At 68.1% G+C, this 55799-nt stretch carries 59 protein-coding genes and 3 tRNA genes (1 of these 62 running past the window's edge); 26 read left to right on the plus strand and 36 right to left on the minus strand.

The genetic code is table 11. The features are described 5' to 3' along the window. The coding region (locus Mterra_RS21670) for a C40 family peptidase (RefSeq protein ID WP_218022854.1) at positions 1-1581 on the plus strand (1581 nt) is incomplete at its 5' end. Further along, the gene (locus Mterra_RS00340) at positions 1578-2363 is read left to right on the plus strand and encodes a hypothetical protein (RefSeq protein WP_147372471.1); all 786 of its coding nucleotides are present in this window, start codon (positions 1578-1580) and stop codon (positions 2361-2363) included. The genes Mterra_RS21670 and Mterra_RS00340, both read left to right, overlap by 4 nt. A gap of 323 nt (positions 2364-2686) precedes the next feature. Here Mterra_RS00340 and Mterra_RS00345 read toward each other — a convergent pair whose 3' ends face one another. From Mterra_RS00345 to Mterra_RS00435, 19 genes are all read right to left on the minus strand, one after another. Next, positions 2687-3808 (minus strand): transposase, encoded by a 1122-nt coding sequence (locus tag Mterra_RS00345; RefSeq protein ID WP_119313406.1) that lies wholly within the window; start codon positions 3806-3808, stop codon positions 2687-2689. Positions 3809-4062: 254 nt separating this feature from the next. Beyond that, on the minus strand, positions 4063-4287 hold the full coding sequence (locus Mterra_RS00350) for an addiction module protein (RefSeq protein WP_119313350.1): 225 nt from the start codon (positions 4285-4287) through the stop codon (positions 4063-4065). Positions 4288-4307: 20 nt separating this feature from the next. Further along, the gene (locus Mterra_RS00355) at positions 4308-5018 is read right to left on the minus strand and encodes a PucR family transcriptional regulator (protein ID WP_119313351.1); all 711 of its coding nucleotides are present in this window, start codon (positions 5016-5018) and stop codon (positions 4308-4310) included. A 34-nt stretch (positions 5019-5052) separates the two neighbouring features. After that, entirely contained in the window at positions 5053-6723 is a 1671-nt protein-coding gene (locus Mterra_RS00360; RefSeq protein ID WP_119313352.1) for a M20/M25/M40 family metallo-hydrolase, read from the minus strand. Positions 6724-6773: 50 nt separating this feature from the next. Then, a complete protein-coding gene (locus tag Mterra_RS00365) occupies positions 6774-7028 on the minus strand; it encodes a DUF1905 domain-containing protein (protein WP_245971427.1) in 255 nt (84 codons plus the stop codon). A gap of 49 nt (positions 7029-7077) precedes the next feature. After that, positions 7078-7605, minus strand: a complete 528-nt coding sequence (locus tag Mterra_RS00370) for a DinB family protein (RefSeq protein ID WP_119313353.1) — start codon at positions 7603-7605, stop codon at positions 7078-7080. A 96-nt stretch (positions 7606-7701) separates the two neighbouring features. Continuing rightward, positions 7702-8943 (minus strand): Zn-dependent hydrolase, encoded by a 1242-nt coding sequence (locus Mterra_RS00375; protein WP_119313354.1) that lies wholly within the window; start codon positions 8941-8943, stop codon positions 7702-7704. Positions 8944-9030: 87 nt separating this feature from the next. Beyond that, complete coding sequence (locus tag Mterra_RS00380) at positions 9031-10116, minus strand: ABC transporter substrate-binding protein (RefSeq protein ID WP_119313355.1); 1086 nt, start codon at positions 10114-10116, stop codon at positions 9031-9033. Between the two features lie 161 nt (positions 10117-10277). After that, a complete protein-coding gene (locus Mterra_RS00385; RefSeq protein WP_119313356.1) occupies positions 10278-11267 on the minus strand; it encodes an ABC transporter permease in 990 nt (329 codons plus the stop codon). After that, entirely contained in the window at positions 11255-12118 is an 864-nt protein-coding gene (locus Mterra_RS00390) for an ABC transporter permease (RefSeq protein ID WP_119313357.1), read from the minus strand. Before Mterra_RS00390 ends, Mterra_RS00385 begins: the two co-directional genes overlap by 13 nt. Before the next feature lie 6 nt (positions 12119-12124). Continuing rightward, a complete protein-coding gene (locus Mterra_RS00395; protein WP_119313358.1) occupies positions 12125-13105 on the minus strand; it encodes an ABC transporter substrate-binding protein in 981 nt (326 codons plus the stop codon). A gap of 34 nt (positions 13106-13139) precedes the next feature. Continuing rightward, positions 13140-13886 (minus strand): ABC transporter permease, encoded by a 747-nt coding sequence (locus tag Mterra_RS00400; RefSeq protein ID WP_245971429.1) that lies wholly within the window; start codon positions 13884-13886, stop codon positions 13140-13142. Positions 13887-13946: 60 nt separating this feature from the next. Then, positions 13947-15224, minus strand: a complete 1278-nt coding sequence (locus Mterra_RS00405; RefSeq protein ID WP_119313360.1) for a cytosine deaminase — start codon at positions 15222-15224, stop codon at positions 13947-13949. Between the two features lie 2 nt (positions 15225-15226). Then, positions 15227-16042: an ABC transporter ATP-binding protein gene (locus Mterra_RS00410; RefSeq protein ID WP_245971431.1), complete on the minus strand. Its 816-nt coding sequence runs from the start codon at positions 16040-16042 to the stop codon at positions 15227-15229. A 17-nt stretch (positions 16043-16059) separates the two neighbouring features. Continuing rightward, positions 16060-16341, minus strand: coding sequence for a LysE family translocator (locus tag Mterra_RS00415; protein WP_119313362.1), 282 nt, complete (start codon positions 16339-16341; stop codon positions 16060-16062). A 13-nt stretch (positions 16342-16354) separates the two neighbouring features. Continuing rightward, entirely contained in the window at positions 16355-17734 is a 1380-nt protein-coding gene (gene hydA / locus Mterra_RS00420) for a dihydropyrimidinase (RefSeq protein ID WP_119313363.1), read from the minus strand. Between the two features lie 27 nt (positions 17735-17761). Further along, a complete protein-coding gene (locus Mterra_RS00425; protein WP_119313364.1) occupies positions 17762-18337 on the minus strand; it encodes a Uma2 family endonuclease in 576 nt (191 codons plus the stop codon). Positions 18338-18432: 95 nt separating this feature from the next. Continuing rightward, positions 18433-19818, minus strand: coding sequence for an NAD-dependent dihydropyrimidine dehydrogenase subunit PreA (gene preA / locus Mterra_RS00430; protein WP_119313365.1), 1386 nt, complete (start codon positions 19816-19818; stop codon positions 18433-18435). Positions 19819-19884: 66 nt separating this feature from the next. Continuing rightward, positions 19885-21222 carry an NAD(P)-dependent oxidoreductase gene (locus Mterra_RS00435; protein ID WP_176582490.1) on the minus strand — a complete coding sequence of 446 codons (1338 nt, stop codon included), beginning with the start codon at positions 21220-21222 and terminating at the stop codon, positions 19885-19887. A 400-nt stretch (positions 21223-21622) separates the two neighbouring features. Here Mterra_RS00435 and Mterra_RS00440 point away from each other — a divergent pair, with 400 nt between their 5' ends. The 3 genes from Mterra_RS00440 (at position 21623) to lon (ending at position 24923) form a co-directional block, all read left to right on the plus strand. Next, positions 21623-22108 (plus strand): hypothetical protein, encoded by a 486-nt coding sequence (locus Mterra_RS00440; protein ID WP_147372472.1) that lies wholly within the window; start codon positions 21623-21625, stop codon positions 22106-22108. Then, the gene (locus Mterra_RS00445) at positions 22108-22317 is read left to right on the plus strand and encodes a hypothetical protein (RefSeq protein WP_119313367.1); all 210 of its coding nucleotides are present in this window, start codon (positions 22108-22110) and stop codon (positions 22315-22317) included. The genes Mterra_RS00440 and Mterra_RS00445 overlap by 1 nt, the downstream gene beginning before the upstream one ends. Positions 22318-22544: 227 nt before the next feature. Beyond that, positions 22545-24923, plus strand: coding sequence for an endopeptidase La (gene lon, locus Mterra_RS00450; protein WP_119313368.1), 2379 nt, complete (start codon positions 22545-22547; stop codon positions 24921-24923). 113 nt (positions 24924-25036) lie between these two features. On the opposite strand, the gene Mterra_RS00455 is transcribed toward lon, so the two are convergent. From Mterra_RS00455 to miaB, 6 genes are all read right to left on the minus strand, one after another. Then, positions 25037-26557: a slipin family protein gene (locus Mterra_RS00455; protein WP_119313369.1), complete on the minus strand. Its 1521-nt coding sequence runs from the start codon at positions 26555-26557 to the stop codon at positions 25037-25039. A 500-nt stretch (positions 26558-27057) separates the two neighbouring features. After that, a tRNA-OTHER gene (locus Mterra_RS00460) sits at positions 27058-27128 on the minus strand. Further along, a tRNA-Ala gene (locus Mterra_RS00465) sits at positions 27128-27200 on the minus strand. The genes Mterra_RS00460 and Mterra_RS00465 overlap by 1 nt, the downstream gene beginning before the upstream one ends. A 268-nt stretch (positions 27201-27468) precedes the next feature. Next, positions 27469-28350, minus strand: a complete 882-nt coding sequence (locus Mterra_RS00470) for an FAD-dependent oxidoreductase (RefSeq protein WP_119313370.1) — start codon at positions 28348-28350, stop codon at positions 27469-27471. A gap of 9 nt (positions 28351-28359) precedes the next feature. Further along, positions 28360-28719, minus strand: coding sequence for a hypothetical protein (locus Mterra_RS00475; RefSeq protein WP_119313371.1), 360 nt, complete (start codon positions 28717-28719; stop codon positions 28360-28362). Between the two features lie 273 nt (positions 28720-28992). Further along, positions 28993-30315, minus strand: coding sequence for a tRNA (N6-isopentenyl adenosine(37)-C2)-methylthiotransferase MiaB (miaB, locus tag Mterra_RS00480; protein WP_119313372.1), 1323 nt, complete (start codon positions 30313-30315; stop codon positions 28993-28995). 440 nt (positions 30316-30755) lie between these two features. Between miaB and Mterra_RS00485 the strand changes: the two genes are divergently transcribed. Genes Mterra_RS00485 through Mterra_RS00495 form a run of 3 tightly spaced genes read left to right on the plus strand, consistent with a single transcriptional unit; the run spans position 30756 to position 33877 of the window. Beyond that, positions 30756-31700, plus strand: coding sequence for a carbohydrate ABC transporter permease (locus Mterra_RS00485; RefSeq protein WP_119313373.1), 945 nt, complete (start codon positions 30756-30758; stop codon positions 31698-31700). Beyond that, positions 31690-32571: a carbohydrate ABC transporter permease gene (locus Mterra_RS00490; RefSeq protein WP_119313374.1), complete on the plus strand. Its 882-nt coding sequence runs from the start codon at positions 31690-31692 to the stop codon at positions 32569-32571. The genes Mterra_RS00485 and Mterra_RS00490 overlap by 11 nt, the downstream gene beginning before the upstream one ends. A gap of 13 nt (positions 32572-32584) precedes the next feature. Then, a complete protein-coding gene (locus Mterra_RS00495; RefSeq protein ID WP_119313375.1) occupies positions 32585-33877 on the plus strand; it encodes an ABC transporter substrate-binding protein in 1293 nt (430 codons plus the stop codon). A 64-nt stretch (positions 33878-33941) separates the two neighbouring features. Here Mterra_RS00495 and Mterra_RS00500 read toward each other — a convergent pair whose 3' ends face one another. Continuing rightward, positions 33942-34322, minus strand: coding sequence for a hypothetical protein (locus Mterra_RS00500; RefSeq protein ID WP_119313376.1), 381 nt, complete (start codon positions 34320-34322; stop codon positions 33942-33944). Positions 34323-35133: 811 nt separating this feature from the next. Between Mterra_RS00500 and Mterra_RS00505 the strand changes: the two genes are divergently transcribed. The 12 genes from Mterra_RS00505 (at position 35134) to Mterra_RS00555 (ending at position 41811) form a co-directional block, all read left to right on the plus strand. After that, positions 35134-35325, plus strand: a complete 192-nt coding sequence (locus tag Mterra_RS00505; protein WP_119313377.1) for a helix-turn-helix domain-containing protein — start codon at positions 35134-35136, stop codon at positions 35323-35325. Between the two features lie 154 nt (positions 35326-35479). Continuing rightward, complete coding sequence (locus Mterra_RS00510) at positions 35480-36223, plus strand: toprim domain-containing protein (RefSeq protein ID WP_245971432.1); 744 nt, start codon at positions 35480-35482, stop codon at positions 36221-36223. Beyond that, positions 36220-37653 (plus strand): YfjI family protein, encoded by a 1434-nt coding sequence (locus tag Mterra_RS00515; RefSeq protein WP_119313378.1) that lies wholly within the window; start codon positions 36220-36222, stop codon positions 37651-37653. The genes Mterra_RS00510 and Mterra_RS00515 overlap by 4 nt, the downstream gene beginning before the upstream one ends. Positions 37654-37888: 235 nt before the next feature. After that, positions 37889-38134 carry a hypothetical protein gene (locus Mterra_RS21675; RefSeq protein WP_147372473.1) on the plus strand — a complete coding sequence of 82 codons (246 nt, stop codon included), beginning with the start codon at positions 37889-37891 and terminating at the stop codon, positions 38132-38134. Beyond that, positions 38131-38400: a hypothetical protein gene (locus Mterra_RS00520; protein WP_147372474.1), complete on the plus strand. Its 270-nt coding sequence runs from the start codon at positions 38131-38133 to the stop codon at positions 38398-38400. Before Mterra_RS21675 ends, Mterra_RS00520 begins: the two co-directional genes overlap by 4 nt. Before the next feature lie 87 nt (positions 38401-38487). Beyond that, complete coding sequence (locus Mterra_RS00525) at positions 38488-39126, plus strand: hypothetical protein (RefSeq protein WP_119313380.1); 639 nt, start codon at positions 38488-38490, stop codon at positions 39124-39126. 3 nt (positions 39127-39129) lie between these two features. Further along, on the plus strand, positions 39130-39324 hold the full coding sequence (locus tag Mterra_RS00530; RefSeq protein ID WP_119313381.1) for a hypothetical protein: 195 nt from the start codon (positions 39130-39132) through the stop codon (positions 39322-39324). A gap of 73 nt (positions 39325-39397) precedes the next feature. Continuing rightward, positions 39398-39619, plus strand: coding sequence for a hypothetical protein (locus tag Mterra_RS00535; RefSeq protein ID WP_119313382.1), 222 nt, complete (start codon positions 39398-39400; stop codon positions 39617-39619). Beyond that, on the plus strand, positions 39616-39978 hold the full coding sequence (locus Mterra_RS00540; RefSeq protein WP_119313383.1) for a hypothetical protein: 363 nt from the start codon (positions 39616-39618) through the stop codon (positions 39976-39978). Before Mterra_RS00535 ends, Mterra_RS00540 begins: the two co-directional genes overlap by 4 nt. Further along, entirely contained in the window at positions 39975-40199 is a 225-nt protein-coding gene (locus Mterra_RS00545; protein ID WP_119313384.1) for a hypothetical protein, read from the plus strand. The genes Mterra_RS00540 and Mterra_RS00545 overlap by 4 nt, the downstream gene beginning before the upstream one ends. 207 nt (positions 40200-40406) lie before the next feature. Further along, positions 40407-40634 (plus strand): hypothetical protein, encoded by a 228-nt coding sequence (locus Mterra_RS00550; protein WP_119313385.1) that lies wholly within the window; start codon positions 40407-40409, stop codon positions 40632-40634. Next, positions 40615-41811 carry a tyrosine-type recombinase/integrase gene (locus Mterra_RS00555; RefSeq protein WP_119313386.1) on the plus strand — a complete coding sequence of 399 codons (1197 nt, stop codon included), beginning with the start codon at positions 40615-40617 and terminating at the stop codon, positions 41809-41811. Before Mterra_RS00550 ends, Mterra_RS00555 begins: the two co-directional genes overlap by 20 nt. A gap of 75 nt (positions 41812-41886) precedes the next feature. Here Mterra_RS00555 and Mterra_RS00560 read toward each other — a convergent pair. Next, a tRNA-Arg gene (locus tag Mterra_RS00560) sits at positions 41887-41963 on the minus strand. A 131-nt stretch (positions 41964-42094) separates the two neighbouring features. Between Mterra_RS00560 and Mterra_RS00565 the strand changes: the two genes are divergently transcribed. Genes Mterra_RS00565 through Mterra_RS00590 form a run of 6 tightly spaced genes read left to right on the plus strand, consistent with a single transcriptional unit; the run spans position 42095 to position 47032 of the window. Then, on the plus strand, positions 42095-42379 hold the full coding sequence (locus tag Mterra_RS00565) for a hypothetical protein (RefSeq protein WP_170159493.1): 285 nt from the start codon (positions 42095-42097) through the stop codon (positions 42377-42379). Between the two features lie 8 nt (positions 42380-42387). Then, the gene (mntR, locus tag Mterra_RS00570; protein ID WP_170159494.1) at positions 42388-43080 is read left to right on the plus strand and encodes a manganese-dependent transcriptional regulator MntR; all 693 of its coding nucleotides are present in this window, start codon (positions 42388-42390) and stop codon (positions 43078-43080) included. After that, positions 43077-44021 (plus strand): metal ABC transporter solute-binding protein, Zn/Mn family, encoded by a 945-nt coding sequence (locus Mterra_RS00575; RefSeq protein ID WP_119313389.1) that lies wholly within the window; start codon positions 43077-43079, stop codon positions 44019-44021. The genes mntR and Mterra_RS00575 overlap by 4 nt, the downstream gene beginning before the upstream one ends. Next, entirely contained in the window at positions 44018-44788 is a 771-nt protein-coding gene (locus Mterra_RS00580; protein ID WP_119313390.1) for a metal ABC transporter ATP-binding protein, read from the plus strand. The genes Mterra_RS00575 and Mterra_RS00580 overlap by 4 nt, the downstream gene beginning before the upstream one ends. 4 nt (positions 44789-44792) lie before the next feature. Continuing rightward, a complete protein-coding gene (locus Mterra_RS00585; RefSeq protein WP_119313391.1) occupies positions 44793-45950 on the plus strand; it encodes a metal ABC transporter permease in 1158 nt (385 codons plus the stop codon). Next, a complete protein-coding gene (locus Mterra_RS00590; RefSeq protein ID WP_119313392.1) occupies positions 45947-47032 on the plus strand; it encodes a metal ABC transporter permease in 1086 nt (361 codons plus the stop codon). Before Mterra_RS00585 ends, Mterra_RS00590 begins: the two co-directional genes overlap by 4 nt. A gap of 411 nt (positions 47033-47443) precedes the next feature. Here Mterra_RS00590 and Mterra_RS00595 read toward each other — a convergent pair whose 3' ends face one another. The 9 genes from Mterra_RS00595 to Mterra_RS00635 form a co-directional block, all read right to left on the minus strand. Then, positions 47444-48079, minus strand: coding sequence for a hypothetical protein (locus tag Mterra_RS00595; protein ID WP_245971435.1), 636 nt, complete (start codon positions 48077-48079; stop codon positions 47444-47446). A gap of 72 nt (positions 48080-48151) precedes the next feature. Further along, the gene (locus tag Mterra_RS00600) at positions 48152-48634 is read right to left on the minus strand and encodes a hypothetical protein (protein ID WP_119313409.1); all 483 of its coding nucleotides are present in this window, start codon (positions 48632-48634) and stop codon (positions 48152-48154) included. A 116-nt stretch (positions 48635-48750) separates the two neighbouring features. Continuing rightward, on the minus strand, positions 48751-49206 hold the full coding sequence (locus tag Mterra_RS00605; protein WP_119313394.1) for a hypothetical protein: 456 nt from the start codon (positions 49204-49206) through the stop codon (positions 48751-48753). Between the two features lie 53 nt (positions 49207-49259). Beyond that, the gene (gene argJ / locus Mterra_RS00610) at positions 49260-50402 is read right to left on the minus strand and encodes a bifunctional glutamate N-acetyltransferase/amino-acid acetyltransferase ArgJ (protein WP_119313395.1); all 1143 of its coding nucleotides are present in this window, start codon (positions 50400-50402) and stop codon (positions 49260-49262) included. Between the two features lie 95 nt (positions 50403-50497). Beyond that, positions 50498-51463, minus strand: coding sequence for an N-acetyl-gamma-glutamyl-phosphate reductase (gene argC / locus Mterra_RS00615; protein ID WP_119313396.1), 966 nt, complete (start codon positions 51461-51463; stop codon positions 50498-50500). 6 nt (positions 51464-51469) lie between these two features. Next, positions 51470-52015, minus strand: coding sequence for a Uma2 family endonuclease (locus Mterra_RS00620; protein WP_119313397.1), 546 nt, complete (start codon positions 52013-52015; stop codon positions 51470-51472). A gap of 17 nt (positions 52016-52032) precedes the next feature. Then, positions 52033-52974, minus strand: coding sequence for an ornithine carbamoyltransferase (gene argF / locus Mterra_RS00625; protein WP_119313398.1), 942 nt, complete (start codon positions 52972-52974; stop codon positions 52033-52035). Positions 52975-53076: 102 nt separating this feature from the next. Continuing rightward, positions 53077-54990, minus strand: a complete 1914-nt coding sequence (locus Mterra_RS00630; protein ID WP_245971436.1) for an APC family permease — start codon at positions 54988-54990, stop codon at positions 53077-53079. Positions 54991-55113: 123 nt separating this feature from the next. Further along, positions 55114-55799, minus strand: partial view of a M66 family metalloprotease gene (locus Mterra_RS00635; RefSeq protein ID WP_147372475.1) — the 3' portion only. Its footprint extends 868 nt past the window's final position; the window shows 686 of its 1554 coding nt (coding positions 869-1554); its start codon lies off the right edge, out of view — the gene reads right to left on this strand; it ends in the stop codon at positions 55114-55116.

Raw genomic sequence — 55799 nt, forward strand, 5'->3', positions numbered from 1 at the left:
CCCGCCCCGCAACCGCGCCAACCCCAGCCTTCTCCACCGCCCCAACCACAACCACGCCAACAGGCCCCACAACCCCCGCGAGCCCCCGGCGGCAAGGCTTGGGGCGAGCGCCACAGCTTCGAGGGCAAGCTGAGCGCAGGGAGCACCAACGTCACCATCCACTTCAGCGAAGTGTTCAAAAAGGCCGACGGCACCCTGTTGGGGAACTTCAGCACCCCGAGCGGGAATGGGCACTTTTTCGGCACGCTCGAGGCCGACGGCACCGTGGAGTTCACCGCGAAGTACGACGCGGGCAAGTTCCAGGGACAGACCCGGCAATTCCGCAACGGGCGGCTCAGCTTCAGCCCAGGGGGCAAGCCCAAGACCCTCGAGGGGGAGTGGCTGGGCAAGGATCAGCAGGGGCAAGACACTGCCTATCGCCTCACCGCGGTATGGGCACCCAGCCGTATCCTTCAGCCTCAAGCTTCAGCGACCTCGAGCTGGATAGTAGATGCGTGGAAGGCAAACGTCGGGGCCAGGGGCATTCCCACCACCTTTACCCCCGAGGTGGCCCAGGCCATCCTGTGGGCAGCCGGTGAACTGGGGATCAATCCCAACGATCTGGCCGCCTGCATAGCGTTTGAAAGCAGTAAATCCTTCTCACCCAGCCAACCCAATCTAGGCGGCGGCAGTGCAGTAGGGCTGATCCAATTCACCTCCGAGAGCATCAAGCAAATGCGCGCATGGCTGACTACCTGGGCATCCACTCGCACTCTAGGCAAGGAAATTAAGGCAGACATCCAGAAGTATGGCTGGCAGGTAAACAAGCTCAGCCGGGAAAGTTTAATGAGCATGTCGCTTCAGGAGCAGATTCGATATGTAGTCTTGCACTTCAAAGCCCACCGACTGCCGGCAGGGGCTGACCTCGCACAGATTTACAAAAGCATCATCGCCCCCTTCGCTCCCAACGATGAGGCGCTATATACAAAGATAGCAAATCCTGCCAAATACGCCGAAAACCAAGGCTTGGACCTCAACAAGGATGGAGCGATCTCGAAATCAGAAGCAGTAAGGAAGATTCACAACAACAACCACGTACTTCAATACTTCCTGCCCGTAGGCAATCACGAAATCCTCCAAGCGGCGCTGGAAAGCCTTAGCGGCGACGACACCGAGAAGCATGGATATTACTGCCAAAGATGGGTCAAGGAAGTACTGAAAAAGACCACTCATGGCGAAGAATTTATGCGATTCCACAGAGGAACAGCTAAAGAATCAGGCCTTGCTTTCAGATCCTCGCCATACTGGCATGAGTTTGACGCCTCTAAGCTTCAACCAGGAGACATCATCTTCTGGCTTAAAGGGTCTTTCTACACCGACAGCAGCGGCCAACAAAAAGAAGGAGGGCACGTCGGAATCTACATCGGCGGCGGAAAAGTAGCCAGTAATAATGTTATTGATTGGAACAAAAGTGGTAAAAAGGACGCGAGAGGGCTACAGGCCATTGAAGCGCTGGAGGATAAGGCCAATGGCGGCCCGCCCGACGGCTTTGTTCGCTTCTCGCCACAGGATCTTGAACGCGAGAGAGAGGCGGACCAGTGAGAAAAGCCCTAATTCTAGCTTTCTGGATCATCAGCTTAACAGGCGTGTTGGGCATAGCCAAGTCCCCCATTCTCTCAAAGGTCGACTTCAGGAGCTGGCCCTTTATACCACCCCCATCCAACTCCAAGGAGCAGCGTGCGGCCGAGGAGATACTCAGGAGGGATGGCTACTACCCCAGGGCGTCAGGACGGCTGCTCGGTTACATCGAGGGGTCTTTCACCCAGCCTAGGTTTAAGGAGAAGATCCTGCTATACAGCCAGGACAAGCCCTCCTTCGGTGCTGAGGTATCACCCTATCAAGCAACTTTTAGCCAGGCCATCCTGATCAGCAACTTTAACCTCTTCGATTCACCACTAGGTGCGACCGTCGGGGTTAGTGCCGTTCACTTCACGAACGCGGGCCACTATATCGCCAACGTGGGGGACCTCAACGCGGACGGCAGGGAAGAGATATTACGGGTGTACGAGCGCGTGAGGCTGACCCAGGACGGCGGGGTGTTCTGGCTGGACGCGGACATCGTCAACTACGGCCGCGGTCAAGGTGCTCTTTTGACAGAGGTGAAGTACGCGGAGCTGCCCGGGGTGCTCATCTCCGAGTGCCCTAGCTATCCGAAAATCCGAACGGCCCGCGTGGTCTCAAAGGTGCTGACTTTCGAGAAAAATGCCGTGGTCCTCAAGAGCTACACCGCGCCTTGTATTGATCAAACAGATCACCCACCCCTGAACACCTTCAAGCTCGCCGGAACCGAGCGGGTACAGCTCAAGAAGCTCCCCGTTCGGTGAGGCGTGCCCCCCCAATGCTGTTACGGCTCAAGAATAAGATTCATACGCTACTACTTAGGAAATACGCTACTACTAGGAAAAATGGACAGATGTCACCGCCACCATCATTACCAATCAATTGTATTTACCTGGCATTTACAGGCAGAGAATAGGGGCTGAGGCATCTAGAATAGGGCCACCGCAATTTCTCTTCAACCTTCCCCTAAGGGGTACGACCATTGAAGTGGAACTTACTCGAGTAGGAAGCACTCCCGTAAAGTGCCAGCTCTTAGGGAAAGATGGCGTGTTCGAGGCACGCTGCCCATGAATACCTCTTCGTTAACTCAAAACTTGCACCTCCCGCATATCCTGCATAAACACGCGCTCCCTGCTCCCCCACCCGGGGGCCACTGGCCCAAGGCATGGAGCTCCCGAAGAACCCCCTGGACCACCAGCTCGGGCAGCAAGAGACGGGCCGCCCACCCCGCCGCCTCCCGCCAGGTCAGCCCCTCGTCTTCCCTCTCCACCCGCACCCAGTGCGCCAGCAGGTAGGCCAGGAGGGAAAGCACCAAAAACCGGTGCACCCCAAGAGGGCTCCGCTGCCCAAACTGCCCCAGGGAAAACTCGCTCTTCATGGCTCTGAAAAAATGCTCAATCGTGAACCGCCTTCTCCCCCACAAGAGCAGGGTGCGGGAGGTGGCAGGAAACGTGGCCACCCCGTACCTCCGTTCCCACCTTCCCCCAGGCAGAGGGTACCGGTACCGGAAGACCCACACGGGAAAAGGGAGTCCCCTCAGGTAGACCCGGCCCCCCAACCGCCTGAGGTCCTGGAGACGCTTGCCCTCCCTTGTCCTTCGGTCCCGGCGTACCCCCACGATGGCCTCCAGGCCCATCCGCCTGACCCCGGCCAGGAAGGGGAGGGTGCCGAAAGCGGTGTCTGCCACCACCCGGATGCGGAAGGCCTTCCTCAACCAGGGGGGCAGGGGGGAGAGGAGGCGAAGGGCCAAAAGGGAAAGGCTCTTCTGTCCCTTCCCCCGCCAGAGGCGGTAGGCCCAGGGGATGCGGAGGTCGCCGTGGACCAGATACAGATACAGAAGCACCAGGTGAAGGCCCCATTGACTGTGAAAGAAGGAGAGGGGGAGGTGGGGGAAGCGTCCCCGCTTCTCCAGGGTGACCAGGTCCAGGACCACCAGGAGCCTGGGTTTGGGGCCCCTTCTCCTTCTGGCCCCGCCCAGGGCCTCTTGGGCTTCCTTCCTGGCGAGGCGGATGAGGGCGCGGGTGGGCCAGGGGTAGCGGTTCAGGAAGCGGGAGAGGGCGGAGGGGGATTTGGTCCCGGCGTGCTGGGGTCTGGCCTTGCCGTGGCCTCGGAGCAGGAGGAAGAGCAGGGCTTTCAGGGAAGCTTGGAGGTAGGGGGTTGGCAGGAGGGCCAGGATGCTGGAGAGTAGAGACTGGGCTGCTGGGTTCATGGCCCCCGTCATCCGACGGGAAACCGGCAGCCCTTTTCAAGTGGTCCCCCTGCATAAATCTAAGGGGGGGAGTATAGGTGCAAGTTTTGAGATACCGCACCGGGGTCGAGCAGACACACCACGTTGCAGGGAAATTTCTTCATCCGCACACGCCGAACCCCCATCGGGCGGACTTCTGTCCCAGTTCTGGCGAAAGGTTCCGGTAGCGTTCGGAGGCTTGGACGAACTCGAGCCGAGCCTCAGAATGAAGAACCTCAGCCGAGCCGTGACCCGGCATCGCGCAGGACTTCCTCGACCGGAATTCCCTTCGCCTTGCCGCTGCGAAGTTCTTCAGCCCGGCGGACCGCCACCTCGAGCCAAGCCTGCTCGTACTCCTCGGGGCTGAGGTCCTCCAAGCCGTCAAGCAGCCGCCGGGCCAGGTCAGCACGGTCTTCGTAGTCCAAGCCCAGGGCCTGCTCGAGCACCTGCTCCTTGCTCATGGATTTGTTTTACGCTACCCCTACCGCTTGAGCAGCTCGAGCGCCACCCACAGCCCCAGCCGGCGTTCGGTGCTGTCGAGGTCGCCCAGCATGCCCTGGAGCTGCTCGAGGCGGTAGTAGATGCTCTGCCGCCGCACCCCGAGCCGGCGGGCGGTTTCCGCGATGTTGAACTGCGAGGCGAGCAGGGCTTCGAGCGTCGAGAGCAGCGTCGAGCGCGGGCGGCTGGGCAGGGAGAGGATGGGCCCGAGCTGGCGCTGGAGGAAACCCTGGCTGCGGCCGGTCTCGATCAGGGCGTCGAGGAGGGCTTGGAGCAGCGGCCCCTCGGCCTTCACTCCGTGGGGCCGCAGGATGCGCTCGTGGGCGGCGCGGGTGAGGTCGGCGAAGCGCACCTCCGAGCGGAAGGCCAGGATGGGGAACTCGAGCAGCCGCGCGGTTTGCAAGAGCTCGGCGGGCACCTCCTGCATCCACTGGACGAGCTCGAGGGCCAGCCCGTGCGCCCCGGCCTGGGCCAGCGCGCGCAGGTAGGCGACCCGGGCCTCGGGGGTGGCGCGGGCGAGCTCGAGGCCCGTGCTCAGGATCAGCTCGCCCCCCGACAAAAAGCGCCAGGCGTCCATGACCTCCGCGACGTGGACCCAGGTGACGACCTGGTCGAGGCGGGAGTGGCCGGAGAGCAGTTCGGCCCCGGCGAAGGCGGGCAGCTCGAGGATCTGGCGCAGGGTGGGCAGGCTCATGGCCGGGCGACACTCGAGTCTACGGCAAAGGGCTTCAGCCCTCCCCCAGCAGGCGGCGGCTCACCCGCCACAGCAGCTCGGGCAGGTGCTCGAAGGCGTAGGGCGCGTGCAGCCGCTCGGTGAACTGGTGAAAGTCGCGCCCCCAGGGGCCGATGTTGACGGCGGGAAGGCGCAGGGCGCCCGCGAAGTCGAAGCGCCAGGCGGGCCCGAAGGACGGGGTGTTGGCCTGCATGGCGGCCACGCCCTCGGCGCTGTCGGCGCTGGCGAGGAAGCTCAGGTCGGAGATGCCGGTGAAGAAGGGGCGCACGCTGAAGCCCAGCCCGGTCTCCCGCGCCATGCGCCCTACTTCCTCCTCCACCACCCGCCGCAGGCGCTGGTGGGCGGGGTCGGCGGGCTCGAGCGCGGCGATGGGGTAGTGCAGCGAGCCGAAGGCCAGCACCACCGCGGGGCCGGTCAGGCCGCTGTGGTCCCAGGCCCACTCGCACAGCCGGCGGCTGACCTGGGTGGGGGTCGCGCCGCCCTGGGCGAAGAGCTCGTCGCGCAGGGCGGCCAGGCGCTCGACGACCTCTTCCCCGCTATGCTCCCGTGCCGCTCGCAGCACCTCGGCGAAGGTGTACACCCCGACCTGCCAGCCGGGCCCCGGGGAAAGCGGGCGGCCCAGGGCGGCGGCCCGCTCGAGCAAGACCCGCTGCCGCCGCGACCACTCCTCGAGCGCCCCCTCCACCGCCTCGCGCACCAGCCGCCGCCACAGCTCGAGCACCTCGAGCGGGCTGCGCCGGGCGGAGAGCTGGTTGTAGACGCACCAGGCCCGGCCCGGCGTGGTCACGTCGTAGTGGGTCTTGAGGTCGAGGTGCTGCAGGCACACCGGGGGCGGGGCCACCTCGCCCTCGGCCTCGTCGGCCAGGTCGGGGTGGGCCTCGAGGCGGTAGGTGATGGCGGCGGCGAGGTAGGCGGCGCCCAGCCCGTCGAGCGGGTAGGCGGCGTGGGTCTCGCGCCCGATCACCAGCACGCCGGGCAGCAGCTTTCCCACGCTGCCCAGGTAGGCCGCGCGGCCTAAGGTGCCGTCCCCCGCGTCGTTGGTGGCGTCGAGGTTGAGGGCGGCCACCAATTCCAGGCCCCCTTCCGCCAGCTCGCGCAGCCGCACCGCCGCCGAGCGCATCCCGTGGGAGCTGTTCTCCTCGTCCGGGGTGGCGAGGAGCAGGAGGTTGCCCACGCGCCCGGGGTCCTCGGCGTGCTCGAGCAGCACCGCCAACCCCGCCGCGATCCCGCTCTTCATGTCGAGCACGCCCCGGCCGGGGAGGAACTCGCCGGTCTCGAGGTCTTCGAGCGCCTTGCGGTCGCTCTCCGAGCGGGCGTTGGCCCCCAGCCACTCCCGCAGGCGCGGCAGCAGGGCCTCGGGGTCGCAGGCCCAGGGCTCGAGCTCGGTGTAGTTGGCGGTGCTCACCACGTCGTAGTGGCCGGCCAGCACCACCGTGCGGGCGCCGGAGCCGCGCACCAGGGCGAAGAGGTTGTAGCGCTCGCGGGGGTCGCCCTGGGTGCGCTCGAGCCAGAGGTCGTGGGGGTGGGCCTGGAAGTAGGGGTGCCTCGCCAGCAGCTCGCGCAGGAAAAAGGCGAAGTCGCGCTCGCCGGGGGTGTCGGTGACGCTGGGCTGCTGGACTAAGGCCAGGGTGAGGGAACGGGTTCGGTCGTGCCAGCGCGAAGGCATGGCGCTACGATACCCGACGCCGGGGCCGGCCCCTAAGACCCGTGCAAACGTCAGGGGCCGAGCTCGAGCCGCACCCGGACCGCGTCGCCCTTCCCCAGGCCCTCCGCCTTGCGGACCTCGTCCTTGAGCGGGACGAGGTACAGGCCGTCCTTGGGGAACAGCGAGGTCTTCCACTCGGTGCGCCCGACGCACGCCCGCACCGGGATCACGCCCCAGCCGTAGGTCAGCAGCTTCCCGGCGCTCTTGATGGCCCGGCTCTGCTCCTCGGGGACGGCCAGTAGTAAAACGGCACGGGGCCGCGCCACTCGAAGACCTCGCCGCTGAACTCCAGGCCCACCGGCTCACCCCCTGGCCTCACCACGTCTCCTGCCGCCACAGGCCCCAGACCGCCTTTTCCTCCTCCTCCTCGCTCATCACGTGGCCCATCGCCTTGAGCGCCAGCTTGACCTGGCCGAAGTGATACCCCTCGTGCCAGAGCATGTGCTGGAGGAACAACACGGGGTGGTCGTAGGTGGCGTGCTCGCCCTTCATGGGCTGGCCGGTCTCGAGGCGGTTCCTCACCGCGTCGCGGACTGCCTGAGCGCTCCGCCTTAGCGCCTGCTCGATGCGCCCAGGGTCGCGCTCGGGCAGCCGTTCCTCCCCCTCCTCGCGGAACAGCGAGGCCAGGCCCTGGGCGAACTCGGGGGCGGTGTGGGAGAGCCAGAAGAGCCGGGTCTGGTGGAGGTGGGAGAAGGCGAACGCGACGGAAGGGCTGCCCTCCATCGGCCTAGCGTCCATCCCGCCCTCCGGCAGCGCGTGGAGCAGGTTGAGCAGGATGGTGTTGCTGCGGTCCCACGAGTCCAGCAGGGCCTCGAGCAGGCCTGAGTCGGGCGCTTTTACCATGACACCCCCTGTTCGTTTACACAGTAAACGTAACAAGGATTACGATAGCATCATATCCCGGGCGCCGCAAGCCCCGGAGGGGCAGGGTCTCAAAAGCTAGCCCTGCTCGAGGATCCAGCGCATGGTCTTGCTGGCGAGCTTGTCGAAGGCCCGCACGGCGAGCTCGAGGTGCTCCTCCTTGGTGTCCTCGATCTTGTTGTGGCTGATGCCGTGGAGGGACTGGGTGAACATCATCACGGTGGGGATGCCGGCGCGGGCCACCTCCGCCGCGTCGTGCAGGGGCCCCGAGGGCAGGCGGTGCGACACGCCCGCCACCTCGCGGATGGCCTCGTCGCAGAAGCCGATGAGGGTGGGGTGGAAGGGGATGGGCTCGATGCTCCAGATGCGGCTCCACTCCACGGTGCAGTTCTCCTCGCGGGCGAAGCGCTCGCTGGCCTCGCGGGCCTCGCGGTACATCTGGGCAAGCACCTCCGCGTCGAGGTCGCGCTGGTCGAGGGTGCACTCGCAGCGCCCCACCACCGCCGTGACGATGCCGGGGAAGGTCTTGAGCGAGCCCATCGTGCACACCGCGTCGGGGTGCTTCATGGCGATGGGGCGGATCTCGAGGGCCAGCTTGGCCGCCGCCGCCAGCGCGTCCTTCCGCGCGGTCATGGGGGTGGAGCCGGAGTGGGCCTCCTGGCCGTGGAAGGTGATCTGGTGGCGCTCGACGCCCTTGGTGCCCAGCACCACGCCCAGCGGCAGCCCCAGCTTTTCCAGCACCGGGCCCTGCTCGATGTGCAGCTCGAGGTAGGCCGCCGCGCCCTGCTGCTCCTTCGCCGCCTCGGGGAAGCGCTCGATGTCCACGCCGCAGCGCCTGAGGGCGTCCTCGAGCCGCACCCCGTCACGGTCGGTGCGGCCCCGGTCGGCCTCGACGGTGTGCGTCCCGGCGAAGGCCGACGAGCCCAGCAGGCTGCGCCCGAAGCGGGCCCCCTCCTCGTCGGCCCAGTCCACCAGCCGCACGGTGACGGGGGGCCTGCCGCCGTACTCCTCGGCGATGCGGCGCAGCACCTCGAGGCCCGCCATCACGTTGAGGCAGCCGTCGAGCCAGCCCCCATTGGGCACGCTGTCGAGGTGCCCGCCCATCAGCAGGGCTTTCTCGCTCTCCCCGCGCAGCGTGGCCCAGTTGTTGCCGGCGGCGTCCTGGTGGAACTCCACGGGCAGCCCCTCGAGCTTGGAGCGGAACCACTCGCGGGCCTTGAGCCAGGTGTCGGTCCAGGCCACCCGCTGGGCCCCGTTCTCGTCGCCGGTGAGCGCGCGGAGTTCTTTGAGTTCGGCGATGGTGCGTTCGGGCTCGAGCATGAGTCCTCCGAAGAAAGGGGCGAACCTCGCGGTTCGCCCCTACAGCTACGGTTCGGGTAGGGACGATCACCGGGATCGTCCGCTGGCTTACTTGTAGTCGGCGGCCTTCTTGCCGGTGGCCTCTTCCCAGGGGCCGTAGTCAACGGCTTGGCGGGGCGGGTCCTTGGTGAGGATGCCCTGGTCGCGCAGCAGCTTGACCGAGGCCTGGAAGTCGGCGGGGGCCAGGAAGCCGGCCCAGCCCTTGGTGGTGGCCCCGGCGTTGTAGAGCTTGGCGATCTCGGCCATCTGCCAGGTCTGGTGGCCCTTGGCGTCGGCGCGGGAGCCCGAGCCCTTACAGGTGTTGCCGCAGAAGGGCAGCACGTACTTCTCCACCGTCTCGGCCTGGTTCTTCACCGCCCAGTCCCAGCCCTGCAGCGAGGCGCGGATCAGCCGGGCGGCGACCTGCCGGCCGGTGAGCCCCGAGCCCTTGAAGTTGCGCTCGTTGAGCACGCGCTCGGTGGTGAAGATGAGGTCCTCGAGCAGGTTGATGCCCTCGTCGGCGAGCTTGAACACGTCCACCTTGCTCTCGTCGTAGCCCAGCCCCGCGATCTGGTTGACCTCGTTGTAGGTCATGGCCGAGACGAGTTGCACCTTGTCGGGGAAGACCAGCGAGGGGTCGAAGGGGTAGCTCACCGCCTTGACGTCGGGGTTGGCGGCGCGGGGGTCGAGGGAGGAGGTGAGGCCGCACTTGCGGAACAGGGCCACCGCCGGGTACTCGTTGCCCGAGGGCCACACGCCCACGCTCTTGCCCTTGAGGTCCTTGCACAGGTCCTTGACGCCCGTGGACTTCAGCGCCACCAGCGTGAAGCCCGAGCGCTGGAAGATCTGGGCCAGGTGCACCACGGGGATGCCGCGCTCGCGCGCGACGAGCAGGTCGGCGATCCAGGTGGTGCCGAAGTCGGCGGCGCCCGACTGCACGACCTGGATGGGCGACTGGTCGCCCGCGGGCAGCAGGGTCACGTCGAGGCCCTGGGCGCGGAAGAAGCCCCGCTCCTTCGCCACGAAGAAGCCGGCGAACTGCGCCTGGGGGAACCACTTGAGCTGCAGGTTGACCTTGATCAGGTTCTGCTGGGCCATGCCCAGCGACGCCGTCGCCATTGCCAGCACTGCCAATACAACCGTCCACTTCCTCATCCTCTGACCTCCTGTACGAGCTGCACGACGATAGTGGCCTCGAAAACCCCGAAATAACGCACTCCTCCGAGATTCACCTCCTGGATTGCCGATGGCTTACAGCCGATAGCTTATAGCTAAAAAACCCCCCGCGCTATTGGCTAGCGGCCAGCGGCCACGAGCTACTCCCTGAACGAGACGTGCCAGCCGGTGAGCCGGCGCTCGAGCCAGGCCACCAGGCCGTACCAGGCGATGCCGATGACCGAGGCCACGATGATGGCCGACCACACGATGTCGAAGCCGAAGCGCCCGGCCTCGATCTGGATGCGGAAGCCCAGCCCCTGCCCGCCCGCGCCGAAGAACTCGCCCACGATCGAGCCGATCATAGCCAGGGTGGTGCCGAGCTTGAGGGCGTTGAAGATGAAGGGCAGGGCGTTGGGGACGCGCAGCCAGCGGTACTGCTGGGCCTCGCCCGCGGCGTAGGAGCGCATGAGGTCGAGGGAGAGCGGGCTGACGTCGGTGAGGCCGCGGAAGGTGTTGACCACCACCGGGAAGAACACCGTGATGGCGACGATGGCGGCCTTGGAGGGCCACTCCAGCCCCATCATCTTCACCAGCACCGGGGCCAGCGCCACGATGGGGATGCTCGAGAAGGCGGTGGCGTAGGGCAGGAAGCCGCGCTCGAGGAACACGAAGCGGCTCACCAGCAGCGCGGTCGCCACGCCCAGGCCGCAGCCGACGAGGTAGCCGGTGAAGGCCTCGAGCACCACCGTCTGGTAGGCGTCCTGCAACAGCACGTCGCGCACGGCCCACAGCGTGGCGAAGACCCGTGTGGGCGTGGGGATCAGGCCCGCGGGCACCTGGTACGCCCGCAGCAGCGCCTCGACCGTCAGCAGCACCAACGCCAGGGTGAGCCCGGCGGGGATGAAGCCGACGAGCGGGCCGGTACGGACGGCGGCGACGAAGTTGGCGACCCGGGCCACCCCGTAAGCCGCCGCCGCGAAGCCCGTCAGGATCAGCAGCTTCTGGCCCGTGCCCGCGAGGTCGCTGCGGTCCCACCAGCTCCAGCTGAACAGCGCCAGCAGGGCGAAGCCCAGCCCCACCGCCGCGACGCCGAGCCAGGGCAGGGGGCGGGCCGCGGGCGAGGGGCGCCCCACCTTCAGCGCTTCCACGGCGTCACCGCCTTCTCGAGCCAGCCCACCAGCGCCACCAGCACGATGCCCAGCACCGCCGAGGCGATCATGATGACCCAGGTCGCCACCACGTCCGCGGCGCGGGAGTTCTCGGCGAGCATCTTGCCGATGCCCTGGAAGCTGATGGTGGAGATCTCGGCCACGATGGCCCCGATCAGGGCGGCGGTCGTCGCCACCTTGAAGGCGGTGAAGAGGTAGGGGATCGAGGCCGGGAAGCGCAGCTTGAGGTAGGTCTGCCAACTGCTGGCGTTGTAGGTCTTCATGAGGTCGAGGGAGAGCGGGTCGGGGCTGCGCAGCCCCTTAGCCACGCCGATGGCGATGGGGAAAAAGGCGATGTAGGCGGCGATGATGGCCTTGGGGATCCAGCCCTGCACGCCGTACTGGCCCAACAGCACCACCAGCATGGGCGCGATGGCGACGATGGGCACGGTCTGTGAGGCCACGATCCACGGCAGCAGCGAGCGCTCGAAGGCCCTCGAGGCCACGATCCCGACGGCGAAGAAGAAGCCCACCAGCGCCGCGAGCGCCAGCCCCACCAGCGTCTCCAGCGCGGTCACCGCCGCGTTGAGCGGGATGGCGTTGGGGGAATTGAGGGGGAAGAGCAGGTTGGCGAAGCCGGTCCAAAGCTGCTGCGGCGAGGGCAGCACGGGGCTGCGCAGCTGGGTGGCGCACTCCAGCGCCGAGCCGCACGGCAGCGCCGCGCCGCTGTCGAGCGCCCGCTGGGCCACCGGGACGTTGGCGAGGAGCATCAGCGGGTAGTACAGCGCCGCGATGAGCAGGGCCACCGCGAGCATGGGGACGAGGTTGGGCGAGCGCAGGCGGGAGAGCATAGGGCCTTATTTCACCCCGCTGGGGATGGCGTTGACGAAGCCGGCGAGCGAGGCGCTGTCGATCAGGCCGGCGGCCTGGAGCTGCTGGGCCATCTTCTGCAGCTTGGCGGTGTTGACGTAGCCGAGCCCGTTCTTCTGGGTGTCGGGCGTGACCATGATCTTCCTGATCTGCTCGAGGCCCGCGAGCTCAAAGGGGATGTCGAGGTTGGGGTTGTACTTCGCCAGGATCTTCCCGGCCTCTTGCGGGTTGTCGAGCGCGTAGCGGAAGCCCTTGTAGCGGGCCTGCACGAACTTCCTGACCTCGCTGGGGTACTTCTTGAGCACGTCCTCGGTGGTGAAGAGCACGTTCTCGGGCCAGTCCACGCCGAAGTCCTTGTAGCTGTAGACGTAGTACTTCTCCTTCGCCTGCTTCTGCGCCACCATGACCTCGTTGTAGATCATGGCCGAGGCGAAGGGGTACTGCTTGGCGAGCCAGCCGCCGAGCGTGGCGGGGTCGCCCTGCTGGTTGACCACCTGGAGCTGCTTCTCCCAGCCCTTGCCCACCACGGCCTTGATGGGCTTGTCGTAGCCGATCCAGGTCGCGAAGGTGCCCTTGATGTCGGCGGGCTTGGCGATGGGCTGCCAGGAGAGGATGCGCATGGCCGACTCCTGGAAGTCGGCGGCCACGATCACCAGCGGCAGCTTCTGCCGCTGGCGGGCCTCGAGCAGGTTGTAGGGGTAGTCGATGCCCAGCACCAGCTTGCCCGCCTTGGCCTCGGCCATCACCCGGTCGATGGGCGAGAGCCCGGGGCCGCCCGGCACCACCGTCACGTCCAGGCCCGCCTCCTTGTAGAAGCCCTTGTCCACCGCCACGGGGTCGCCGATGGACTCGGCGTGGATGAACCACGACTCGATGATGGTGGCCTTGGTCAGGTTGCCCTGGGCCGCTCCCCAAAGCCCCCACGCCAGTAGCCCCGATGCCAGCACCGCGAACGCCGTCTTCCTCATGCCGACCTCCTCCTGAATGAGCCCATAAGCCGCTTCAACCCTTGCGGGTCATCTCGAGGTGCCAGCCCACGAAGCGCCGCTCGAGCGCCGTGAGCACCCCCAGCAAGAGCCAGCCCACCACCGTGCAGAACACCGCCGCCAGAAAGACCCGCGCCGTGTTGCCCACGTAGCGCGAGTCGAGGATCATGAACCCCAAACCCTGAAAAGCCCCGAACAGCTCGCCCACGATGGCCCCGTTCACCGCCGCCATCGCCGCCCCCTTGAGGCTGGTGAAGATGATGGGCAGCGCGAAGGGCAGCTTGAGGTAGCGCACCCGCTGCACGAAGCTCGCGCTGTAGGAGGTCAGCAGCTCCTCCTTGGTCGCGTCGGTGGAGACCATCCCCTTGTGCACGAAGTAGACCAGCGCGAAGAAGGCGTACAGCGCGGCGATCGCCACCTTCGAGCCGATGCCGCCCACCCCCAGCCACACCACCACCAGGCTCGCCAACGCCACGAAGGGGATGGAGTTGAGCGTGGAGACGGCGCGGAAGATGAAGTCCTCCAGCCACTCCGGCAGCACGATCAAGAGCAGCGCGGCCAGGTGCGCGACCAAGGCGCCCAGCACGAAGCCCAGCACGATCTCCTGCGTGGTGATCCAGGCGTGCGCGAGCACCAGGGCCGGGGACTTGAGGAACTCCTCGAGGATGCGCGAGGGCCCGGGCAGGAGGAAGGGCGAGTTGTACAGCCGCGCCCCCACCTCCCACAGGCTCAGGGCCACCGCGGCGAACATCAGCCAGCGCACGCCCTCGTTCTTCCATAGAGGGGGAGCGTTGCGGGGGGAATGTACGGCCCTAGCCATGCCTCACCTCAGGAACCGGACCGCCTCGCCCTGCACGTAGGAGACCTCGGGCCGGGTCTCGGCCACCACCTTGCCGCGCTTGAGCACGTAGCGGCGCATGGGCAGGGTGCGCAGCGCGTCGTCCTCGGTGGGGACCGGCCAGACCACCAGGTCGGCGGGGTTGCCCACCGCGACCGCGTGCCCCTCCAGGCCCTCCCCGCCGTGCACCCGCCGGTTGTGCCAGACGGCGGCGGGACGGGAGGTGAGCATGGGGAAAAGCTGCGCGCGGTCCTCGCGCCCCGACATCAGCCCGTAGTGCAGCAGCACGAAGGCGGTGTGCAGGGGGTCGCCCTTGCCCATGGGGTACCAGGGGTCCATCACCGAGTCGTGCCCGGCGGCCACGTTGACCCCGGCGGCCAGCAGCTCCTTGACCCGCGTGAGGCCGCGCCGGATGGGGTAGTGGTCGAAGCGCCCCTGCAGCACGGCGTTGTCGGGCGGGTTGCAGATGACGTGCAGCCCGGCCCGCTTCACGTTGCCGATGACCTTGTCGGCGTAGGCGTTGTTGTAGGAGTGCATGGCGGTGGCGTGCGAGGCCGCCACCCGGCCCGACAGCCTCAGGCGCAGCGTCTCGGCCGCCATGGTCTCGAGGAAGCGGGAGTGGTCGTCGTCGGTCTCGTCGCAGTGGATGTCCACGGGCAGGCCGCTCTCGTGGGCGAGCGAGAGCGCGAACTTCACGTTCTGCACGCCGTACTCGCGGGTGATCTCGTAGTGTGGGATCCCCCCGATCACGTCGGCGCCGAGCTCGAGGGCCTGCCGCACCAGCGCGTCGCCGCCCTCGAAGGAGAACATCCCCAACTGCGGGAAGGCCACGACCTGGACGTCGATGAGCCCGGCCACCTCGGCCTTGATCTCGAGCAGGGCCTTGAGCGCGGTGAGGCTGGGGTCGCACACGTCAACGTGGGTGCGGATGTGGGTGACGCCGTGGGCCACGAACCACGGCAGCGCCTTGAGCACCCGCGCCCGCACGTCCTCGCGGCTGAGCCGCTTGGCCCGCTCGGCCCAGATGGCGATGCCCTCCCACAGCGAGCCCGAGCGGTTGGGCCGGGGGTCGCCCTCGGTAAGGATGGCGTCGAGGTGGATGTGGATCTCGTAGAAGCTGGGGCTCACCAGGTTGCCCTCGGCCGAGATCTCCTCCCCCCCGCGCAGGCCGGGCTCGAGCGCGGCGATGCGCCCGCCCTCGACGCCGATGTCCACCAGCCCCTCGCGGCCGGTGAGGCGTGCGTCCTTGATGACGAGGTCCATGCCTACTCCTGCACGTCGAAGCCGTGCCCCTTGCGCAGGGCCTCGCGCACCTGGGTGGCGATCTCGAAGAAGCGGGTGGTCTCGCGGGTCTCGAAGTTGCGCGGCTGGGGCAGGTCCACGGGGATCACGGTCTCGATCTTGCCGGGGCGCGGGGTCATGACCACGATGCGCGTGGAGAGGAACACCGCCTCGGGGATGGAGTGGGTGACGAAGATGACGGTCTTGCCGGTCTCGCGCCACAGCCGCAGGAGCTCGAGGTTGAGGTTCTCCCGCGTGATCTCGTCGAGCGCGCCGAAGGGCTCGTCCATGAACAGGAGCTGGGGGTCGAAGGCCAGCGCGCGGGCGATGCTCACCCGCTGCTGCATGCCGCCCGAGAGCTGCCAGGGGTAGTGGCGGGCGAACTTCTCCAGCCCCACCAGCGCCAGCATGCGCTCGGCGCGGGGTCTGTGCTCGGCCTTGGGCACGCCCATCACCTCCAGCGGCAGCATCACGTTCTGCAGCACGGTGCGCCACTCCATGAGGGTGGGGGCCTGGAAGACGTAGCCGTAGGCCCGGCTCTTGCGCGCCTCCTCCGGGGTCTTGCCGCCGACGCGGATGCTGCCGGAGGTGGGCTGGATCAGGTCGGCCAGCAGGCGCAGCAGGGTGGTCTTGCCGCAGCCCGAGGGCCCGATGAGCGAGATGAACTCGCCCGCGGCGATCTCGAGGCTCGCGTTCTGCAGGGCCACGGTGCCGGTGGGGAACACCATCGAGACGTCCTTCACCGACACCAGGCTCTGGGCGGCAGGGGTTGGGTGGGGGTTGGGCTGGGATTGGGTCACAGGCACCTCGAGTACGGCTACTTCTGGCTGGGACCGGCCAAGGCCGAGGCCACGCCCAGCCCGATGTACACGCTGCCGGTCACGTACTTCTGCCGGCGCAGGAAGCGGGGGTTGCGCTGGGGCCAGCTCCCCACGCCCCCGGCGAGGAGGGCGTAGAGGCCGTCGGAGAGCAGGGCCAGAAGGGTGAAGAGCGCCCCCAGCGCGAGCATCTGCGCCGCTGGGCTGCCTCGCGCGGGGTCCACGGACTGCGGCAGGAAGGCGAACATGAACAGCGCGAGCTTCTCGGGCGGGATAGGCATCGCCTCATACCCCCTAGAAGTACATCGGCTCGCGCCGCAGCAGCTTGCCGCGCCCCTTCTCGCCCACGAAAGCCCCGTCGCGCACCTGCACCTTGCCGCGCACCGTCACCACGCTGGGCCGCCCGTCGATCTCGAAGCCCTCGAAGCCGTTGTAGTCGTTGTTGACGTGCTGGGTGCGGGCCGAGACGGTGCCGCGGTAGCTGGGGTCGTAGACCACCAGGTCGGCGTCGGAGCCCACCGCGATGGTGCCCTTGCGGGGGAAGAGCCCGAAGAGCTTGGCGGCCTTGGTGCTGGCGGCGTCCACGAAGCGGTGGAGGTCGAGGTGGCCCCGGCTCACCCCGTAGGTGTAGAGCAGGTTCACCCGGTCCTCGATGGCGGGGATGCCGTTGGGGATGGCGGTGAAGGCGTCCTTGCCCAGCATCTTCTGCTCGGTGTCGAAGGGGCAGTGGTCGGTGCCCACGGTGTCGATGAAGCCCTGGGCCAGCGCGTCCCACAAGGCCTTCTGGTTGCGCTTGTCGCGCAGGGGCGGCGACATGATGTACTTCATGGCCTCCACCCCGCCCCGCTCGGCGTAGGTCTTGTCCAGGAGGAAGTGCGGGATCACCGACTCGACGTAGATGGGCACGCCGCGCGCCTTGGCGGCCATGGCCGCGTCCAGGGCGGGCTTGCAGGAGAGGTGCACCACGTAGCCGGTGGCGCCGGTGGTCTCGAGGAAGGTCGCGAAGCGGTTCGTCCCCTCGGCCTCCACGGACTCCGGTCGGCTGGGCTCGTGCCACTCGGGGCCGGTCTTGCCCTCCGCCAGCAGGCTCTGCTGCAAGCGCCCCACCAGCTCGGCGTTCTCGCAGTGCGCGGTGACGATGACGCCCAGCTCCTTCGCCAGCCTCATCGTCTGGTACATCTCCCCGTCGTCCACGCCGAAGAAGTTCTTGTACGACAGGAAGATCTTGAAGGAGTTGATCCCGTCGGCCACGATCTCGCGGAGCTGGGCCTCGGTCTTGTCGTCGAACTTCGTCACCGACATGTGGAAGGTGTAGTCGCACGCACTTTGCCCCTCGGCCCGGCTCTTCCACAGGTGGTAGCCCTCGAGCGCGTCGTCGCCCCGCGAGGGGCAGCACATCTCGATGTAGGTGGTCGTACCCCCCACCAGCGCGGCGATGCTGCCGGTCTCGTGGGTGTCCTTGGCGAAGGTCGCCATGAAGGGCAGGTAGATGTGCACGTGGGGGTCGATGAAGCCGGGAAAGACGTACTTACCCGTCGCGTCGATCACCTCGGTACCGGGGGGGGCCTCGAGGCCCCGCCCGATGCGGGTGATGGTCTCGTCCTCGACGTAGATGTCGGCTTTGTAGCGGGAGTCGGCGGTGACGATTTCGCCGTTTTTGATCAGCAGTCCCATGGGCACCTCGTTCTCGCTGGTCTGGCCCTACTCGAAAACCCCTCGGTAGATCTGCGGCAGCGAAAGCTGACCGCCCAGGCAGGGCAGCGGGATGTAGCCGTCGCCGGTGAGGTCTTGTTGCTGCCAGTGACCTTCCTCGTCCCGCCAGCAGTGACGGACGAACAGGCTGTCCTGGTCAACGATCAGATAGGTGCGCAGGCTGGGGATACGGGCGTACTCGAGCCGCTTCTCCCGCAGGTCGATGCTCGCGGTCGTAGGGGACAACACCTCGACGAGGATACAGGGCTCGGTCTCATAGTACTCGTCCGGCACAGGCCTGCCGCACACCACCATCACGTCGGGGTAGTAGAAGGCCTGCTCCGTGTCGTAGCCGCCTTCCTTGCCTACGCGGAGCTTCATCCCTTCCTGGTACACCCGGCATGACCGGTCCTGAGCCATCTGCCAACACAGGGCGTGGATGTTTCCCGCGATGCGGTTGTGGCGGCTGCTCCCGCCCGCCATCACGTACACCTGGCCGCCCACGTACTCCCGGCGCTCAGGGGAGTCCCGCTCGCTGCTGAGGTACTCGGCCACGCTCATTGGCTTGGGCATCGGTTTGACCATGGTCACAGTCTATTACCCTCGTAGCGTTCTGCTCCGTCCCAGGCGCAACTACCCAAGCCTCGCGGTCGCCGCTGCCGAACGGCTTCGGCAGCGCTCTAGTGGATCTCGATCCCAACCTCTTCGCGGTACCGCTCCATGGCCTCCCAGTCCGAGCCCACCTCCGGGCGGGCCTTGGTGAGCTGGTCCCAGGTGACGCTGGCGCGGCCCGAGGGCACCTCGACCATCTCGATGCAGCCTTCCACCGGGCAGACGTTGTGGCACAGCCGGCAGCCCACGCAGTCCTCCTCGCGCACCACCGGCTGCGGGCGCGAGCCCACGGCCTCGTGCTTGCCATTCGAGCGCACGTCGTAGCTGTAGGGCTGCACCAGGTTCCCGTTCGCGTCCACCAGGTCGATGCACTGGTGGGCGGTGTCGTTGCAGGCCACGTAGCAGAGGTTGCACTTGATGCACTTGTCGGGGTCGATGCGGGCGACGGCGCGGAAGGCGAGGTCGAAGTCCTTGAAGTCGGAGATGCGGTGCAGGCTCTTGCCCACCACCTCGTCCACGCTCTTGAAGCCCTTGGAGTCCATCCAGTTCGAAAGCCCGTCGCAGAGGTCTTCGATGATGCGGTAGCCGTAGTGCATCACGGCGGTGCACACCTGCAGGCTGCTGGCCCCCAGCAGCAAGAACTCGGCGGCGTCCTTCCAGGTGCTGATGCCGCCCATGCCCGAGATGGGCAGCCCCGAGCGGCGCACCACCTCGTCGGTGCCCAGGGCCGAGAGCATGTTGAGCGCGATGGGCTTGACCGCCGGGCCCGCGTAGCCCCCGTGCCCGCCCTTGCCGCCGATGTTGGGGGTGATCTCGAGCGTATCGAGGTCCACGGCCACGATCGAGTTGATGGTGTTGATGAGGCTGAGCGCGTTGGCCCCGGCGTTCACGGCGGCCCGCGCCGGGTAGACGATGTTGGTGATGTTGGGCGTGAGCTTGACGATCACGGGGATCTTCGCCACGTCCATCACCCACCGCGTGATCTGCTCGCAGTACTCCGGCACCTGCCCCACCGCGCTGCCCATGCCGCGCTCGCTCATGCCGTGCGGGCAGCCGTAGTTGAGCTCGATGCCGTCGGCGCCGGTGTCCTCGATCTTGAGGACGATGTCGCGCCAGGCCTCGGGCGTGGACTCCACCATCGCCGAGACGATCACCGCGCGGTCGGGCCAGTGGCGCTTGACGTCGCGGATCTCCCGGAGGTTGACCTCCAAGGGCCGGTCGGAGATGAGCTCGACGTTGTTGATGGCGAGCATCTTCTGCCCGCCGTAGTGCCAGGCGCCGTAGCGGTTGGACACGTTGAGCACCGGCGCCCCGATGGTCTTCCACACCGCCCCGCCCCAGCCGTACTCGAAGGCCTTGTGGATCTGCGCCCCCGAGTTCGTCGGCGGCGCCGAGGCCAGCCAGAAGGGGTTGGGGGACCGGATTCCCGCGAAATTGATGCGAAGGTCAGCCATAGTGCTCCTTTCAGTCGCGTCTTACGTCCTACGCCCTACGCGGGGAGGGTTCGGCGTAGAGAGTCGCTAGTCGTCCGCCGCCGCGCGAAGCGGCACCAGCTTGCGGTGGATGGCGAAGGCCGCGAGCTTGCCGTCCTCCACCGCCATCACCGTCGAGGCCGAGCCCTTCGCCCGCACGCAGTCGCCGCCCGCGTACACGCCGGGGAGGCTGGTCTCGAGGTCGTCGTTGACCTTGATGTAGCCCTTCTCGGTCTGCAGCCCCAGCGCCTGCGCCAGCGCGGGCTTCTCCTGCCCGATGGCCTTGACCACCTGGTCGGCGGGGAGCACGAACTCCGAGCCGGGGACGGGCCGCGGCGCCGGGCGGCCCGAGGCGTCGGGGGCGCCGAGCTCCATCCGCACGCACTCGAGCCCCGCCACCTTCCCGCCCTCGACGATCACGCGCACCGGCTGGGTGAGGAAGCGGAACTCGATGCCCTCCTTCTTGGCGAACTCGTACTCGTGGGGGTAGGCGGTCATCTCGGCGTCGGTGCGGCGGTAGACCATGGTCACGCGCTCGGCGCCCAGCCGCTTGGCGACGGTGGCACAGTCGATGGCGGTGTTGCCCGCCCCGATCACCGCCACGTTGCGGCCTACCTCGAGGCCTTGCGGGTTCATCTTGCTGGCCTCGATATAGCTCAGCCCATCGACGATGTGCTCCTCGCCGGGGATGCCCAGCGCGGGCACCGCCCCCAGCCCCACGCCCAGGAATACCGCGTCGTACTCCCGCCGGATCTGCTCGAAGGAGAGGTTGGCGCCGAGCTCCATGCCGGTCTTCACCTCCACCCCCAGCCGCTTGACCATCTCCACCTCGGCCAGCGCGACCTCCACCGGCTCGCGCAGCGCGATGATGCCGTAGGTCGAGAGCCCCCCGGGCAGCTCGCGCCGCTCGAAGACCGTGACGCTGTGCCCCAGCTTGGCGAGCTCCCCCGCGCAGGTGAGCCCCGCCGGGCCCGCGCCGACCACCGCGACCTTCTTGCCGGTGGGGGGGCCGGGCTTGAACACGTCGATGCCCCGGCTGTAGACGTAGTCGGTGGCGTAGCGCTGCAGCCGCCCGATCATGATGGGCTTCTCCTCGGCGTTGAGCACGCAAGCGCCCTCGCACAGCTCCTGCACCGGGCACACCCGGGCGCACGTCGCGCCCATGAGGTTGGCCTCGAGGATGGTGCGGGCCGAGCCCACCACGTTCTCGGTGGCGATCTTCTTGATGAACTTGGGGATGTCGATGTGGGTGGGGCAGGCGTGGGTACAGGGCGCGTCGTAGCAGTAGAGGCAGCGGTTGGCCTCCACCGCCGCTTCGTGGTCGGTGAGGGGCGGGTAGTACTCCGCCAACACCTCCTCAGGCCGGATAATCTGGCGATCGTTCACGTCTGGCCTCCTGCGGGGCCGCTGGCCCCAGATCCTGCAGAGCTAAAGGGTTCGGTTTGTGCTAAGGCTAGGGCTTCTCGAGCGGCACACGCAATGGACACAGTGTCCAAAAACCGCGGGCGAGGGCCGCCGGCCCCCACAGCGGTGCAAGTTTTCTCGCCCTGCCGCCGAGGCCTGCGGGCCGCCGTGCCTCCCATGCAAACTGCCACACGACCTCCTGTGTGAATAATCACCAAGAAGGTTCGAGCCCTCGCGGGAGCTGATTTAACCCTTGGCTCTATGCTTCTACTTCGTGCCGAAGGCTGTCAAGAGCGGCGCTGCATAACTTTGCGCCGAAGTTCACGTGCCCTGGGTGCACAAGTCTCAACTTTTCTCAGACAAGGCGGGTATAGTTCGGCCTATGAGGCGTTTTCTTCTCTCCGTCGCCCTAGGCGGCCTGTTGGCCGCTTGCAGCGGCGCGCCGCTGTCCATCGCCATCACCGCCGAGCCCGTCAACGTCAGCCTGATCTCCGACGGGGCCATCTACTTCCAGAAGGCCCAGCAATTGCAGAAGCCCCCGGTCGGGGTCAAGGAGATCGGCCTCGAGGGGACGGCGAGGTTCACGGGCCAGGGGGTGCTGCACTTCTACGCGACCGACCAGGAGCCCAACTGCGCCAGCAGCGGGGGCTTCTTCCGCTGCGGCAGCTTCGACGCGGCCACGATGGACGACCTGGGCACGCTCGACTTCCGCAAGAGCAGCACCTCCGCCGTGAAGTGGTCGGGGGCTCACCTGACCAGCGGCGTCAACAACCAGACCCTCTACATCGGGGTCAAGCTGGAGAACCTGGGCCTCACCAGCGGCACCCTGAGCTTCGAAAACCTCGTCGCCAAGGTGGTGCTGTTCTGATGCACCAGACCCTCGAGGGCACCGTGCTGCAGGCCCAGGCCGTGAGCATCCACGGGGCGGTGTTCTACGACGTGGTGCTCCAGACCGGCGAGGGCGCCGTGCGCGTGCGCTTCCAGGACACCTTCCTCTCCCCCGCCCCGCAGGCCGGGGAGCGGCTGCGGCTCGAGCTCATCCTGGGCAACGTCCACCGCGTCGAGCGGCTGGCCTGAAGGCCGGGGCCATCCGGCAGGCTGGCCGCACGCGTATATCCCAGTGACCCTCCCTGTTCCCCTGCCGTGTGTCGTGAGGGCGTTCATCATAATTGATAAAGTGACGCTCAAGTTCCCTAAGTGTGCCTTCTGACCCTATTGACGGGAGGGGGGGTTGTAGAATCCGTATAAGTCGTTCTTTCCCGCCGTGGAGCGACGGTTTGGTAGGCGGGACATGGAGGAAGAGAATGCGTCTTGAATTGCCGGTCATTCCCTTGCGCTCGACGGTCATCCCGCCTCACGCCACCACGTCGGTGGAAGTGGGACGCGCGAAGTCCAAGCGGGCAATCGAGGAGGCCTTGGGGGCCGACCGGCTCATCTTCCTGGTGGCGCAGCGCGACCCCGAGGTGGATGATCCGTCCCCCGACGACCTCTACGGCGTTGGGACTTTGGGCGTAGTCAAGCAAGCCATGCGGCTGCCGGACGGCACCATGCAGGTCATGGTCGAAGCCCGCAGCCGGGTACAGCTCATCGATTACGTCGCCGGGCCCTACCTGCGGGCCCGCGGCGAGGTACAGAACGAGACCGCCCTGCGCGACGAGACTTTGGGCCGGGTCCTGATCGACGAGATCAAGGACGCCTTCGACCGCTACGTCGCCGGGCACAAGTCGCTGCGGCTCGACCGCTACCAGCTCGACAACCTGCGCGCCACCGGCGACCCCGGCGTGCTGGCCGACACCATCACCCACCACGCCACCTGGAGCGTGGAGGAGAAGCAGGCCGTGCTCGAGAGCTTCGACCTCGAGGCCCGGCTGAAGAAGGTCCTCGAGTTCCTCACGCGCGACCTCGAGCGCTTCGAGATGGACAAGCGCGTCTCGGCGCGGGTCAAGGAGCAGATGGACCAGAACCAGCGCGAGTACTACCTGCGCGAGCAGATGAAGGCCATCCAGAAGGAACTCGGCGGCGAGGACGGGGGCAACGACCTCGAGGAGCTGCGCGGCAAGATCGAGGCCGCCGGGATGCCCGAGGCCGTCAAGCAGAAGGCCCTCAAGGAGCTGCAGCGCCTGGAGCGCATGCAGCAGGGCAGCCCCGAGGCCACCGTGGCCCGCACCTACCTCGACTGGCTGGTGGACGTGCCCTGGAGCAAGGCCGACGACGAGGTCCTCGACATCACCAAGACCCGCGCCGTGCTCGACGAGGACCACTACGGCCTGCAGGACGTGAAGGAGCGCATCCTGGAGTACCTCGCCGTGCGCCAGATGACCCAGGGCCTCGAGGTGCGCAACAAGGCGCCCATCCTCGTGCTCGTGGGGCCTCCCGGCGTGGGCAAGACCAGCCTGGGCCGCTCCATCGCCCGCAGCATGAACCGCCAGTTCCACCGCATCTCCCTGGGCGGCGTGCGCGACGAGGCCGAGATCCGCGGCCACCGCCGCACCTACATCGGGGCGCTGCCCGGCAAGATCATCCAGGCCATGAAGCAGGTCGGGGTGATCAACCCGGTGATCCTCCTCGACGAGATCGACAAGATGAGCGCCGACTGGCGCGGCGACCCCGCCAGCGCGATGCTCGAGGTGCTCGACCCCGAGCAGAACAACACCTTCACCGACCACTACCTCGACGTGGCCTACGACCTCTCCAAGGTCTTCTTCATCACCACCGCCAACACCCTCCAGACCATCCCGCGGCCCCTGCTCGACCGCATGGAGGTCATCGAGATCCCCGGCTACACCAACTACGAGAAGCAGAACATCGCCAAGCAGTACCTGCTGCCGCGCCAGGTCAAGGAAGCCGGGATGGAGGGCAAGCTCACCGTGAGCGACGGCGCCATCGACCGGGTCATCAACGAGTACACCCGCGAGGCGGGCGTGCGCAACCTCGAGCGCGAGCTGGGCAAGATCGCCCGCAAGGGGGCCAAGAACTTCCTCGAGTCCTCCTGGGAGGGCCAGCGCGTCGTGGACGCCCCTGAGGTCCCGGCCTACCTGGGCATCCCCAAGTTCCGCCCCGACAAGGCCGAGAAGGAGCCCAGCGTGGGCACCGCACAGGGCCTGGCCTGGACCCCCGTGGGCGGCACGTTGCTCACCATCGAGGCCGTCGCGGTCCCCGGCACCGGCAAGATCGTGCTCACCGGCTCTTTGGGCGACGTGATGAAGGAGTCGGCCCAGGCCGCCTTCACCTACCTGCGCGCCCACGCCCAGGAGTGGGGCCTCCCCGAGGACTTCCACACCAAGTACGACATCCACGTGCACGTGCCCGAGGGTGCTACGCCCAAGGACGGCCCCAGCGCGGGCATCACCATGACCACCGCCCTCGCCTCGGCCCTCTCCCGCCGCCCCGCCCGCATGGACATCGCCATGACCGGCGAGGTCACCCTGCGCGGCAAGGTGCTCCCCATCGGCGGCGTGAAGGAGAAGCTCCTGGCCGCCCACCAGGCCGGCATCAGCAAGATCATCGTGCCCAAGGAGAACGAGGCCCAGCTCCAGGACATCCCCGACGAGATCCGCCGCGGCCTCGAGATCACCCTGGCCGAGGACGTGAGCGAGGTCCTCAAGACCCTCCTGCTCCCCGAGCCCGTGATGCCCGTGGTGCAGCCCGGCGAGAACCGCACCCAGCCCGGCGCGGGCGCGTAGGTCTCCCGAACAAAACAGCAGCCCCGGTTTCGCACCGGGGCTTGGCCTTTGCGGGCAGGGGCAGGTCTCGTGCCTGCCCCTACGGCGTTTTGCGTCTTGCGTTCGGCCCGACGTCACTTCTTGATGCTCACCAGCTCGCTCAGGACGCTGTCCAGCGAGCCCACGCTGATGCGCTCGATCTTCTCCGAGATGCGCTCCAGCACCTCCAGCTCCTTCAGGCGCAGGGCGATGGGGTTGTCCTCCATCACCTTGGCGGTGTTGAGCATGCTGCGGGTGGCGGCGGTCTCCTCGCGGCGGCGGATCACGTTGGCCTGTGCGGCCTTCTCGGCCTCGACCACCCTCGAGAGGATGGCCCTGATCTCGCCGGGCAGGATGACGTCCTTCACGCCCACGCTCTCGACCTCGAGGCCGTAGCCCTCGGTCTTGCGGGCGATGTAGGCGGCCACCTCGCGGTCGATGAGGCCCTTGTCCTCCAGCAGCTCGTCGAGGGTGCGGGTGCCCACGGCGGCGCGCAGGCCGAACTGCAGCTCCTTGTAGACGTAGCCCTCCACGTCGGCGAGCTTGGCCTTGGCGGCCACGGCGTCGGCGACCTTGTAGCCGGCGGTGAGGTTGAGGCGCAGGGGCACCTTGTCCTTGGTGAGGATCTCCTGGCCCGAGACCTCGAGGGTCTGCAGGCGGGTGTCGAGCACCTCACTCTTGAGGGCGCGGCCGAAGACCCACCAGGCGTGCAGGCCGGGGCCCAGGGTCTCGCGGAAGGCGCCGTCCACGTAGAGCAGGCCCACGTGCTGCGCGGGCACCTCGCGCACGTGCAGGTGCTTGAGGCTGAGGTGGGCCACCTCGGGCAGGCCGCTCACCAGCTCGGCGGCGAGCGCGGGGCTGAGCTTGAAGCGCTCGAGGGTGTCGAGCACCTCCACCTCCACGCCCTTCCAGAACAGCTTGCGGCTGGCGGGGGGCAGCACGGCGATCACCTTGCCCTTGTGGCGCACCAGGGCCACCTGGGCGGCGCCGAGCTGCACCGACTCGCAGTACTGGGCCACGAAGCCGGGGTGGCGCTCGAGCAGCACGTCCTCGAGGGGCAGGTTGGGCACGGGCTGGGTGCGGTCGTAGGTGTGGACGGTGATCTTGCGCTCGAAGGTCCAGAAGCCGTAGGTGCCGGGCTCGAGGGGGCGCACGAAGTTGCCGCGGTCGTAGAGCAACCCGATCTGCGACTCGGCGACCTGCACCATCTGCAGGCCCGCCAGGCTCTTGTCCTTGAGCAGCTTGGCGTACTCGGCAGGGAGCTCGAAGCCGGTCTCGAGGTCGAACACCTGCGCCTCGACCTCCACGAAGCCCTTCCAGAAGGCGCGGAGCTGGTTGGGGCCCACGGTGATCCAGCCCTGGCCCAGCCGCACCAGCGCCGCCTGGGCGGGGCCGGTCTTGACCACGGTGAAATGCTCGGCCAGCACGTCGGGGCGGGCCTTGAGGAGGAACTCGAGGTTGGGAATGGTGGCCTCGGGCTCGCTCAGGTCGTACTTCTGCACGCTCCAGCCCTGGCCCAGCAGGCGGTGCAGGCCGGGCATGAGCACCGCGCGGAAGTCGCCCCAGCGGTAGAGCAGGCCGCGCTCGTGCTGCTTGATACGTAGGCTCTTGAACATCGGAGTTCACCTCCTCCTTCGGTCGCGTGCCTCCCCAAGGTCGCAAGCACGCAGGGTATTCGCACGGGAAGCGGCTTCCCGGTTGGGGCAAAAAGGCCCTGCCCCAGGGCCCCCACAGCTACGGAGCGGGCGAAAGGACGAGCACTCGTCCTCATCAGCGTTTGCAGCAGGCCGGATTAAGGGCTTGGGGCGGCCTCGAGCTCGGCCCGGAGGCTCTCCTCGGCCCACATGCGGTGGTCCCGCAGGCCGCACCGCGCGTGGCGAACCTGACGCGGATCTGGCCGGGGGAAGACGCGCACTCGGGCGCTGCTGTCCCACGCTCGCCGGGTCCTTCGCTGCTGCTCCGGAGGGGCCCGCCCCTCCAGGAGCCGGGAACGACCTGGGCAGGGGTTGTGGTGCGCCTGGCGGCGCGGTGAAGGATTCGAACCTTCTCGGCTTTCGCCTTTACCCAAAGGACACCTTTTCAGGGTGTTTGACCCACTCCGATTACGAGTCGGAAGGTCAGGATGCGGGATTCGAACCCGCGACTGCCGGAGTAGCCTCCGGTGCTCTCCCACTGAGCTAATCCTGTGGAGCACGATGTGGGATTCGAACCCACGCCCTCGCCCGGCATGGGCGTGCTCTGCCGCTGAGCTAATCGCGCGGCGGTAGGTCCGGTCGCTTTCGGCGGTACGCCCCTCCGCGAAGCGCGGGGGCGCCAGCCAGGCTTGCAGAGCCTGGGCCTTTGCCTCCAGGAACCCGACTTTCCCGGCGTCTTGGCGGACGCAAGAACAGATAGTAGCATTCGAATGCTACTTTAGCAAGCCCCCCGGAACTGGGATAATCAGGGCCATGGGTCGCGTCATCGCTTTCGTGGTTGTTACGGCACTGGTCCTGATCGCCTGGTTCGCCCTGCTGCACCGCTACGGGGGCTAGAGCTTCGCCAACAGCCGCCGCGCGTACAGCGGCGCGTAAAAATAGGCCGCCGAGCCGAACCCGGTGAGCGCGTAGCCGCCGGGGATTTTCTTGAGGTAGTCCCGGTCGAGGCGGTAGCGCACGCTGCTCCAGCTCGAGCGCCACTCCGGCCGGTACCCCAGCAGTTGCTCGGCGCCCGAGAGCAGCCACTCGACCTCTTGCGGCCGGATGCGGTGGGGCGAGTAGCGGTCCTGGTGCGGCAGGTAGCTCCCGCCCAGGCTGTGCCCGGCCACGTAGACGCCGTAGGAGCGGGCCTGCTTGAAGTGCTCGCGGGTGATGAGCACCGAGCCCGGCGTGAAGCGCCCCCCGAGCCCGGCCAGGTGGGCCCCGCCGGCCCCGCCGGCGTAGACCAGCACCTCGCCCGTGAGGCTCCGCCCGTCCTCGAGCCACAGCGTGTTCCCCTCGAGCCTCTCCACGCCGGCCCACACGATGTCCAGGCCCTCGGCCAGGCGGTGCAGCAGGGGGGTGGACTCGAGCCAGCCCGCGCTCTGCAGGTACAGGCCCTCCTCGAGCCACGCGTGGGGGATGCCGCGGCCCTCGAGCCGCGCCTGCCACGCCTCGCGCTCGGGCGGGGGCACCGGGCGCAGGATGCCCTGGCGCACGGGGGTGAAGCGGGGGTAGAAGCCCCAGAGGGCCTCGAGGGCCTCCTCGGCCTCGGGGGCCACCGCGCCGCGCCTGCCCCGCACCGGGTTGAGCAGGGGCTCGGGCACCCGGCTCGCCTCGCCCAGCTCCCGGCTGACCACCCGCACCCGGTGCCCCGCCTCGTGCAGGAGCCGGGCCGCGCTCAGGCCCGCGATGCCCGCGCCCAACACCACGATCCCGGCGTCCGGCTGGCTCACGGCGGCGGCTCAGGCGCGTTTAGGGTAGAAGACGTAAACGGCGCCTTCCTTGCGGCAAAGGTCGCGGCTGGCGAGGAGCTCGAGCGTTTGCCGGGCCTGCTCGGGGGACATCCCCGCCACCCGCGCGAGTTGCTCCGGGGTAATCCTGCCACCCTTGCGCCAGGCGACCTGCATCGCCACGCGTTCGCGGGCCGCCGGACCCAGGCCCCCGAGGTCGAGCCGGAGGTTCCACCTCAGGGTCAGCCAGCCCGCCAGCAGGGCGAGGAGGCTCGAGACGGCAAAGCTTGGGAGGTTCCAGCGAAAAGTAGCCAGGCTCATGGCGAAAACCGCCGCCCCGACAAGCCCGGCGATGAGGAAACGCGGTTGCATGGGTTCAACATACCGCCGGGAGGCCCCTAAGGCTAGGGGTAAGAAGGAGGGCAGGCACGGGAGCCGCCGGCGGCCGAACGGGCCTGTGGCTGGTGGTTCACCCCTCCCCGTGTGCGGGGAGGGGGTATCCCTCCAGCACCCCTTGCTAAGGGGGGAACAAGGCGTTTGGCGTTTTGCGTCTTGCGTACGACGTAGGACGTACGACGCGCGTCCGGCGTTCAGCTATCGGCTATTGGCTATCGGCCTCTCACGCCCGGCGTTCAACCCACCAACCTACGCCATCATCAGCGGGATGGTGGCCGCCTCCTGCGACCCCACCACCTCCCCGAAGAGCATGTGCGGCGTGGCCTGCTTGACCTCGACCTGGTAGAGCCCGGGCCGGGGGGCCTGGGCGGCGGGGATCAGCACCGGGTGGTTGCCCCGGTCGTGGCCTTCGGCGTAGCCCTCGTCCTTGGCGCTGCCGCGCACGAGCACCTCGACGGTGCGGCCCACCCACTGCTGGTTCTTCTTGTAGCTCCACTCCTTCTGCTTCTCGATCAGGCGCTGCAACCGCTCGACCTTGACCTCACGGGGCAGGTCCTGGAAGTGCTTGTAGCTCGGCGTGCCGGGGCGCGGGGAGTAGATGAACATGTAGGCCGAGTCGTACTGCACCTCGTCGTAGAGGGTGAGGGTCTGCTCGAAGTCCTCCTCGCTCTCGCCGGGGAAGCCCACGATGATGTCGGTGGAGAGCACCACGTCGGGGATGGCCTCCTTGATGGCGCGGATGCGGTCTAGGTACCACTCGCGGCGGTACTCGCGGGCCATGCGGCGCAGCACCCGGTTGGAGCCCGACTGCACCGGCAGGTGGATATAATTGCACACCTGCGGCGTCTCGGCCATCGCGGCGATCACCTCGTCGGTGAAGTTGACCGGGTGGGAGGTGGTGAACTTGACGCGGGGGATGCCGACCTGGCCCACCCGGCGCAGCAGCTCCCCGAACTTGGGGAAGCCCGGCTGGTCGTTGCCGTAGGAGTTGACGTTCTGGCCCAGCAGGGTCACCTCGAGCACGCCCGCTGCCTTGAGCTGCTCGAGTTCGCGCAGGATCAGGTCGGGGTGGCGGGAGACCTCGGGCCCGCGGGTGGTGGGCACGATGCAGTAGGTGCAGTGGTGGTTGCACCCACGGATGATGCTGACGAAGGCCGAGAGCTGGCCCTGCGGCGCCGGGGGCAGGTGGTGGGTGAGCTCTTCGCGGAAGGAGAGGTCCCAGAAGCGGTTCTTGGCCTCGATCGCCTTGCCGATCTCGGTGAGCGCGCCCGGGCCGAGCAGCACGTCCACGGCGAACTTGCGCGCGATCTGCTGGCCCTCCTCGAGTTGCGCCAAGCAGCCCATCATGCCCACCATCAGGTCGCGCTTCTCCTTCTCCTTGCGGAGCTCGCCCAGCAGCGAACGAACCTTCTCGACCGGCTTCCCGCGCACCGCACAGGTGTTGACCAGCACAAAGTCGGCCTCGGGGATGGAGTCAACGAACTGGGCCCCGATGGAAGCGAGTTCCGACTTGACCAGATGGGTGTCGTACTCGTTCATCTGGCATCCGTAGGTGATGATGTGTGTCTTCATTCGTACCTCAGGGGCTTGCCGGAGGGATTCCGGGGCCACGAAAAAGGAGCGGCAGGGCCGCCAACATTCTCAAGTGTAGCAAAGCGATGAGCTTTAAGCTGTCAGCCCTCAGCCGTCAGCCATCAGCTCGTGGCCCGTGGTGAAACCCCTCCCGTGGGGAGGGGGTATCCCCCCGGCACCCCTTGCTAAGGGGGGAACAAGGCGTCTTGCGTTTGGCGTCGTGCGTACGACGTAGGACGTACGACGTACGACCCTCGCTGTGCGCTTGGCTATCGGCTATCGGCTATCGGCTATCGACCACCGACACCCCAAATGTGCCCGCTCGGGCATTCGCCTGGAGGCAAATCCGGTATGAAAAACAGGTGCAGGCCAATTCATGCCCGGTTCCCGGCCGTCTTCCCGGCGTCGCCCCCGGCCTCTGCGGGGGCGTTGAGTAGGGTATGGAGCGCGAACCCCCGGCCCGCTCGAGCCGCCCCCACCCCAGGCGGGGCGCCGCTTGGCTGGCGCGGCGGGGGGCTCGAGAACACACCGCCCTGCTGGGGATGCTCGCCCCTTACCTCGTCGGGACCGCCGTGCTGGTGGCGCTCCCCGCGCTGCTCTCACTGGTCATCGCCTTCACCCGGTATGACGCGCTGGGGGCTCCGGTGTGGGTGGGGCTGGACAATTTCCGGGCGTTGGGGGAGGACTCGCTGTTCTGGACGGCGGTGCGCAACTCGCTGGTGTTCGTGGTGCTGGCGGTGCCCCTGCGCGTCCTGGGGGCGCTCGCGCTGGCGCTGCTGCTGCAGCGGCCGGGGCGCGGGGCCGGGTTCTTCCGCATGGCGGTGTTCTTCCCCACCGTCGTCCCCGACGTGGCCTACGCCCTGATCTGGCTTTGGATCTTCAACCCGGTGTACGGGCCGCTCAACCTGGCGCTCGAGGCTTTAGGCCTGCCCGTCTCGCCGTGGCTGGCCGAGGGCAACACGGCGCTGCTCGCCATCGTGATCATGGCGGCTTTCCAGATCGGCGAGGGCTTCGTGGTGCTGCTGGCCGGGCTGCAGAACGTGCCCGAGGAGTATTACCAGTCGGCGGCGCTGGACGGTGCGCGGCGCTGGCAGCAGTTCCGCTTCATCACCCTCCCGCTGCTGGCCCCCTGGCTGCTGCTGCTGACGCTGCGCGACGTCATCCTGAGCGCGCAGAACACCTTCACGCCCGCGTTCTTGATGACGGGGGGCGGGCCCTACTACGCCACGCTCTTTCTTCCCCTCCGCATGTACCAGGAGGCTTTCGACTCCTTCCGCTTCGGCACGGCCGCCGCGATGATGCTGCTCCTGCTGCTGGGCGTGGGGCTTTTGCTGCTGTTGGTTTATCGCGTCGTGCGCGGCTGGGGGTACAGCGATGAGCAGTGAGCCGCACCGGCTTTCGCGCGGGCTGGCTCGAGCGCTGCGCTTCCTGCTGCGGCTGGCGGTGGCCGGGCTGTTCCTGCTGCCGCTGTGGTGGGTGCTGGTGGCCTCCCTGCGGCCCCTGGGGTTGCCGCCCTCGCCCACGCTCGAGTGGCTCCCCGGCCTCGAGGGCTGGCGCAACTACGTGCGGCTGTTCGAGACGGTTCCCCTCGCCAACCAGCTCCGCAACTCGCTGTTCGTGGAGCTGTTCGCGGTGCCCCTCACCGTGCTCACCGCCTCCTGGGCGGGCTTCGCCATGGCCCTCTCGAGGCCCCCCTTGCGGCGGCGGCTGGTGATCCTGGCGGTGCTGCTGATGATGGTGCCCACCACCGCGCTGTGGCTCACGCGCTTCCTGCTGTTCAAGAACCTGGGCCTCATCGACACCCCCTGGGCCCTGATCCTGCCCGCCGTGGCCGGGACCAGCTCGTTCTACGTGCTGCTGTACTTCTGGACCTTCCGCCGCCTGCCGCGGGAGATGCTCGAGGCCGCCCGCCTCGACGGGGCCGGGGTGTTTGCCCTCTGGGCCCGCGTCGCCATGCCGCTGGCGCGCCCCACGAGCCTCACCGTGGCCGTTCTGGCCTTCAGCTACTACTGGAGCGACCTCACCTCCCCCCTGCTCTACCTGCGCTCGGAGGCCAACTACACCCTCCCGGTGGGCCTGCAGGTGCTCCAGCAGATGGACTCCACCGACTCGTCGCTGCTGATGGCGGCGGCGGTGGTTATGCTGTTGCCTGTCCTGCTGCTGTTTTTGATCCTTCAGCGCTTTTTGGGATTCGACGGGCAGCTTTTCCGCGACTGGACGGCGCGGCTGGGCGGGAGCGGCAAGGGCCCGTACTGATCAGGAGGAAGCGATGCTGCGGAAACTGCTCTACATCGGTCTGGCGTTGGTCGCCGGGGGAATGCTGCTGCGGGAAGCCTGGGGTTTTGCCGCCGCCCAGCAGGCCGCGCCCGGCGGGAGCTTCACGTTCATGATCTTCGGCGAGCCGGCCGAGAAGGAAGCCTACGACAAGCTCGTAGCCGCCTTCTCCCAGCGCTACCCTCAGGTCAAGGTCGAGGTCCTCTACATCCCCAGCCAGACCTCCTACCGCACCCGCCTCGCCGCCGACCTCGCCGCCGGCACCCCCGCCGACGTGTTCTTGCTCAACTACCGCCGCTACGCCCAGTTCGCCGCGCGGGGCGTCCTCGAGCCCCTCGACGCCTACGTGGCCCAGAGCAAGGTGATCAAGCTCGCCGACTTCTACCCCGAGGCGGTGCAGCCGTTCTACCACAACAAGCGGCTGATGGGCATCCCGCAGAACCTCTCGAGCCTGGTGGTCTATTACAACAAGAACCTCTTCGACAAGGCCAAGGTGCCCTACCCCAAGCCGGGCTGGACCTGGAACGACTTCCTCCAGACCGCCAAGGCCCTCACCAAGGACACCGACGGCGACGGCGCCCCCGACCAGTTCGGCCTGGGCACCGAGGCCAGCATCTTCCGCGTGGCCCCTTTCATCTGGCAGAACAAGGGCGACCTGGTGGACGACCCCGAAAACCCCAAGCGGCTCACCCTCGACGCCCCCGCCACCAAGGAGGCGCTGCAGTGGTTCATGGACCTACAGGTGAGGCACAAGGTGGTGCCCAACAAGCTGCTGGAAAGGGCCCGCCCCAGCGAGGACCGCTTCCTCGACGGCACGCTGGCGATGTTCCTCAACAGCCGCCGCGGCGTGCCCACCTACCGCGACATCAAGGACTTCGACTGGGACGTGGCCCCGCTGCCCCGGGGCAAGGAGCAGGCCGGCATCCTCCACGCTGACGCCTTCTTCATGGCCGCCGCCAGCCGCAACAAGCCCGCGGCCTGGGCCTTCATCGAGTTCGCCAACTCGAGGGAGGGCCAGACCATCCTCGCCCAGTCCGGCCGCACCGTCCCCTCGCTCAAGAGCGTGGCCCAGTCGCCCGCCTTCCTCGACCCCAACAACAAGCCCCGCAACAGCCGGGTCTTCCTCGACACCATCCCCTACATCCGGGCGGTCCCCCTGATGGAGACCTGGGCCGACATCGAGACGCTGGTCTCGGAGGACCTCGAGCGCGCCTTCCACGGCGACGTGCCGCTGGAGGAGGCCATCCGGGCCGCGACCAACCGCACCCAGCGGTTTTTTCCTAAGTAGCCCGCCAAAAGCAACCGCCCCGGTTGCCCGGGGCGGCCGCGCGGGGCGTTCGTGGGAACCGCCCTCACTGCTTCTTTCCGTCGATGAAGACCTCGAGGCTGTCGGCGCGGCCGGGCTTGACCCGGATCACGAGCTCGAGGGCGTCGTTGCGGTAGGCCAGGACGATCCAGTCCTCAGGGTCCAGGCCCTGCACCGTCGTGCCCAGGCCCAACAACACCTGCCGCAGGATCGGGACCAGGGCGTCGGCCTTGCGGGCGTCGCCGGTGTTCCTCGAGGCGATCACCAGCCCGACGCCCGGGACGTACTGCCAGCTCCCTTCGCCGCCCTCGAGCACCCCGTTAATCGCCCCCACCAGTGCCGAACGGCTGCGGTTGATCTGTTGGAGGTCAAAGGCAAAAGCGGTGCTCAGCACGACCATCAGGCACAGCAATCCACGCTTGATCATCTCCTCATGCTCCTTTGCGGCTTCTAAAGCCTATCTTGATCGTAACCGCCGGCGGGCGCGGTGAGGGTTCAGAGCAAGCCACCCTCAGCCAAACGCCTCGCGGAGGAGTAGAAGCTACCGCCATTCGCGGCAGCATAGCGACCTACGCCCACGGGCTCGAGCAGGCAGCCGACGAGCCCGCAGCCCCGGTGCAGGGAATCCCGGTGCCCACGGCCTGAGCGGGAAGCAACCCCGCCCCAACGAGCGAACCGGGGCGTACTGACCCCGGTTCTTCACGCCCTGGACTGGTGCGCCCGGCAGGACTCGAACCTGCGACCTAAGGTTTAGGAAAAGCCCACCGGCCCTAACAACCACGCACATTAGGCAACATTTAGGCCCATCGCTACAGCAAATTTCGCACTTCCTCGCACAATGGAAAACATCCGTATTGGGGTCAAAACTGGGGTCAATTGGGGTCAGAATTGGGGTCAAAACTCGAGGGTCTAGGCGCGTCCGCGACAGGGTTTGTAGGGATGCCCTGGGGTCAAGTGCCCCAATGTGCCTCTGATGATGCGAAATGACCCCCCCTTGACATATTGTGCGTTAGTACCATATCGTAGATGCACTATTGTGGAGCATTGTGTCTCCATACAGCCCCCGCCCCTGTGCGGGGGCTAACTCTATGCGCCCCCAGCGCCATAATCCCCACTCCAGAGGCCCCCCGTGCGTCCTGCACGGGGGTCTGGGCTATCTGACCCCCGAAAACGATGATCCACGGCTGCCCCTGCATATGCAGGGGCGTTTTTATTGCGACCTAGACGGAGAAAACACAATGGAAAAGCTCGCCTACAACGTGCAGGAGGTAGCGGCCCTGCTGGGGATTCACCGCAACACCGTCCGGAAGCTCATCCAGCGCGGCGACATCCCCGCCATGCGGCTTGGGCACCGCATCTTGGTGCCTCGGGCTAAGCTCGAGGCCCTGCTGGACGCGAAGCAGAACCCCGCCGGGGCGGGCGGGGCCTAGGGAGGCGGGGATGCGCTATACAGATTATACCACTTTGCCGGCCAATGCGCTCCTCGAGCGCCTACACCACGCGCACCCCGCCGGGCCGGGCCGCTGGCGTGCGACGTGCCCGGCCCACGGTACGGGGCGCAATCAAGCCCTCAGCATCCGCGTCGTGGACGGTAAAATCCTTCTCCATTGCTTCGCCGGGTGCGCCCCCGACGCGATTCTCTCGGCCCTGGGGCTGACCTGGGCCGACCTGCACACCGATACTGCCCGCCCCTGGGAGGCCCCCGGCTACTACCGCCCTGCACCGGCCCCCGCCACGCCCGACGCCGAGCGTGTGGAGCGCTGGGGCCGCTGGTGGGCATCCGCCACGCCCGGCCATCCCCTGCTCCAGGCGTACTTGAAATCTCGGGGACTCTCCATCGAGCCGCCCCCCACCCTCCGGCTGGCGGTGTGGGGGGAGCAGCCGGTGATGTTGGCGCGGGCGATCGGCCCCGGCGGGGAACTGGTGGGGATGCACTTGACGCACCTAAAGCCCGACGGGAGCGGGCGGCTGGGCAGGCGGCTGGCGAAGGGCTCACACCCCCTGGGCGGGGCGATCAGGCTCTACCGCCTTGAGTCCGGTCAACCGTTGGCCCTGGCCGAGGGGGTCGAGACCGCCCTGGCGGTGCACCAGGCCGCCCGCTGGCCGGCGTGGGCCTGCGTTAGCGCCGGTGGGCTCGCCGCCGTGCAGCTACCCGCCGAGGTGGATGAGGTGGTCATCGCCGCCGACCACGACCCCGCCGGGCTGGAGGCCGCCCGCAAGCTCGTCCGTAAGTTGCTTTCGGAGGGCCGCAAGGTGCGGCTGGCGGTGCCGCCGGTGCCGGGCAGTGATTGGCTGGATGTGGTAGCCGCCGGGGAGGTGCTGGCGTGAGCGCCCTGGACGCCCTCAAAGCCGCCCCCGAGGTGCAGGCCACCGAGGTGTGGCCGGAGCCGGAGCCGCTGGAGTCCCTGGGCGAGGCCCCCTTGAGGGAGTTCCCTCGGGGGGCGATCCTGCCCCCCGAGCTGGAGGATTACGCCCTGGCCTTTGCGGACCGGCTGCGGGTGCCCCTGGGGGTGGTGGCGATGGCCCAGCTCTGCGCCGCGAGCGCGGTGGTGGGGGGGCGGGCCTTCGTCGCCCCCGACGTGGACAATCCCGGTTGGCGGGAGTCCAGCGCCTTGTGGGTGGCCGGGGTTATGGACGTTTCGACGAAGAAAACCCCGATCTTGAACGCGGCCTTGCGGCCCCTGCACGAGATCGAGGCCGAGCTGCGCGAGGACAACCGCCGCGCCCTGGAAGCCTACGAGGCCGAGCTGGACGCCTGGGCGGGCCAGAAGCGCGGGGAGAGAGGCCCCAAGCCCCAGAAGCCCCCCCAGGCCCGCCTGCTGGCCTCCGACTGCACCCGCGAGGCCCTGGCCGACCTGCTCACCCAGAACCCCGGCCTGCTGGCCTTCCAGGACGAGCTGGCGGGCCTGTTTCGCGAGTGGAGGCGCGAGGACCGGGGCTCGGAGCGCGCCTTCTACCTCGCGGCCTACTCGGGGAGCCCGGTCAACGTTGACCGCGTGGTGCGCGGCTCCAGCTACATCGAGCGGCCGGTGCTTACTTTGTTGGGCTTCGTGCAGCCGGGGCCTTTCCGAGAAATGGTGCGTGAGGCCCTGGAGGAAGGGAGCGGGGCCGACGGTCTGCTCCAGCGCTTCGTGCTCGTGACCGGCGAGCCCCTGGAGTGGGTGGAGGAGCGCCCGCCGGTGCCCCTGGCCCTGGCCGTGCGGTATGCCAACACCCTCAAGGGGCTGTACAACCTGGTGCGGGCCTGGCCCGCACCCCGCACGCTGGCCTTCGACGCCGAGGCCCAGGCCCTCTGGTATCGATGGGAGTCCCAGACCGAGCGCGCCATACGCCACCCCGACCACAGCACGGCGTGGCGGGCCTACCTGGGCAAGCGCCTTGGGCTCACCGCTCGGCTGGCCCTGGTGCTGGGCCTGCTGCGCGGGGAGTACGAGCGCCTGAGCGTCACAACCCTCAAACGGGCCATCGCCCTCGTGTTGTGGCTTGAACCCCACGCCCGGCGGGTCTGGGCCAGGGCCCTCACCGGCGACACCGGGCCGGTGCTCAAGCTGGCCCGCAAGCTCCAGGCTGGGGAGCCGGAGGGGTTCACCCTGCGGGAGCTATACCGCCGGGGCGTGGCGGGCATCGCCACCGCCGCCGAGGCCCGCCGGGTGGTGGAGGCCCTGGCCGAGGCGGGGTGGGTGCTGCCCGACCCCCAGGACCGCCACCGCTACCGGGTCAACCCGCGCGTTCGGGAGGTGAGCCGTGTTCGACCTTGAGGCCCTGCTTTCAGATATATCGAAAGCTACCCGACAACCCGACAACCCGCAAGAAATAGCGTCCAGGACGATAGAAGAGGTGTCGGGTAGGCTACCCGACACCCACCCGACAAACCCGACAGTCGGGCAGGGTGTCGGGTCTGTCGGGTTACTGTCGGGTGAGTCACCCGACACACAAAACGCTGTTCTGCACGAGAAAACCCCTGAAGTGTCGGGTTGTCGGGTGGATGGCGGTGTGTGTGCATCCGTGTCGAGCCCCTGGCCCCACCTGCTCCCGCCGGTGTTGGCCGAACTCGAGGCCGCCCTCATCGCTGCCGCGCCCACCAAGCCTTACATCCTCGAGTTGACGGACCCCCGGCCCGGCTGGAGCCGCTGGTGCAGGCTGGTGGAGCCTGGGAACCCGCGCCCGGCGCTGGAGGCTGCCGCGCAGTACGAGCACGGGGATTGGGCGGTGTTCAGCCCTTGGGGAGGCCGTCCGTGAGACACCTCGCCACCAGCAGGGCCGCCGAACTCCTGCTCGACCTCGAGCAGCCCCCGGACGTGGAGCCGGTGCGCTACCACGACCGCTTGGCCGAGGCCCAGGGCGTGCTCGAGGTGCTGGCCCCTGGCCGGTGGCGGTTCAGGGGCGTCACCGCTCAGCACTGGCCCCACGTCGGAGGCCGGCGGTTGATGGAGTGCGTGGTGCTACGCGCTCTCGGCACCGCCTGGCTCGACCCCCGGCGGGGTGAATGGTGGTGGGAGCCATGACCCGCCTGCACCCGCCTCGCCCACCGCCCGCCGGTGCTCGGCGTTGAAGCGCGACCCCAAGCTACTTTCCAACTTGAAGGAGTCAAAATGAACGATCTGCACGCACTTACCACCCTCCAGGCCCAACTTGCCGAGGCCCGAACCGAACTCGAGGCCGCCCAAGCCAAGGCCGCACAAACCACCGACCTGCACGATAAAATCAGCCACATCACCCGCGCCCGCGCCGCGCAGGATTTGATTTCCAGCCTCGAGGCCGAGATTTCCACCGTCAGGGCCGCCATCGCCCAGCAGGAGCGCCAACAGCAGCGCGAGGCCCTGCTAACCGAGGCCCGGCAGTTGGCCGAATCCATCGCGCTGACCCGCGACCGGCTCGAGGGGCTGCTCGAGGAGGCCGAGTCCGCCCTGAACGCGCTCCTGGAGCAAGCCCCCGGCCTGCTCAAGGAGTGGCGCGGCCTACGCCACTCGTGGAGGCTGCTCACTTATCAAATTTTGGGCTTCTCCCGCCCCCAGCCCGGCGGTCACGTCGAGGCCGTGCAGCAGCAGCGAGCCTACCAGAATCTCCTTCGGGAGCTTGCCGGGGCCGGCGAGGTGCTGCGACTCGAGCCCGATGGTGACCTCTCGCCCGGCGAGCGCCAGTGGCGGCCTCCGCGAAACTGGTCTTATGACCGCCCCCTCAGCGCTAGAGACCTCGTTTCTTACGTGCTAGACGAGTCTATTCGGAGGTAGCCCATGCCCGAGATGCGCAAGTACCCGCAGCTGGCTCTGAGGCTCGAGCATTTGCGAAGCATTCTCGAGGCCGGCCTTGCCGATGCGCTCCTGAGCGCCCTCCATCGCGCCGGAGAGGGCGGTGAGCCCTTCTTGGTGCTGAAAACCGCGTCCGGGACGTTGATGGTGCCGCTTTGCCTCGAGCCCGTCGATTTGTAGGGGGGGGTGCGAAGGAGAACCCGCGATGGAAACGCCGCAACCCAAACGCTTACGCCGCCGTAAACCCGGCGACTTGGCACAGCTCCGGGCCGTGCTGTGGGGGATGCTCCTCGAGGCCGAGGCCATCGCCCGGGACGCCGGGCAGGACGTGCACGCCCGCCTGAAGGCGATCAGCGCCCTGGCGACCACCGCCGGGGCCTACCTCAAAGCCACCGAGCAGGCCGACCTCGAGGCGCGGGTGCAGGCCCTCGAGGCCGCCCTACAGCAGCAGCCAAGGATGAGAAAAGTTTTATGACCGAACGCCGTCTCTCCAAACTCGAGCAGGAGTTGTGGTCCGAAATTTGGGGGCCGTTCATCGGCTCAGCGTGGGACACGCTCCCTGAACGAGCCCAACAGCTTCTAGACGCACACGACGGGCCCATCTATGAGCCTTTGGGGGAGGGGCTCGAGGGGCTGCCCGGCGTTGCTGCGCTGATTGATTGGGCTCTTTCGCCCAACTACCTCGCCGCCCGCACCCCCGCCGACCTCGAGCCCCCGCGTGAGCCCCCTACCCTGTGGCCCGCCCTGGAGCGCCGACTTCCCGGCCCGGACGGGCTCCAGGCCGGCCGGCTGCTGTTTTTGCTGGCCCAGGGCCGCGCCCGGAGGAGCTTATGAGCGACCTTGAACGCCGTCTAGAACGCATCGAAGCCGAGCTTTCCGCCGACGAGCCGGTGCTCGTCGCCGTCGTCTACGGCGACGAGCTGCCCGGCACCGACCCCACGCCGCTGACCCCCGAGCAGCTCGAGCGCGCCCGTGAGCTTTTCCGGCGGGCCCGCGAGGCCGATCCGGGGCTGCCGTACTACGTCGTCGCAATCAACACCCCTGACCCCGAGTGAGTCGTTCCAGTGGAACGCCCGGCCGCCGAAACAGCCCAATGTCCACCCCGGCCCCTCCCCTCGAGGGGCCTTATCGTTCGTTTTACGCGGTCAGCCGGGAAGTGGCGTCCAGGACGTGCTTCCCCTGCCGGTGCAGGGGGTAGGGGGATATTTCCCTTAATAACAGTTAGCGGAAATAAACGGTGGGCAACCGTGTACAATACCGATATGCCAAAAGGAGAAAAGCTGCATCTGGTAAGACCCCCACGTGAGGCCCTGGCCGCCCGGTGGGGGTTGCGGCTGTTCGAGACCGGCGAGGCCGGGGAGCGGGTGTACATCCGCGCACCGGCTGGGGCCCTGGAGCGGCTGAAGGCCCTCCCGCCGGAGCAGCGGGGCCGGGTGGTGGTGCTGGGACTGGAGGCCCTGGAGGTGGCGAATGCCGAGGCTCACGAATAAGCCCAGAAAGCGCCGGGATGGGCGTTATGAGGCGCGGCTGTCCGTCCTCGAGGATGGCCGCCGGGTCAGGATTTCGGTCTACGGCGCTACCGCCGCCGAAGCTGAGCGCCTAGCCCGCGAGATCAAGACCAGGGCCGAGCGGGGTCAGTTCAGCCGGGACAAGACCACCGTGGTCGGCTTCGCTGAGACTTGGCTGTCCCGCAAGAAGAAGGAAGTCAGGCCCAGCACCCTCGACAGCTACCGCCGTGAGTTATCGCTGGCCCTCCCCTCCCTCAAAGACCCCGAGGCCCTAGACGACTTGGGCTCGAGGAAGCTACAAGAGGTCAAACCCTCCCACATTCGCGCCCTGATTGACGACCTGATGGAGCGCTACAGCCTCCGTACCGTGCGGTGGGTCAGGCAGAAGTTACACACCCTGTTCGAGGAAGCCCTGAACCTCGAGCTGGTGTATCGCAACCCGGTGAGCCCGGTCAAGATCAAAGCGCCACGGGGTCAGACCAAGACGAAGACCGGACGCGCCCTCGAGCCCCACGAGGTACAGGCCCTCTTGGCTGCGCTGGACGCCCACAAGGACCGCCGTACCGCCTTAGCCCTGCGCCTGATGCTGGCCGCCGGGCTGCGGCTGGGTGAGGCGTTGGGGTTGCAGTGGGATGATCTGGATTTCGAGGCCGGTACGCTCACCGTTCGCCGGGCCTGGAGCGCCTACCGGCTCACCGGCCCCAAGACCCCCACCAGCGCCCGCACCGTGCCCATCCCCTTCGCCACGCTGGAGAGGCTGAAGGCTTACCGCCAATGGTGGGCCGAGAAGCTGGGGGTGACTCCGCCCGGTGCGATGTGGGTCTTCGCCGGCAACGACCCAAGCAAGCCCCTGGACTACAACGCGCCGGGTCATGCCCTGCGGCGAATCATTGACGGCATCAACGCCAAGCGCCAGAAGGAAGCGGAGAAGGCCGGGGTCGAGCCGGTGCTATTCCCCCCCACCAGGGTTCACGATCTGAGGCATTCTTTCGGTTCGCACCTGTTGGCGAACGGTGCGCCCCTGGAGCTCGTAGCCGAGCGGATGGGGCATGCTAACCCCAACGTCACCCTTGGGGTTTACCGCCACCTGCTCCAGCACGAGAAGAAGGGTTGGATCATTGACCCTGAAGACCTGACCCGACCCAGCGCTAAGGCTTAAAGTTTATTGGGGTCAAAACCTGGGGTCAAACGAGAACCGGGCTCGAGGTGAGCCCGGTAAATTTGCGTCCTGGACTGGTGCGCCCGGCAGGACTCGAACCTGCGACCTAAGGTTTAGGAAACCTTCGCTCTATCCGGCTGAGCTACGAGCGCACGAAAACGCGCTTGCAGATTGTAGCACAACCGGGCGGGAGGGCTCGAGGCTTGACACCCGGTTTTAGGTACGCCTAAACTATTAGCAGATATTTGGGTAGGCGTACCTAAATACGGAGGTCGTCATGTGGATGAGCCTTGCGATTGCAGGGATGCTGTACGCGCTGGGGCAGGTGCTCTTCGGGCGCTTCGAGGTCAAGACCCCGCCGGCCCGGCGCTTGAGGAAGCCGGTGGTGTTCTTCGGCGTCACCGCGCTGCTGGCGGCGTGGGTGGGGGATTGGGCGTTGGTCTGGGTTCTGGGGGCGATGGGGGCGGGCCTGGGGTTCCACCTCACCTGGTGCAGGCTCAACCGGGTCCACCCGCTCAGCGCCGAGCCTAAGGAGCGGTACTACCGCCTGAGGGGGTGGAGCCTGTGAACACGTCGCTGTCCCGCCCCGTGCTCAGCGAGGCGCAGGAGGACTACCTCAAGCAGATCCTGTTGCTGGGCAGCGCGCCGGAGGGCTCGAGCCTCGAGCACACCACCGCCGTCTCGACGCAGGAGCTCGCCGACCGCATGGAGGTCAAGCCCGCGTCGGTGACGGGGATGCTCAAGAAGCTGGCCGAGCTCGCGCTGGTGGAGTACGAAGCCTACAAGGGCGTGCGGCTCACCGAGGCGGGGTACAAGGTGGCGCTGGAGGTGCTGCGCCACCACCGCCTTCTGGAGACCTACCTGCACCAGGCGCTGGGCTACGGCTGGGAGGAGGTGCACGCCGAGGCCGAGCGCCTGGAGCACCACATCTCCGAGGCCTTCGAGAAGCGCATCGCCGAGTGGCTGGGGCACCCCTCCCACGACCCCCACGGCGACCCCATCCCCACCGCCGAGCTCCACCTGCCCGAGGGCGTGCCCACGCGCCGGCTGGCGGCGCTCGAGGCCGGCGAGCGGGGCCTGGTGGCGCGGGTGGGCAGCCAGGACCAGGACGCGCTCAACCTCTTCGCGCACCTGGGGCTGCGGCCCGGGGCCCTGGTGGAGGTGCTCGAGCACGTGCCCGAGGGCGTGCGCGTGCGGGCGGCGGGGGAGCGCTACCTGCTGCCCGTGGCCCTGACCCAGATCGTGTGGGTCGCGGAGGTGGGGGGATGAGGGCCGTGCACCTGTGGGCGCTGGCCCTCGCCCTCCTGCTGAGCGCCTGCGAGGTCGAAGACTTCGCCCTGCGGCCCGTCGAGGGCGACCGACCGGTGCGGGCCGTGGCGACCACCAACTTCGTCACCGACCTCGTGCAGCAGATCGGCGGGGAGCGGGCGCAGGTCACGGGCCTGATGGGCGCCGGCGTGGACCCCCACCTCTACAAGGCCTCGGCCGGGGACGTGCGCAAGCTCACCCAGGCCGACGTGGTCTTCTACGGCGGGCTGTTCCTCGAGGGCAAGCTCGTGGAGCTCTTCGAGAAGATGCCCAAGGCCATCGCCATCACCGACGCCATCCCCCGCGGGCTGCTCATCGCGCCGGAGGGCGGCTTCGAGGGCACCTACACCTACGACCCCCACGTCTGGTTCGACGTGAGCCTGTGGGCCTACACCGCCGAGGCCGTGCGGGAGGGGCTCTCCAAGGTGGACCCGGCGGGCGCGGGCTACTACGCCGAGCGCACCCGGCAGTACCAGGCCCGGCTGCGCGCGCTCGACGCGTGGGTCAAGGAGGAGATCGGGCGCATCCCCCAAGCGCAGCGGGTGATGGTGACCGCGCACGACGCCTTCAGCTACTTCGGGCGGCGCTACGGGCTCGAGGTGCGCGGCCTGCAGGGCGTCTCGACCGTGGCCGAGACCGGCACCCGCGACGTGCAGGAGCTCGCGGCCTTCCTGGCCGAGCGCGGCATCCGGGCCATCTTCGTCGAGTCGAGCGTGCCTAGGCGCTCGGTGGAGGCCGTGGTGGCGGCGGTGCGGGCCCGGGGCAAGGAGCTTCGCATCGGCGGCGAGCTCTTCTCCGACGCGGCCGGCGACCCCGGCACCCCCGAAGGCACTTACGTCGGCATGGTCGAACACAACGTCAGAACCATCGTTTCGGCTCTGCTCGGAGGCGAACACCCATGATCAAGTCCAGCGTCAGCGAACAAGCCTCGGCCCTTCCCCAGCGGGCGGCGCCCCTCGAGGTGCGCGACCTCACCGTGGCCTACCACGAGAAGCCCGTGCTGTGGGACGTGGACCTTTCCATCCCCGAAGGCCAGCTCTGCGCCATCGTCGGGCCCAACGGCGCGGGCAAGAGCACCCTGATCAAGGCCGTGCTGGGGCTCATCCCAAAGGCCTCGGGCACCGTGCAGTTCTTCGGGCAGCCGCTCGAGGCCGCCCGGAGCCGCATCGGCTACGTGCCCCAGCGCTCCTCGGTGGACTGGGACTTCCCCACCAACGCCCTGGACGTGGTGCTGATGGGGCTTTACGGGCGGCTGGGCTGGTTCCGCCGGCCCGGCAAGGCCGAGCGCGAGGCGGCGATGCACGCGCTCGAGCAGGTCGGGCTCACCGCCTTCGCCCACCGCCAGATCGCCCAGCTCTCGGGCGGGCAGCAGCAGCGGGTCTTCCTGGCCCGCGCCCTGGCCCAGGCCTCCGACCTCTACTTCATGGACGAGCCCTTCGCCGGGGTGGACGCGGTCACTGAGGCCGCCATCCTGCAGGTGATGCGCGGGCTGAAGAAGCAGGGCAAGACCGTGGTGGTCGTGCACCACGACCTCGAGACGGTGCGCGACTACTTCGACCACCTCACCCTGCTCAACGTGCAGGTCATCGCCAGCGGGCCGCTCGAGCAGGCCTTCACGCCCGAGAACCTCAAGGCCACCTACGGCGAGCGCATGAGCGTGGGGAGGTGAGGCCGTGGATCTCCTCGCCGGCATCTTCACCGACTACACCCTGCGCAACGTGGCGCTGGGCGCGGCGCTGTTGGGCCTGGTGGGCGGGGTGCTGGGCAGCTTCGCCACGCTGCGCCGCCAGAGCCTGCTGGGCGACGTGCTGGCCCACGCCGCGCTCCCCGGCATCTGCCTGGCCTTCCTCCTCACCGGGACCAAGGCCCCGCTCGTCCTGCTGCTGGGCGCGGGCCTGGCGGGCTGGCTGGCCTCGCTGCTGATGCTCGCCGTCCTGCGCAGCACCCGCCTGCCCGAGGACAGCACCCTTGGCGTGATCCTCAGCGGCTTCTTCGGCTTCGGCATCGGCCTCCTGACCTTCATCCAGCACAGCGGCGACAGCGAGCAGGCCGGGCTCGACAAGTTCATCTTCGGGCAGGCGGCCACCGTCGTGGGCGAGGACGTGCTGACCATGGCCGTCTTGGGCGGCGTCGCGCTCTTACTGGTGGGCCTGTTGTACAAGGAGTTCAAGCTGCTCACCTTCGATGCCGCCTTCGCCTCGAGCCTGGGCCTCCCCGTGCGCGGCCTGGGCACGCTGCTGACCTCGCTGACGGTGATCGCGGTGATGATCGGGCTGCAGACCGTGGGCGTGGTGCTGATGGCCGCCATGCTCATCGCCCCGGCGGCCGCCGCGCGGCAGTGGACCAACCGCCTGGGCACCATGGTCTGGCTCTCCGCGGCCTTCGGCGTCCTGTCGGGCGTGCTGGGCGCGGTGATCTCGGCCACCCGCGAGAACCTGCCCACCGGCCCGCTGGTGGTGCTCACCGCCAGCCTCATCACCCTCTTCTCGCTGCTGCTGGCCCCCGAGCGCGGGCTGGTGTGGGACTGGCGGCGCACCCGCAACAACCGCCGCCGCATCCGCCTCGAGCGCCTGCTGCTCGACGCCCACGTGCTCTACAACCACGCCGAGCTCACCCCCGAGAGCCTCGCCCAGCGCCGCCGCACCAGCGCGGCCCGGGCCAAGGAGGAGCTTGCCGAGCTCGCCGCCCGGGGTTGGGTGGCCGGGCGCGGGGGGCGCTGGGAGCTCACCGAGCAGGGCCACGCCGAGGCCCACCGCCTCGAGCAGGCCATGCGGGTGCTGCCCAAGGCCCTGAACCCGCGCGCCGAAAGCGGCGCAGGAGGTGCCGCGTGAGCTCCGACTTCGTCATCGTCCTCACCGCCGTCTTCGTCTCCACCGCCTCGGCGCTGCTGGGCAGCTTCCTGGTGCTGCGCCGCATGGCCCTGATGGCCGACGCCATCTCGCACGCGGTGCTCCCCGGCATCGTACTGGCCTTCTGGGTCTCCGGGGGCGAGCGGGCCACGGCCCCGGCGCTGCTGGGCGCCGCCGCGGCCGGGCTGCTCACCGTGACGCTGGTGGAGTGGCTCACCCGTACCGGGCGCATCAAGAACGACGCGGCCATCGGGCTGGTCTTCCCCGCCCTCTTCAGCCTCGGGGTGCTGGCGGTGTCGCTGTACTTCCGCAACGTCCACCTCGACCTCGACGCGGTGCTCTACGGCGAGATCGCCTACGCCCCCTTCAACACCCTCGAGGCCTTCGGCCTCAACCTGGGGCCGGAGTCGCTGTGGATCATGGGCGGCCTGACCCTCGTCAACCTGCTGTTCGTGCTGCTGTTTTACAAGGAGCTCAAGCTCTCGACCTTCGACGCGGGGCTGGCGGCGGCCCTGGGCTTCCTGCCCGCCGTGCTGCACTACGCCCTGATGAGCCTGGTCTCGCTCACCGCCGTGGGCGCGTTCCAGTCGGTGGGGGCCATCCTGATCGTGGCCTTCCTGATCATCCCCCCCGCCACCGCCTACCTCCTCACCCAGCGCCTGCCGGTGATGATCGCCCTGGCGGTGGGGGTGGGGGCGGTCTCGAGCGTGCTGGGCTACGTGCTCGCCATCCTGCTCGACGCCTCCATCGCCGGGATGATGGCTACCGTGGCCGGGCTGCTCTTCGGGCTGGCCTGGCTGTTCTCCCCCGTGGGCGGGGTGTTCACCGCCCGCAACCGCCGCGAGCGCCAGCGCCGCGAGTTCGCCGCCCGGCTGCTGCTGGCCCACCTGGCCCACCACGACCGGCCCGTCCCGGCGCGGGAGGTGCTCGAGGAGTTCGGCTGGAGCCCCGCCTTCCTGGCCCAGGCCCAGCAGTGGGCCCAGCGCGAGGGGCTCCTCGCGGGCGACCCCAACGGGCTACGGCTGACGGCTCGAGGCGCGGCTTTGGCGGGGGAAAGGCCGTAGGGGGTCGATAGTCGATGGCCCATAGCCGATAGCTAAACGCCAGACGCCGGGCGCGGGGCATGCGTCCTACGTCCCACGTCCTACGTCGTACGCAAGACGCAAAACGCCAAACGCAAAACGCCCTTTGTTTACCTCCCTCAGCAAGGGGGGCCGGGGGGATACCCCCTCCCCGCGCGCGGGGAGGGGTTTCTTCTACACCACGGGCCCCTACCTTTTGCTGACGGCTTATACCCGATTCGGTCCGTTCGTCCCCGAATGGGACGAACGGACCCGACCGAAGGGATACGCTTGCTTCGCCGACCGTCAGGGAGGGGTGTGCCCTGGGGTCCAAAAAGATAGCCTCTGAAGGTCTTTGGTTTGGGTGATTATCTTTTTGAATCCGGTATTACAGCTTATCGCTTCCCGCTCTCCCTACCGCGCCTGCACGCTGATGCGGTTCCCTGCTGCGTCTACCGCGATGATCGTCGCGGAGCGAACGGGGACTTCGACGTAGAAAGGGACCTCCTTGCCCTTGGGCAGGGAGAGGGTGTTGTAGAGGGTCTTGCCGCCCTGCTGGTACTGCACGACCACCTTGTCCACGCCGGTGTCGTCGAGGGCGCGGCCGGTGATGCGGATGCCCTTGTTGACCGGGGTGCGCTCGACGATGGGCTCCTGGTTTTCCGATCCGGGCGGGGGGGCGACGGTGCGGGTGGTGTACTCGACGATGGGCTCGGTGCGCTCGAGGCGGATCTGCGGCTGCCGCGCGTCGAGCACCAGGGGCAATTTCATCTCGCGGCTCCGCCCGCTGAGGTCGGTGGCGGTGATGGTCAGCTCGACCTGGCCCGACTGCGGGGTGTTGACGATGAAGCTGAACTGGTAGAGCTTGTCGCCGCGCTCCTTCTCCGGCAGCAGCTCGGTCTCCTTCTGGATGTTGCTCTTGACCCGCACGCTGCTGAGGCCGGTGTCGTCCATGGCGTAGCCCACCACCCGGACCTTGCGGTCCTTGAACACCCCGCCCTGCGGCTGCACCACCGAAAGCAGGGGTGAGAGGGTGTCGTTGCTTCGCACACAGGAGGTCAAGGCGAACAAAAAGAGAATGGGGAGGAGCCAACGCATCCTCCCCATCCTAACAACCCCGGGTTAGAAGTACAGGCGCGGGCCCAGGTTGATGCCGAGCCCGAACTCCGAGTTGCCGCCCGCGAAGGTGAAGCCCGGCACCAGCTCGGTGAGCAGGCTGAACTTCCCGGCCACGGGGAACTCGAGGCCCAGGATGCCGCGAACCTGGAACGCCGTCGCGCTGGCGCCGCCGGCGGCAGCCACCACCAGGCCACCGCCCAGACCAGCGTAGAGGTTAGGGCCCTGCAGGGTGAAAGGGAGCAGCACGTCGGTGGTCAGGCCGAAAGCGGTGGCGGCGGTCCCGCCCGCATCCCCTACCGCAACACCAACACCGCCCCGCAAGGTCAGCGGCCCCAGGAGGTTTTCCATGCCGGCTCGGAGCCCGAGGCTCATGCCGAAGGCGGGCGTGACGGAGATCTGACCCGAAACCGCCTCGCCGAATACCCGACCCTGGGCAAAGGCACCGGTGAGCACAAAAACGACCATCAGAACGAGGAGTTTCTTCATACTCATTCCTCCGGTCCAGAGTATATACAGAAAACGCGGAAAATCGTCAAGTCGAGGCATCAAAATTAGGGATGGCAAGGGCCAAACTGCACCCTTGCCATCCCGGATGGCGGGTTTTAGCGGAAGATCACGCCGACCCGGGTACCGTAGCCGAAGCCCACGCCGCTCCCGCCCGCGAGAACGATGCTGGCACCAAGTTGCCCTTCCCCGTAGAAGCTGAAGGTGGTGCCGGCCAAACGGTACTCAATCCCCAGCAGCGCGTGGGGGAAGATGTAGAACCCGCCGGCCGAAAGGAAGGCCCAGAAACCTGCTCCAACGCCTGCTCCATAGTACCAGCTCAGCTCGTTGCCCCCGCTTACCGCGATGGGCATCTCGGCGATGATGAAGTCGGCCGAGGCGCCGAGCCCGGCGAAGGAGATGCCCCCGCCGAAGCGCAGGTTGTTGCTCTGGTACTGGATGCCCAGCCACTCGGGGATCCCCGAGTAGACGCCGAAGCCGTCCGACTGAGCGAAACCGAGGGAGCTGAGGACGAAGAGCACTGCCGATACTGCAAGAATTTTGATCTTTTTCACGCTGTCACCTCCTGATCCTGAGTCTAGCATGTGAGCGTTACGCAAGCGTTAGTTCAGGTGGTGTAGAGCGCGTTGATCTTGACGTAACCTTCGGTCAGGTCGCATCCCCAGGCCATCGCCTGCGCGCTGCCCGCACCGAGATCGGCCTCTACGAGCACTTCCTCGGCCTTCATGCTCTCGGAGGCCTGGCGGCGGTCGAAGGGCAGGGCGGCCCCGGCGTAGAGCGGCATCCCCTGGAGCTTGATGTGGACGGCGGAGGGGTCGAACTTCGCCCCCGAGCGGCCCAGCGCCATCATGACGCGGCCCCAGTTGGGGTCGTTGCCGTAGACCGCGCTCTTCCACAGCGGGCTGGCGGCGACGGTGCGGGCGGCCTCGCGGGCCTCGTCCTCGCTGCGGGCGCCCGTCACCCGCACGGTGATGAGCTTGGTGGCGCCCTCCCCGTCGCGGGCGATCTGGCGGGCCAGGGAGACGCAGACCGACTCCACAGCCTGCCAGAAGGCCACGGGGTCGGTCTCCCCGGCCGCGCCGTTGGCGAGGATCACGGCCATGTCGTTGGTGGAGGTGTCGTTGTCCACGGTGACCTGGTTGAAGCTGTGGTCCACCACGCGCTTCCAGCCGCGGCGCAGCTCGTCCTGTGGCACGGCGGCGTCGGTGAAGACGAAGCCGAACATGGTCGCCATGTTGGGGTGGATCATGCCGCTGCCCTTGGCAACCCCCACCACCTGCGCGCCGCCGGGCAGCGTGGCCTCGGCGGTCTTCATCACCAGGTCGGTGGTGAGGATGGCCTGGGCGAAGGGGGTGAGCAGGGGGCCCAGTTGCACGTTGGGCAGTGCCGCCTCGACCTTCTCCACCGGCAGCGGCACCCCGATGACCCCGGTGGAGGCGGTCAGCACGGCCTCCGGCGCGATACCCAGCCGCGCGGCGGCCAGTTCGGCCATGCGGCGGTCGGCCCGCACCCCGGCCTCGCCGGTGGCGCAGTTGGCGTTTCCGGCGTTGACCACGACGGCCTGTAAGGGCCCCCCGGCCTCGCGCAACTCGCGCCCGCGCAGCACGCAGGGGGCGGCGGCCTGGTTCAGCGTGCCCACGAAGGCCCACGAGCACGGGATCCCCGAGGCCACCAGGCTCAGGTCGGGCTTGCCGGAGGGCTTGATGTTGGCCGGGGTGGCCCCGGCGCGGAAGCCGATGGGTAATTTCATAGTCGATAGCTTATAGCCGACAGCCGGTAGCCAAAAGCCAGAGCGAAGAAATCTTTCTATCGGCCATTGCTACCGGCTACCGACGCCTCGAGCGTTCAATCCCCGTGGTACTCGTAGGTGTGCGCCCCCTCGAGCCCCAGCATCAGGTCGAGGTTCTGCACCGCCGCGCCCGAGGCGCCCTTGCCCAGGTTGTCGAAGCGGGCGATGAGCAGGGCCTGCTCGCGCTCGGGGTTGGCGTAGACGAACAGCTCCATGCGGTTGGTGCCGTTGAGGGCCTGGGGGTCGAGCACGGGGTTGTGGGCGCCGTAGGTCTCCAGCGGCATCACCGTCACGAAGCGCTGGGCGCGGTAGTGCTCGGCCAGGGCCGCGTGGAGCTCGGCGGCCGTGACCGGCCTGGGCAGGGCCCACAGGTGCACCGGGATCACGATCAGCATGCCCTGGGCGAAGCGCCCGACCGCCGGGGTGAAGATGGGCGGGCGCGCCAGGCGGGAGTAGCGGGTCATCTCGGGCACGTGCTTGTGGGTGAGCTCGAGGCCGTAGGCGCGGTAGTCGCCGGCCAGGCGGTGCTCCCCCCGGCCCTCCATGGCCTCGATGAGCTGCCGCCCGCCCCCGCTGTAGCCCGAGGTGCCCTGCACCGAGGCCGGGAAGGCCTCAGGCAGGAGCCCGGCGTCTACGAGCGGGCGCAGCAGGCCGATGGCCCCGGTGGGGTAGCAGCCGGGGTTGGAGACGAAGCGGGCCCGGCGGATCTGCTCGGCCTGGCCGGGGCCGAGCTCGGGGAAGCCGTAGACCCAGCCCTCGGCCACGCGGTGCGCCGAACTGGCGTCGAGGACGCGGGTGCCGGGGTTCTCCACCAAGCCCACCGCCGCCTTAGCCACGTCGTCGTGCAGGCAGAGGACGGCCACGTCGGCCGCGTTGAGCAGGCGCTTGCGCTCGGCTTCGTCCTTGCGCTTGGCGGGGTCGATGGAGAGGAGCTCGAGGTCGGTGCGCCCCAGCAGCCGCCCCCGGATCTGCAGGCCGGTGGTCCCGGCCTCGCCGTCGATGAAGACCTTGGGCTTTCTCATCAATGTTTACCAGGACAGCGCGAGGGGCGTGTCAGGAAAAGCCAGGGGAGCTACCGGCTCGGCGGGGTCGTGATCCAAACGGGACAGGTAACGGCTGCCCTTGGGCTGGCGGTAGACCTCGACCCGGTAGGCCTCAGGGTTTACGATCCAAACCTCGGGGATGCCTGCCTTCGCGTAGACGGCCAGCTTTTTGCGGTCGTCCTCGAGGGTGGTTACGGCGACCTCGAGCACAAGGTACACGTCCTGAGCCTGGGGGTGTTCATGGCGATAATCGGCCGCTCGGATCAGGGCCAGGTCGGGCTGAGGCATGGAGTGCTGGCCCAAACGGAGGGGGTTCTGGGTGCTAACCAGGGCCTTGCCCCGGAAATTCTCGTAGAGCGCGTCCTGAAACTTGCGTACCAGCGTGGCGTGAAGCGGTCCTATGGCCGGCATCTCGTAGACGACTCCCTCGATGAGTTCATAGCGTTTGTCCGGCGGCAAGTTCAGGCGGTAGAAGTCTTCCACCGTCAATTTGTAGCGACGGGATGGAGTCTGAGGCTCACGTACCGCCATGGTCTCAGTCTACCCCCTCAGCCTAGGAGGTGGTACAGCAGCGCCTTCTGGGCGTGCAGGCGGTTCTCGGCCTGGTCGAAGACCCGGCTCTTGGGGTGCAGGGTGGCCTCCTCCACGACCTCCTCGCCGTAGTGGGCGGGCAGGCAGTGCAGGAAGATGCCGTCCGGGGCGATGAGCTCGAGCAGGGCCGGGGTCACCTGGAAGCCGGCGAAGTCCTTGATCTTGCGGCGCTGGCTGGCCTCCTGCTCCTGGCCCATGCTCACCCACACGTCGGTGTAGAGCACCTGCGCGCCCTCGGCGGCCTCGAGGGGGTCGTGGGTGAGGGTGACGTCGGCGCCGCGCTGCAGGGCGTCGAGGAGGATGACGGCGTTGGGCTCGTAGCCGCGCGGGGTGGCGATGGTGAGCTTGGCCCCCGAGAGCACCGCGCACTGGATGTGGGCGTTGGCCATGTTGTTGCCGTCGCCGATGTAGGCCACCCGCAGGCCGCGGGTGTCGGGGAAGGACTCCTCGATGGTCTGGTAGTCGGCCATGAGCTGCACCGGGTGCAGCAGGTCGGAGAGGCCGTTGATGACGGGCTTACGCGAGTAGCGGGCGAGCTCCTCGAGCGTCGAGTGCAGGTAGACCCGCGCCATGATGCCCTCCACCCAGCGCTCGAGGTTCATGGCGATGTCGCGCACCGGCTCGCGCGTGCCCAGCCCGATCTCGGCGTTGGTGAGGTTGACGGCGTGCCCGCCGAGGTGGTTCATGGCGACCTCGAAGGTGGTGCGGGTGCGTAAGGAGGGCTTCTCGAAGATCATCGCCAGGGTCTGGCCCTCGAGGGGGCGCTGGCCCTTGAACTCGCCGCGCTTCATGGCGTGGGCGGTGTCGAGCACCGCGCGGTATTCCTCGGGCGAGAGGTCGAGGTTGGAGAGGAAGTCGCGGCCTTTCAAGCTCTGCACGGGTTTGAGGGTTTCAACCACAGGGTGCCTCCGGGGTGAACGCACACTTATGCGTCCAGAGAGCACGATTATACAGGCGATGGCCGGTGGCCGATAGCTCGGCCGCTGCCGCTCGAGCCCTGCTCAGCCCCCCACGTGCACCACCGGGCGGCGCGAGGGGTCGGGCTCGGCCTGGCGCAGCACCTCGCGGGTGACGGGGGGCACGTCGCCCTCCCCGAAGGCCACGAAGGTGAGGGCCTTGAAGATGGGGCTCGACTCGCTCCACTCGAAGTAGACGTGGGGGATCTTGCCGGTCTGGTCGCGCACGTAGAGCAGGAAGGCCGCGATGGCGTTGGGGACGGAGGGGCTCTGCAGCCGGATGATGGGGTAGTCCCCCGCCTCCACCCCCCACACCTTGAGCACGTCGGAGAAGTCGGAGGCGTCGGGGACGAAGACCTCGAGGAAGGCCACGGGCTCGCGCGGGGGGATGTGGGTGTGCCGGCGCACGGCAGCCTCCTTGGCCGAGTACTCCCCGATGTCGCCCCTGCGGCGGTGGTTGGCGATGAAGCGGATTTCGCCCTGGGCCAGGTTGCGCAGGATGCGCCGGGCGTCGGCGTCGATCTCGACCTGCTCGACGCGCAGCTCCGTCGAGCGCAGGATGCGCGAGACCACCGAGACCACCAGCACCCCCAGGATGAAGAAGGAGGCGATCTGGAGCCCGCTGGGGTTCTCGAAGACGATGACCGCGGAGGTGTAGACGAAGACCAGGCTCACCAGCCCGAAGCCCAGCGCCGCCCCGGTCTGCTTCTTGTGCAGCGCCGAGAGGGTGACGGCGACGGCGGCCGAGGTCATCAGCGCCAGCACGCCCGTGGCGTAGGCCCCGGCCTGGGCGTCCACGTCGGCCCGGAAGGCCAGCGTGACGACGAAGCAGATGAAGGTGAAGATCAGGGTGAGGGGGCGGGTGGCCCGCGCCCAGTCGGGGGCCATGCCGTAGCGCGGCAGGTAGCGGGGGGTGATGTTGAGCAGCCCGGCCAGGGCCGAGGCCCCGGCGAACCACAGGATCAGGATGGTGCTGAGGTCGTAGAGGGTGCCGAAGGCCTCGCCCAGGTGCTCGTGGGCCAGGTAGGCCAGCGCCCGCCCGTTGGCCTCCCCGCCGGGCTCGAAGGCCTGCGGCGGGATCAGGACGGTGGTCACGAAGGCGCTGGTGATGAGCATGAAGCTCATGATCACGGCCGCGGTGGTCAGGAGCTTGCGCGAGTTCTCGATGCGGCCCTTCGGGTGGCGGGGGTCGTCGCCGGGGCGGCCCCGCACCAGCGGCATCACCACCACGCCGGTCTCGAAGCCCGACAGGCCCAGCGCCAGCTTGGGGAACACCAGCAGCGCGGCCCCGACCACCGCGCCCACCGAGGCGTAGTCGGCGTTCAGCCGCCCGGTCCAGCCGGCCAGCAGCGAGGGGTCGGCGGCGATGAGGCGGAAGCCCTCGAGCACCACCACCAGGCTCGAGCCGATGTAGAGCACCACCAGCACCACCGCGATGCCGATGGCCTCCTTGAAGCCGATGAGGAAGATGGCGCCCAGCAGGGCCACCAGAAGCAGGGTGAGGGGCACCTGCTGGTGCATCCAGGAGGGCACGAAGGGGTTCTCGACGACGTGCTTGGCCGCGTCGGCGGCCGAGAGGGTGATGGTGATGACGAAGCCGGTAGCCACGAAGCCGATGAGGGCCAGCACCACGAACTTGCCGGTCCAGCCCTCGAGCAGGCGCTCGAGCATGGAGATCGAGCCGTCGCCGTGCGGGCTCTCCCCCGCCACCCGGCGGTACATCGGCAGCGCCCCGAACAGCGTCACCAGCACCAGCACCAGCGTGGCGACGGGCGCGAGGGCCCCAGCGGCCAGCGCGGCGATGCCGGGCTGGTAGCCCAGGGTGGAAAAGTAATCCACCCCGGTCAGGCACATGACCCGGTACCAGGGGTGGGTGGGGTGGTGCTCGGTCTTGGCGGCTTCGGGGCTGTAGAAGCCCTCGGTGCTCTGTTGGGGCTGGCCCTGCAGCAGCCAGCGCATGAAGGGGCTGAGTTGGGGTCGGGCTCGAGCCATAGGGTGTAGCCGGCGGCTACGGCTACGAGAGCCCAGTGTACACCCGCCGCCCCGGGACAAGCGGCCGTCCGCCCACCCCGGGAAGCGGCGCTAGCGGAGGACCTCGAGCACGCCGTTGAACCCGTCGCTGAGGGAGAGCTCGAAGCGCCCGCCCGGCGGCAGCCCCTCGGCACTGAACGCCGCCCGGCCGCCCCGGAGCCCGGCCGAGAGGGTGGTGCGCCGGCCGTCGCCGGCGACGTGCACCAGGAGGGCGTGGGGGTAGCCCCGCTGGTCCCAGCTCAGCTCGAGACGCTCAGGGGTGCGCTCGAGGGCCGCGCGGGTGGCGGGGGCGGCTTGCGGCCGGACCGGGGCCTCGCGGCGCAGGCGCACCTCGCCGCGCTCGAGCACCTCCACCGCCCGCAGGTCGCCCGGGGCGGGGAGCAGGAGGGTGAAGTGCTGCTCCGGCGCGGCCCGGCTGCCGTGGGGCACCTCGACGGTCTCGGGCTCGAAGGCGGCCTCCACGGCGCCGGCTGCCGTCAGCAGCCGCAGCCGGTATCCGCCCGTGCCGGGCGCGTCGGGGGCGAGGCCGAGCTTGAAGACCGGGTCGAGGTAAACCTGGCCGTCCCGGATCCTGCCGCTGACGAGGTAGGCGGGCCCCTGCCCCGCGTCGCGCAGGTTGGGGCTCGAGGGGTACTTCTCGAGGTAGCCCTGGGCCTTGCCGTAGTGGTAGTCGGAGACCCAGTTGGGGCTGCAGTAGCTCATGATGTCCTTGAGCGTGGGGGGCTGCAGCGCGTTGG

Origin of the sequence: Calidithermus terrae (assembly GCF_003574345.1) — a bacterium.
Taxonomy (GTDB): domain Bacteria; phylum Deinococcota; class Deinococci; order Deinococcales; family Thermaceae; genus Calidithermus; species Calidithermus chliarophilus.

Bases quoted from the DNA above. Each gene is read 5' to 3' on its own strand.
- Mterra_RS00345 (WP_119313406.1), bottom strand. From the start codon at position 3,808: ATGAACCCAGCAGCCCAGTCTCTACTCTCCAGCATCCTGGCCCTCCTG.
- Mterra_RS00350 (WP_119313350.1), bottom strand. From the start codon at position 4,287: ATGAGCAAGGAGCAGGTGCTCGAGCAGGCCCTGGGCTTGGACTACGAA.
- Mterra_RS00355 (WP_119313351.1), bottom strand. From the start codon at position 5,018: ATGAGCCTGCCCACCCTGCGCCAGATCCTCGAGCTGCCCGCCTTCGCC.
- Mterra_RS00360 (WP_119313352.1), bottom strand. From the start codon at position 6,723: ATGCCTTCGCGCTGGCACGACCGAACCCGTTCCCTCACCCTGGCCTTA.
- Mterra_RS00370 (WP_119313353.1), bottom strand. From the start codon at position 7,605: ATGGTAAAAGCGCCCGACTCAGGCCTGCTCGAGGCCCTGCTGGACTCG.
- Mterra_RS00375 (WP_119313354.1), bottom strand. From the start codon at position 8,943: ATGCTCGAGCCCGAACGCACCATCGCCGAACTCAAAGAACTCCGCGCG.
- Mterra_RS00380 (WP_119313355.1), bottom strand. From the start codon at position 10,116: ATGAGGAAGTGGACGGTTGTATTGGCAGTGCTGGCAATGGCGACGGCG.
- Mterra_RS00390 (WP_119313357.1), bottom strand. From the start codon at position 12,118: ATGCTCTCCCGCCTGCGCTCGCCCAACCTCGTCCCCATGCTCGCGGTG.
- Mterra_RS00395 (WP_119313358.1), bottom strand. From the start codon at position 13,105: ATGAGGAAGACGGCGTTCGCGGTGCTGGCATCGGGGCTACTGGCGTGG.
- Mterra_RS00405 (WP_119313360.1), bottom strand. From the start codon at position 15,224: ATGGACCTCGTCATCAAGGACGCACGCCTCACCGGCCGCGAGGGGCTG.
- Mterra_RS00415 (WP_119313362.1), bottom strand. From the start codon at position 16,341: ATGCCTATCCCGCCCGAGAAGCTCGCGCTGTTCATGTTCGCCTTCCTG.
- hydA (WP_119313363.1), bottom strand. From the start codon at position 17,734: ATGGGACTGCTGATCAAAAACGGCGAAATCGTCACCGCCGACTCCCGC.
- Mterra_RS00425 (WP_119313364.1), bottom strand. From the start codon at position 18,337: ATGGTCAAACCGATGCCCAAGCCAATGAGCGTGGCCGAGTACCTCAGC.
- preA (WP_119313365.1), bottom strand. From the start codon at position 19,818: ATGGCTGACCTTCGCATCAATTTCGCGGGAATCCGGTCCCCCAACCCC.
- Mterra_RS00440 (WP_147372472.1), top strand. From the start codon at position 21,623: ATGAGGCGTTTTCTTCTCTCCGTCGCCCTAGGCGGCCTGTTGGCCGCT.
- Mterra_RS00445 (WP_119313367.1), top strand. From the start codon at position 22,108: ATGCACCAGACCCTCGAGGGCACCGTGCTGCAGGCCCAGGCCGTGAGC.
- lon (WP_119313368.1), top strand. From the start codon at position 22,545: ATGCGTCTTGAATTGCCGGTCATTCCCTTGCGCTCGACGGTCATCCCG.
- Mterra_RS00455 (WP_119313369.1), bottom strand. From the start codon at position 26,557: ATGTTCAAGAGCCTACGTATCAAGCAGCACGAGCGCGGCCTGCTCTAC.
- Mterra_RS00475 (WP_119313371.1), bottom strand. From the start codon at position 28,719: ATGCAACCGCGTTTCCTCATCGCCGGGCTTGTCGGGGCGGCGGTTTTC.
- miaB (WP_119313372.1), bottom strand. From the start codon at position 30,315: ATGAAGACACACATCATCACCTACGGATGCCAGATGAACGAGTACGAC.
- Mterra_RS00485 (WP_119313373.1), top strand. From the start codon at position 30,756: ATGGAGCGCGAACCCCCGGCCCGCTCGAGCCGCCCCCACCCCAGGCGG.
- Mterra_RS00490 (WP_119313374.1), top strand. From the start codon at position 31,690: ATGAGCAGTGAGCCGCACCGGCTTTCGCGCGGGCTGGCTCGAGCGCTG.
- Mterra_RS00495 (WP_119313375.1), top strand. From the start codon at position 32,585: ATGCTGCGGAAACTGCTCTACATCGGTCTGGCGTTGGTCGCCGGGGGA.
- Mterra_RS00500 (WP_119313376.1), bottom strand. From the start codon at position 34,322: ATGATCAAGCGTGGATTGCTGTGCCTGATGGTCGTGCTGAGCACCGCT.
- Mterra_RS00505 (WP_119313377.1), top strand. From the start codon at position 35,134: ATGGAAAAGCTCGCCTACAACGTGCAGGAGGTAGCGGCCCTGCTGGGG.
- Mterra_RS00525 (WP_119313380.1), top strand. From the start codon at position 38,488: ATGAACGATCTGCACGCACTTACCACCCTCCAGGCCCAACTTGCCGAG.
- Mterra_RS00530 (WP_119313381.1), top strand. From the start codon at position 39,130: ATGCCCGAGATGCGCAAGTACCCGCAGCTGGCTCTGAGGCTCGAGCAT.
- Mterra_RS00540 (WP_119313383.1), top strand. From the start codon at position 39,616: ATGACCGAACGCCGTCTCTCCAAACTCGAGCAGGAGTTGTGGTCCGAA.
- Mterra_RS00545 (WP_119313384.1), top strand. From the start codon at position 39,975: ATGAGCGACCTTGAACGCCGTCTAGAACGCATCGAAGCCGAGCTTTCC.
- Mterra_RS00550 (WP_119313385.1), top strand. From the start codon at position 40,407: ATGCCAAAAGGAGAAAAGCTGCATCTGGTAAGACCCCCACGTGAGGCC.
- Mterra_RS00555 (WP_119313386.1), top strand. From the start codon at position 40,615: ATGCCGAGGCTCACGAATAAGCCCAGAAAGCGCCGGGATGGGCGTTAT.
- Mterra_RS00565 (WP_170159493.1), top strand. From the start codon at position 42,095: ATGAGCCTTGCGATTGCAGGGATGCTGTACGCGCTGGGGCAGGTGCTC.
- Mterra_RS00575 (WP_119313389.1), top strand. From the start codon at position 43,077: ATGAGGGCCGTGCACCTGTGGGCGCTGGCCCTCGCCCTCCTGCTGAGC.
- Mterra_RS00580 (WP_119313390.1), top strand. From the start codon at position 44,018: ATGATCAAGTCCAGCGTCAGCGAACAAGCCTCGGCCCTTCCCCAGCGG.
- Mterra_RS00600 (WP_119313409.1), bottom strand. From the start codon at position 48,634: ATGAAGAAACTCCTCGTTCTGATGGTCGTTTTTGTGCTCACCGGTGCC.
- argJ (WP_119313395.1), bottom strand. From the start codon at position 50,402: ATGAAATTACCCATCGGCTTCCGCGCCGGGGCCACCCCGGCCAACATC.
- argC (WP_119313396.1), bottom strand. From the start codon at position 51,463: ATGAGAAAGCCCAAGGTCTTCATCGACGGCGAGGCCGGGACCACCGGC.
- Mterra_RS00620 (WP_119313397.1), bottom strand. From the start codon at position 52,015: ATGGCGGTACGTGAGCCTCAGACTCCATCCCGTCGCTACAAATTGACG.
- Mterra_RS00630 (WP_245971436.1), bottom strand. From the start codon at position 54,990: ATGCGCTGGCTGCTGCAGGGCCAGCCCCAACAGAGCACCGAGGGCTTC.